The sequence below is a fragment of the Bradyrhizobium sp. YR681 genome, assembly GCF_000282615.1.
Classification (GTDB): Bacteria; Pseudomonadota; Alphaproteobacteria; order Rhizobiales; family Xanthobacteraceae; genus Bradyrhizobium.
Map to the genome: position 1 here is coordinate 1 of NZ_AKIY01000322.1, position 57314 is coordinate 57314.

At 65.5% G+C, this 57314-nt stretch carries 50 protein-coding genes (1 of these 50 running past the window's edge); 30 read left to right on the forward strand and 20 right to left on the reverse strand.

Going from position 1 to position 57314, the window contains the following annotated elements; genetic code table 11:
- The 3 genes from PMI42_RS33990 to PMI42_RS34000 all read left to right on the forward strand — a co-directional run.
- Positions 1–556: polysaccharide biosynthesis protein (locus tag PMI42_RS33990; RefSeq protein WP_008143675.1), on the forward strand; the 556-nt coding region annotated here is incomplete at its 5' end.
- A gap of 2 nt (positions 557–558) precedes the next feature.
- Complete coding sequence (locus PMI42_RS33995) at positions 559–1791, forward strand: glycosyltransferase family 4 protein (RefSeq protein WP_008143677.1); 1233 nt, start codon at positions 559–561, stop codon at positions 1789–1791.
- Complete coding sequence (locus PMI42_RS34000) at positions 1788–2735, forward strand: NAD-dependent epimerase/dehydratase family protein (RefSeq protein ID WP_008143678.1); 948 nt, start codon at positions 1788–1790, stop codon at positions 2733–2735. The genes PMI42_RS33995 and PMI42_RS34000 overlap by 4 nt, the downstream gene beginning before the upstream one ends.
- On the opposite strand, the gene PMI42_RS34005 is transcribed toward PMI42_RS34000, so the two are convergent.
- Complete coding sequence (locus tag PMI42_RS34005) at positions 2723–3742, reverse strand: MraY family glycosyltransferase (protein ID WP_008143680.1); 1020 nt, start codon at positions 3740–3742, stop codon at positions 2723–2725. The two genes, PMI42_RS34000 and PMI42_RS34005, sit on opposite strands and share 13 nt — an antisense overlap.
- A complete protein-coding gene (locus tag PMI42_RS34010) occupies positions 3739–4698 on the reverse strand; it encodes a lysylphosphatidylglycerol synthase transmembrane domain-containing protein (RefSeq protein ID WP_035967437.1) in 960 nt (319 codons plus the stop codon). The genes PMI42_RS34005 and PMI42_RS34010 overlap by 4 nt, the downstream gene beginning before the upstream one ends.
- Before the next feature lie 216 nt (positions 4699–4914).
- Between PMI42_RS34010 and PMI42_RS34015 the strand changes: the two genes are divergently transcribed.
- The 10 genes from PMI42_RS34015 (at position 4915) to PMI42_RS34060 (ending at position 17887) form a co-directional block, all read left to right on the forward strand.
- Entirely contained in the window at positions 4915–5904 is a 990-nt protein-coding gene (locus PMI42_RS34015) for an SDR family NAD(P)-dependent oxidoreductase (RefSeq protein WP_008143683.1), read from the forward strand.
- A gap of 7 nt (positions 5905–5911) precedes the next feature.
- Positions 5912–7324 (forward strand): mannose-1-phosphate guanylyltransferase/mannose-6-phosphate isomerase, encoded by a 1413-nt coding sequence (locus tag PMI42_RS34020; protein WP_035967442.1) that lies wholly within the window; start codon positions 5912–5914, stop codon positions 7322–7324.
- 184 nt (positions 7325–7508) lie between these two features.
- The gene (locus PMI42_RS34025; RefSeq protein WP_008143685.1) at positions 7509–8513 is read left to right on the forward strand and encodes a Gfo/Idh/MocA family protein; all 1005 of its coding nucleotides are present in this window, start codon (positions 7509–7511) and stop codon (positions 8511–8513) included.
- 8 nt (positions 8514–8521) lie between these two features.
- Positions 8522–9709: a DegT/DnrJ/EryC1/StrS family aminotransferase gene (locus PMI42_RS34030; protein WP_008143686.1), complete on the forward strand. Its 1188-nt coding sequence runs from the start codon at positions 8522–8524 to the stop codon at positions 9707–9709.
- Positions 9710–9933: 224 nt separating this feature from the next.
- Positions 9934–11460, forward strand: coding sequence for a murein biosynthesis integral membrane protein MurJ (gene murJ / locus PMI42_RS34035; protein WP_008143687.1), 1527 nt, complete (start codon positions 9934–9936; stop codon positions 11458–11460).
- Positions 11461–11994: 534 nt separating this feature from the next.
- A complete protein-coding gene (locus PMI42_RS34040; RefSeq protein WP_008143689.1) occupies positions 11995–12393 on the forward strand; it encodes a DUF1127 domain-containing protein in 399 nt (132 codons plus the stop codon).
- A gap of 296 nt (positions 12394–12689) precedes the next feature.
- Positions 12690–14999 carry a xanthine dehydrogenase family protein molybdopterin-binding subunit gene (locus PMI42_RS34045; protein WP_008143690.1) on the forward strand — a complete coding sequence of 770 codons (2310 nt, stop codon included), beginning with the start codon at positions 12690–12692 and terminating at the stop codon, positions 14997–14999.
- Between the two features lie 87 nt (positions 15000–15086).
- Positions 15087–15533: a c-type cytochrome gene (locus PMI42_RS34050; RefSeq protein WP_008143691.1), complete on the forward strand. Its 447-nt coding sequence runs from the start codon at positions 15087–15089 to the stop codon at positions 15531–15533.
- 323 nt (positions 15534–15856) lie between these two features.
- Positions 15857–17140: a cystathionine gamma-synthase family protein gene (locus PMI42_RS34055; RefSeq protein WP_008143692.1), complete on the forward strand. Its 1284-nt coding sequence runs from the start codon at positions 15857–15859 to the stop codon at positions 17138–17140.
- Positions 17141–17263: 123 nt separating this feature from the next.
- A complete protein-coding gene (locus tag PMI42_RS34060) occupies positions 17264–17887 on the forward strand; it encodes a class I SAM-dependent methyltransferase (protein WP_008143693.1) in 624 nt (207 codons plus the stop codon).
- 72 nt (positions 17888–17959) lie between these two features.
- Here the strand turns inward: PMI42_RS34060 and PMI42_RS34065 are convergent, their stop codons facing one another.
- Positions 17960–18376 (reverse strand): CHRD domain-containing protein, encoded by a 417-nt coding sequence (locus PMI42_RS34065; protein WP_008143694.1) that lies wholly within the window; start codon positions 18374–18376, stop codon positions 17960–17962.
- A gap of 153 nt (positions 18377–18529) precedes the next feature.
- Here PMI42_RS34065 and PMI42_RS34070 point away from each other — a divergent pair, with 153 nt between their 5' ends.
- On the forward strand, positions 18530–19459 hold the full coding sequence (locus PMI42_RS34070) for a cytochrome c (protein ID WP_008143695.1): 930 nt from the start codon (positions 18530–18532) through the stop codon (positions 19457–19459).
- A 124-nt stretch (positions 19460–19583) separates the two neighbouring features.
- Positions 19584–21233, forward strand: a complete 1650-nt coding sequence (locus tag PMI42_RS34075; RefSeq protein WP_240535313.1) for a nucleotidyltransferase family protein — start codon at positions 19584–19586, stop codon at positions 21231–21233.
- Here PMI42_RS34075 and PMI42_RS34080 read toward each other — a convergent pair.
- The 5 genes from PMI42_RS34080 to PMI42_RS34100 all read right to left on the reverse strand — a co-directional run bounded on the left by PMI42_RS34080 (position 21208) and on the right by PMI42_RS34100 (position 25726).
- A complete protein-coding gene (locus PMI42_RS34080) occupies positions 21208–21888 on the reverse strand; it encodes a glycosyltransferase family 2 protein (RefSeq protein ID WP_008143697.1) in 681 nt (226 codons plus the stop codon). The two genes, PMI42_RS34075 and PMI42_RS34080, sit on opposite strands and share 26 nt — an antisense overlap.
- A 6-nt stretch (positions 21889–21894) precedes the next feature.
- Positions 21895–22884, reverse strand: a complete 990-nt coding sequence (locus PMI42_RS34085) for a hypothetical protein (protein WP_008143698.1) — start codon at positions 22882–22884, stop codon at positions 21895–21897.
- Positions 22881–23336, reverse strand: coding sequence for a PqqD family protein (locus tag PMI42_RS34090; protein WP_240535311.1), 456 nt, complete (start codon positions 23334–23336; stop codon positions 22881–22883). The genes PMI42_RS34085 and PMI42_RS34090 overlap by 4 nt, the downstream gene beginning before the upstream one ends.
- Before the next feature lie 75 nt (positions 23337–23411).
- Positions 23412–23657, reverse strand: coding sequence for an Lrp/AsnC ligand binding domain-containing protein (locus PMI42_RS34095; protein ID WP_008143700.1), 246 nt, complete (start codon positions 23655–23657; stop codon positions 23412–23414).
- A gap of 89 nt (positions 23658–23746) precedes the next feature.
- Positions 23747–25726 carry a PAS domain S-box protein gene (locus tag PMI42_RS34100; RefSeq protein ID WP_240535312.1) on the reverse strand — a complete coding sequence of 660 codons (1980 nt, stop codon included), beginning with the start codon at positions 25724–25726 and terminating at the stop codon, positions 23747–23749.
- A gap of 272 nt (positions 25727–25998) precedes the next feature.
- Here PMI42_RS34100 and thiD point away from each other — a divergent pair, with 272 nt between their 5' ends.
- The 3 genes from thiD to PMI42_RS34115 all read left to right on the forward strand — a co-directional run bounded on the left by thiD (position 25999) and on the right by PMI42_RS34115 (position 28887).
- Positions 25999–26799 (forward strand): bifunctional hydroxymethylpyrimidine kinase/phosphomethylpyrimidine kinase, encoded by an 801-nt coding sequence (thiD, locus tag PMI42_RS34105; RefSeq protein ID WP_008143702.1) that lies wholly within the window; start codon positions 25999–26001, stop codon positions 26797–26799.
- Positions 26800–27016: 217 nt separating this feature from the next.
- Positions 27017–27829: a UDP-2,3-diacylglucosamine diphosphatase gene (locus PMI42_RS34110; RefSeq protein WP_008143703.1), complete on the forward strand. Its 813-nt coding sequence runs from the start codon at positions 27017–27019 to the stop codon at positions 27827–27829.
- A gap of 14 nt (positions 27830–27843) precedes the next feature.
- The gene (locus tag PMI42_RS34115; RefSeq protein ID WP_008143704.1) at positions 27844–28887 is read left to right on the forward strand and encodes a glycosyltransferase family 4 protein; all 1044 of its coding nucleotides are present in this window, start codon (positions 27844–27846) and stop codon (positions 28885–28887) included.
- 78 nt (positions 28888–28965) lie between these two features.
- Here the strand turns inward: PMI42_RS34115 and PMI42_RS34120 are convergent, their stop codons facing one another.
- The gene (locus tag PMI42_RS34120; protein ID WP_008143705.1) at positions 28966–30312 is read right to left on the reverse strand and encodes a hypothetical protein; all 1347 of its coding nucleotides are present in this window, start codon (positions 30310–30312) and stop codon (positions 28966–28968) included.
- A gap of 213 nt (positions 30313–30525) precedes the next feature.
- On the opposite strand from PMI42_RS34120, the gene PMI42_RS34125 reads away from it, so the two are divergent.
- Entirely contained in the window at positions 30526–31521 is a 996-nt protein-coding gene (locus PMI42_RS34125; RefSeq protein ID WP_008143707.1) for a threonine/serine dehydratase family protein, read from the forward strand.
- Positions 31522–31642: 121 nt separating this feature from the next.
- Here the strand turns inward: PMI42_RS34125 and PMI42_RS34130 are convergent, their stop codons facing one another.
- Positions 31643–33430, reverse strand: a complete 1788-nt coding sequence (locus tag PMI42_RS34130; protein WP_008143709.1) for a caspase family protein — start codon at positions 33428–33430, stop codon at positions 31643–31645.
- Between the two features lie 187 nt (positions 33431–33617).
- Here PMI42_RS34130 and PMI42_RS34135 point away from each other — a divergent pair, with 187 nt between their 5' ends.
- Positions 33618–34061 (forward strand): RbsD/FucU family protein, encoded by a 444-nt coding sequence (locus tag PMI42_RS34135; protein WP_008143711.1) that lies wholly within the window; start codon positions 33618–33620, stop codon positions 34059–34061.
- On the opposite strand, the gene PMI42_RS34140 is transcribed toward PMI42_RS34135, so the two are convergent.
- Complete coding sequence (locus PMI42_RS34140; protein ID WP_008143713.1) at positions 34054–34437, reverse strand: VOC family protein; 384 nt, start codon at positions 34435–34437, stop codon at positions 34054–34056. The genes PMI42_RS34135 and PMI42_RS34140 overlap by 8 nt on opposite strands.
- 150 nt (positions 34438–34587) lie before the next feature.
- Here PMI42_RS34140 and PMI42_RS34145 point away from each other — a divergent pair, with 150 nt between their 5' ends.
- Positions 34588–34947 (forward strand): hypothetical protein, encoded by a 360-nt coding sequence (locus PMI42_RS34145; protein WP_008143720.1) that lies wholly within the window; start codon positions 34588–34590, stop codon positions 34945–34947.
- Positions 34948–34966: 19 nt separating this feature from the next.
- Here the strand turns inward: PMI42_RS34145 and PMI42_RS34150 are convergent, their stop codons facing one another.
- Entirely contained in the window at positions 34967–35320 is a 354-nt protein-coding gene (locus tag PMI42_RS34150; protein ID WP_008143721.1) for a hypothetical protein, read from the reverse strand.
- A gap of 10 nt (positions 35321–35330) precedes the next feature.
- Positions 35331–36758 (reverse strand): hypothetical protein, encoded by a 1428-nt coding sequence (locus PMI42_RS34155; protein WP_008143722.1) that lies wholly within the window; start codon positions 36756–36758, stop codon positions 35331–35333.
- 75 nt (positions 36759–36833) lie between these two features.
- On the opposite strand from PMI42_RS34155, the gene PMI42_RS34160 reads away from it, so the two are divergent.
- Positions 36834–38030, forward strand: a complete 1197-nt coding sequence (locus PMI42_RS34160) for an MFS transporter (RefSeq protein ID WP_008143723.1) — start codon at positions 36834–36836, stop codon at positions 38028–38030.
- On the opposite strand, the gene dgcA is transcribed toward PMI42_RS34160, so the two are convergent.
- Positions 38000–38995, reverse strand: coding sequence for an N-acetyl-D-Glu racemase DgcA (gene dgcA, locus PMI42_RS34165; RefSeq protein ID WP_008143724.1), 996 nt, complete (start codon positions 38993–38995; stop codon positions 38000–38002). The two genes, PMI42_RS34160 and dgcA, sit on opposite strands and share 31 nt — an antisense overlap.
- Positions 38996–39129: 134 nt before the next feature.
- On the opposite strand from dgcA, the gene PMI42_RS34170 reads away from it, so the two are divergent.
- The 3 genes from PMI42_RS34170 to PMI42_RS34180 are packed head-to-tail and all read left to right on the forward strand — an operon-like array spanning position 39130 to position 41942.
- Entirely contained in the window at positions 39130–40263 is a 1134-nt protein-coding gene (locus PMI42_RS34170; protein WP_008143725.1) for an MlaE family ABC transporter permease, read from the forward strand.
- A 2-nt stretch (positions 40264–40265) separates the two neighbouring features.
- Positions 40266–41048 (forward strand): ABC transporter ATP-binding protein, encoded by a 783-nt coding sequence (locus PMI42_RS34175; RefSeq protein WP_008143726.1) that lies wholly within the window; start codon positions 40266–40268, stop codon positions 41046–41048.
- A gap of 15 nt (positions 41049–41063) precedes the next feature.
- The gene (locus tag PMI42_RS34180) at positions 41064–41942 is read left to right on the forward strand and encodes an MlaD family protein (RefSeq protein WP_008143727.1); all 879 of its coding nucleotides are present in this window, start codon (positions 41064–41066) and stop codon (positions 41940–41942) included.
- 377 nt (positions 41943–42319) lie between these two features.
- On the opposite strand, the gene PMI42_RS34185 is transcribed toward PMI42_RS34180, so the two are convergent.
- Entirely contained in the window at positions 42320–48028 is a 5709-nt protein-coding gene (locus PMI42_RS34185) for an apolipoprotein A-IV repeat region-like domain-containing protein (protein ID WP_008143728.1), read from the reverse strand.
- Positions 48029–48454: 426 nt separating this feature from the next.
- On the opposite strand from PMI42_RS34185, the gene PMI42_RS34190 reads away from it, so the two are divergent.
- Together PMI42_RS34190 and PMI42_RS34195 are read left to right on the forward strand one after the other, a co-directional pair.
- Entirely contained in the window at positions 48455–48799 is a 345-nt protein-coding gene (locus PMI42_RS34190; RefSeq protein WP_008143729.1) for an Hpt domain-containing protein, read from the forward strand.
- 168 nt (positions 48800–48967) lie between these two features.
- Positions 48968–49288 carry a 2Fe-2S iron-sulfur cluster-binding protein gene (locus PMI42_RS34195; protein WP_008143731.1) on the forward strand — a complete coding sequence of 107 codons (321 nt, stop codon included), beginning with the start codon at positions 48968–48970 and terminating at the stop codon, positions 49286–49288.
- Positions 49289–49299: 11 nt separating this feature from the next.
- Here the strand turns inward: PMI42_RS34195 and PMI42_RS34200 are convergent, their stop codons facing one another.
- Positions 49300–49767: an acyl-CoA thioesterase gene (locus PMI42_RS34200; protein ID WP_008143738.1), complete on the reverse strand. Its 468-nt coding sequence runs from the start codon at positions 49765–49767 to the stop codon at positions 49300–49302.
- 182 nt (positions 49768–49949) lie between these two features.
- Here PMI42_RS34200 and PMI42_RS34205 point away from each other — a divergent pair, with 182 nt between their 5' ends.
- Positions 49950–50978 carry an NAD(P)/FAD-dependent oxidoreductase gene (locus tag PMI42_RS34205; RefSeq protein ID WP_008143747.1) on the forward strand — a complete coding sequence of 343 codons (1029 nt, stop codon included), beginning with the start codon at positions 49950–49952 and terminating at the stop codon, positions 50976–50978.
- 124 nt (positions 50979–51102) lie between these two features.
- Positions 51103–51717 (forward strand): DUF2147 domain-containing protein, encoded by a 615-nt coding sequence (locus tag PMI42_RS34210; RefSeq protein ID WP_008143749.1) that lies wholly within the window; start codon positions 51103–51105, stop codon positions 51715–51717.
- Positions 51718–51764: 47 nt separating this feature from the next.
- Here PMI42_RS34210 and PMI42_RS34215 read toward each other — a convergent pair whose 3' ends face one another.
- On the reverse strand, positions 51765–52907 hold the full coding sequence (locus PMI42_RS34215) for a hypothetical protein (RefSeq protein WP_008143751.1): 1143 nt from the start codon (positions 52905–52907) through the stop codon (positions 51765–51767).
- Positions 52908–53262: 355 nt separating this feature from the next.
- Here PMI42_RS34215 and PMI42_RS34220 point away from each other — a divergent pair, with 355 nt between their 5' ends.
- On the forward strand, positions 53263–53619 hold the full coding sequence (locus tag PMI42_RS34220; RefSeq protein ID WP_008143753.1) for a hypothetical protein: 357 nt from the start codon (positions 53263–53265) through the stop codon (positions 53617–53619).
- A gap of 8 nt (positions 53620–53627) precedes the next feature.
- Here the strand turns inward: PMI42_RS34220 and PMI42_RS34225 are convergent, their stop codons facing one another.
- The 3 genes from PMI42_RS34225 to PMI42_RS34235 form a co-directional block, all read right to left on the reverse strand.
- The gene (locus PMI42_RS34225) at positions 53628–55883 is read right to left on the reverse strand and encodes a TonB-dependent siderophore receptor (RefSeq protein WP_008143754.1); all 2256 of its coding nucleotides are present in this window, start codon (positions 55881–55883) and stop codon (positions 53628–53630) included.
- A 192-nt stretch (positions 55884–56075) separates the two neighbouring features.
- Entirely contained in the window at positions 56076–56345 is a 270-nt protein-coding gene (locus PMI42_RS34230; RefSeq protein WP_008143755.1) for a hypothetical protein, read from the reverse strand.
- Between the two features lie 183 nt (positions 56346–56528).
- On the reverse strand, positions 56529–57314 hold the 3' portion of the coding sequence (locus PMI42_RS34235) for a sensor histidine kinase (protein ID WP_008143756.1). 576 nt of this gene lie beyond the right edge of the window; only the last 786 of its 1362 coding nucleotides appear in the window; the start codon falls outside the window, past its right edge; its stop codon occupies positions 56529–56531.

The window sequence follows — 57314 nt, forward strand, 5'->3', positions numbered from 1 at the left end:
CGGCAAGCCGCCGATGCGGCTGATCTCGGTCCGGTTCGGCAACGTGCTGGCCTCGAACGGCTCGGTGGTGCCGAAGTTCAAGGCACAGATCGAGGCGGGCGGCCCGGTGACGGTGACGCATCCCGACATGGTCCGGTACTTCATGACCATCCGCGAGGCCTGCGATCTCGTCATCACGGCGGCGACGCATGCGCTGGGAACGCAGCGTCCGGACGTCTCGGTCTACGTGCTCAACATGGGCCAGCCGGTGAAGATCGTCGATCTGGCCGAACGCATGATCCGTCTCTCGGGCCTCCAGCCCGGCTACGACATCGAGATCGTGTTCACCGGCATGCGGCCGGGCGAGCGCCTGCACGAGATCCTGTTCGCCTCCGAGGAGCCGACCCGCGAGATCGGCGTCGCCGGCATCATGGCGGCACAGCCGAACGAGCCGCCGATGCAGACGCAGCGCAAATGGATCGCGGCGCTCGAGCAGGCGATCGCGCGCGACGATCGCGCCACGATCAGGACCATCCTGAAGGATGCGGTCCCGGAATTCGGGTCGACCGCGGCCTGACCATGCAATCTCAAGGCAAGATCGCTGGCAAGATCGTCGTCGCGAGCCAGCATTACCCGCCGGATACGAGCACGACGGCTGCGATCATGGCCGAGATCGCCTGCCGTCTCGCCGCCGCTCACGAGGTCGTGGTGCTGTCGGGCTGGCCCGGTGCACTGCCGGCGTCGCTGACGGGTCCCGGCAAGCCGCGCATCGTTGCGGTCAAGAACCGGATCGCGGGCAAGGCGGCGCTGGTGCGGCGTGGCTTGTCCGAGCTGCTGTTCGCTGCGCGCACCTTCTTCGCGTTGATCCGCGAGCTCAGGGCAGGCGACGTCGTGCTGACCGTCACCGCGCCGTTCATGCTGCCTTATGCGGTGGCGGCGGCGGCACGGCTCAAGGGCGCGCGCTCGGCGCTGATCATGCACGACCTCTTCCCCGACGTGCTGGTGATGGCGGGCCTGCTGAAATCAGGCTCGATCGTGACGCGGACGATGCGGTTTGCCAACAGCCTGATGTTCCGTGCGCTCAATGCGGTCATCACCATCGGCCGCGACGCCGAGCGGCCGCTGCTGAGCTATTCCGGGATGCGGCGGAACAAGATCCGCTTCATCCCGAACTGGGCGACGCTCGTGCCCGCGCCGCGCCCGCTGTCGCCGGACAATCCGTTTCGCAACAAGCTTGCGGCGCGCTTCATCGTCGGCCTGTCGGGCAATCTCGGCTTCACCCATGATCCCGAGATCGTGTTCGAGGCCGCGCGCCTTCTGAAGGACGAGGTGGACATCCACTTCCTGCTGTCCGGCTGGGGCATCGGCTTCGAGCGGCTGAAGCAGTTGCAGGCCGATGCGAACCTCGCCAATGTCTCCTTCGTGGGACGGGTCGAGGATGCCGAGCTCGAGGCGTTCCTGGCGTCTGCCAATCTCTGGATCATTCCGTACCGGAAGGACGTTGCGGGGGTGTCGGTGCCGAGCCGGTTCTACAATCTGCTGGCGGTCGGCCGTCCCGTGGTGCTGGTCTCCGAACCGGAGGCCGAGGCCGCGTTGACGGTGGTGGAGAACGGGCTCGGCTGGGTGGTGACGCCGGGCCGCGCCGATCTGCTCGCCGACGCGATCCGTGCGGCGTCCCGATCCGACGGCGGCGCGTTTGCGGAGCGCGCGGTGAGGGCGGCTGCGAAGTTCGACCGGACGACCGCGATGAACGCCTATGCCGGTCTGATCGACGAATTGTTGCGCAACCCGGACCTTTCGGAGCAACGATGAGCGAGCGCAAACCGGTCGTGCTGGTGACGGGAGCGAGCGGCTTTGTCGGCCGTCACGTCGCGCCGGCGCTGGCACGCGAGGGATGGTCGATCCGCCGCGCGGTTCGCAGCCCGGAAGGTCGGGACGACGAGGTCGTGATCGAATCGATTGGCCCCGAGACCGACTGGCAGGCTGCGCTCCAGGGGGTCGACGCTGTCGTCCACCTGGCTGCGCGCGTGCACCACAAGCACGAGGAGCATGCGGTCCAGCTCTACCGCAACGTCAACATCGCCGGCACGCTTCACCTGGCGCGCTGCGCGGCGACGGCAGGCGTGCGCCAGTTCATCTTCGTCAGCACCGTGCTCGTGCACGGCCGCAGCAACGAGGGGCGTGCGCCGTTCAGCGAGAACGACATCCTGACGCCGCGCGGCCTCTATGGCATGTCCAAGGCCGCCGCCGAAGCGGGCCTGAGGACGCTGGCGCGCGACAGCGACATGAAGATCTCGGTGATCCGGCCGCCGCTGGTCTATGGCGCCGGCGCCAAGGGCAATTTCGCGCTGCTGACGCGGGCGGTGAGCCTGGGGCTGCCGCTGCCCTTTGCCGCGATCCGCAATCAACGCGCCTTCCTCGCCGTGCAGAACCTGTCGTCGTTCATCCTGCGCCGGATCGCCAATCCCGATCCCGCGAGCAATTTCGAGATCTTTCTGGTGGCGGACAAGGAGCAGGTCTCGACCCCCGAATTCATTGAGCGGCTGGCGCGGGCGTCGGGCAAGAGCCCGCGTCTGTTCAGGATGCCACCGGACCTGCTCGGCACGCTGTTCAGCGTGATGGGCCGGCAGGATACGCATGACAGTCTGATCGGCTCGCTCGAGCTCAACCTGTCCAAGGCGATCGCAACCGGCTGGCAGCCGCAGGTGTCGCTCGACGAGGGCCTGCGGCTCGCGCTGTCGGCTCAGGAGGCCTGAGGGCGGGAGAAGCGGCGCAGCACGACTGCGATCGCAACCGCGCCGGCCAGCAGCGCGAGCACTGTGGCCGGCATCGAGCCGGCGCGAGCGGTGATCACGGCCAGCATCGCCAGCACGAGATTGAGCGCGAACACTTCGCCGACCACGCGGGGGACCGTGAACCCGTTGTCGGTCGCACGCTGGTAGAAATGCGAGCGGTGCGCGGACCAGAATTGTTCGCGCCTGACGATGCGGCGAAACAGCGTGATGGTGGCATCGACGAGATAGTAGGCCGGCAGCAGCAGCGCCGCGGCCGGCTGCCCGTGCCAGGCGAGCTCCAGCAGGCACCAGCCGAGCAGAAGGCCGATCGGCAGGCTGCCGACATCGCCGAGGAACACTTTCGCGACCGGCTTGTTGAGCGGTGCAAAGCCGAGCATGGCCCCGCACAGCGCCGCGGCGATCAACGCGGCCGGCCACGAGAGATCGCCGAGCCATCCCAGCAGCAGCAGCGCCGCGGTGACCGGCACGACTTCCGCGACCGTCATGAGGTCGAGCCCGTCCATGAAGTTGACGAGGTTCACGAACCAGATTCCGGCGAACAGGATGAGGCCGCGCTCCAGGGCGAGCGGCACCGCCGGCACGATGCGCGCGGTTTCCGGCGCGGTGAACACGACCGCGCCGACGCAGGCGGCCTGCAGCACGAGCCGCAGCAGCACGGGCAGGGACAGGATATCGTCGGCGAATCCGACCAGCGCGATCACGATCGTTGCAATGACCAATGCGGGGGGGATCGCGACATGCGCGAGTGTCGCCCACACGGCTGCGACGACAAGCGTCGCCGCGATCACCGCGATGCCTGCGCCTTGCGGGGTCGGGACGCGATGCGAGGACCGCGCATTCGGCCGCGCCAGCGCGTAGCGCTGCAGCAGGGGGCGGCTGATCCAGGTGATGACGGCCGATATCAGCGCGGCGATCGCAACGCCAAGCAGCGAGGGCATGGCGGCGAGCGCGTCGGTCGCCGGGCTCACTCCGGCACTCCGAGCGGAGCGGAGCCTTGCGCGGCCTTCTCCGCGCTGAGGATCCAGACGAGACCGCCGAACGCGCCGACGATGAAGGAGACCGCGCCGAACAGCAGCGAGATGTTGACGCCCTCGTTCGCGGCAAGGCCCGCGAAGCCGAAGGCGAGGCCCATGGTCGCCTCGCGCACGCCCCAGCCGGCGATCGAGATCGGCATCAGGGTGATCAGCATGACCGGCGGAATCAGCAGGAAGATCTGGCCGAAGCTGACGGGAGCCGCGATCGCCTGCACCACGCACCAGGCGATCACGACGGCGAGCACGTGGACGAGCAGCGACAGCACCGCGATGACGGGCCCGCGCCTGGCGTTGAAGATCACGCGGTTGGCGATCACGGCGCAGGCGTGAATGTGATGGGTGGCCCACCAGGTCTTCAGCCACGGCCATGTCAGCGCGCCGAAGACCAGGAAGCCGAGGCCGCCCGCGAGCGCGGCGAAATCGACCAGCAGCAGCGCCGAGCGGCCGTGCGGATCGGTGATGAGCTCGTAGCTCCACGGCAGGCTCGCGACGATCACGATGGCGAGCGCGACGAGGCCGATGGCGCGATCGACGAAGATCGAGTAGGTGGCCGCACGCCATCCGGCGCCGGCGCGCGCGACCAGCCACAGCCGCACCGCATCGCCGCCGATCGCCGACGGCAGGGTCTGGTTGAAGAAGGCGCCGATCACGTTGTAGCGCATGGCGCGGCCGAGCTCGAGCGGCGCGCCGCATGCGGCGCTGATCTCGCGCCAGCGCAGCACGCCGACGAAGATCTGCAGGAACGTGACCGCGATCGCCATGGCGATCCAGAACAGGCTGGTCGCGGTGAAGCGCGACAATAATTCGGTCAGATCGACCTTGCGCAGCGCCAGATAGAGCAGCGCCGCGGAAATCAGGATCTTGGCCGTCGACAGCAGGATTCGGCGCATCTCGCCCGTATGATCAGGGTTTGCAAAGATTTGAGGCAACCCGACGCAGGGCGTCGAATTCGGCCGCTTTGGTATGGTTTTGGCGCCGATCTTGCAATAGCGCTTATCAGGGCTGGTCATGAACGGTCGTTATGACCGCCAGCAGGGCTATTGCGGGCCCCACGATACCGGCTAAAGAGGCTCCTCGGCCAGCTTTAGGGATCCCTTGGGAACAGGATGACGGATCAGGCGATTTTGGTCACGGGGGCCGCCGGCTTCATCGGCTTTCACGTCGCCCGGCAGCTGCTCGCCGAAGGCCGGCCGGTCGTCGGGCTCGACAATCTCAACACCTATTATGATCCGGCGTTGAAACAGGCGCGTCTGGAACTGCTGCAACAGGATTCGCGCTTTTCCTTCGTCAAGGCCGATCTCGCGGACCGCGGGGCCATCGCGGCGCTGTTTGCGCGGCATGGATTCGCCAAGGTCGTGCATCTCGCAGCCCAGGCCGGCGTGCGTTACTCGATCGAGCAGCCGCAGGCCTATGCCGATTCCAATCTCCAGGGCTTTCTCAACATCCTGGAGGGCTGCCGCAACAATGGTTGTCGTCATCTCGTCTACGCCTCGTCATCCTCCGTTTACGGCGCCAACACAAAGCTGCCATTTGCCGTGCAGGATCGCACCGACCATCCCGTGAGCTTCTACGCCGCGACCAAGAAGGCGAACGAAGTGATGGCGCAGTCCTACAGCCACCTCTACCGGCTCCCGGTCACCGGCTTGCGCTTCTTCACCATTTACGGCCCGTGGGGACGGCCTGATATGGCCCTGTTTCTGTTCGTGAACGCCATCATGGCGGGGCAGCCGATCCGGCTCTTTAACCATGGCAAAATGCGCCGCGATTTTACCTATATTGACGACGTCACCCGTGTAGTGTCCAAACTCATTGATCTTGTGCCTGCGGATGACCCGGCTGCCGCAAATGCGCCGTCTAGGGTCTACAATGTCGGCAACCACCACCCGGAAGAGCTGATGCATGTCGTCGGGCTTCTGGAGCAGGAGCTGGGTCGGACGGCGATCAAAGAATTGCTGCCGATGCAGCCGGGAGACGTTTTGGAAACGTTCGCGGATGTCGAGGACCTGATGCGGGATACCGGCTTTGCACCGTCAACGCCGATCGCGCTCGGGGTTCGTAATTTTGTCACCTGGTATCGGGACTACTTCAAGGTTTGAGATGACGATGGACAAACGCATTATCCCCCTGATCATGTGCGGCGGTGCCGGAACGCGGCTGTGGCCGGCTTCGCGCGAGGTGCGCCCCAAGCAATTCCTGCCGCTGTTCGGCACGCGCTCGACCTTCCAGGACACGCTGCTGCGCGTCTCGGATACCTCGCTGTTCGATCGTCCGATCGTGATCACCAATGCGTCCTACCGCTTCATGGTGCTGGAGCAGCTCGCCGAGATCGGCATCGAGGCCGACGTGATCCTCGAGCCGATGCGCCGCGATTCCGGCCCCGCGATCGCCGCCGGCGCCGTGTTCGCGCAGAACCGTTCGAGTGAAGCGATCGTGCTCGCGCTCGCCGCCGATCACGTCGTGCAGGACAATGCCGCTTTCGTCGCGGCGTGCCGCGAGGGCCTCACCGCCGCCGGCGCCGGGCGCATCGTCACCTTCGGCGTCAAGCCGGAGCGGCCGGCGACCGAATACGGCTATATCAGCCCGGGCGATGTGATCTCGGGCGAAGTGCGTGCGGTCACGCGTTTCGTCGAGAAGCCGGATGCGGTGAAGGCGGCAGACTACGTCAATTCGGGCTATCTCTGGAACAGCGGCAACTTCATGTTCCCGGCCAGCCTGCTGCTCGACGAATACCGCAAGGTCGACGCGGCAAGCGTGGAGGCGATCTCCAATGCCGTCACCAATGCCGGCCGCGACCTCGGCTTCGTGACGCTGGAGCCCGAGGCGTTTGCTGCTGCGAAGGCGATCTCGATCGACTATGCCGTGATGGAAAAGACCTCGCGTGCCGCCGTGGTACCGGTCTCCTGCGGCTGGTCCGACGTCGGCTCCTGGCACGCGGTGTGGGAATTGTCCGAGAAGGACGCGCAAGGCAACGCCTCGCATGGCAGTGCGGTGTTCGAAGACTCCCGCAACTGCAATGTCACCACCGATTCCGCGCTGGTCGCGCTCGAAGGCGTCGACGATCTCGTCGTGGTGGCGACGGCGGATGCCGTTCTCGTCTCGCGCCAGAAGGATGCCAATGGCCTGAAGCGTCTCGTCACCAAGCTGAAGGCGGTCGCGCCGAAGGTCACCGAGGAGCATCTGAAGGTGCACCGGCCCTGGGGCAGCTACCAGTCCGTCGACAATGGCGAGCGCCACCAGGTCAAGCGCATCGTGGTGAAGCCCGGCGGGCGTCTGTCGCTTCAGAAGCATCACCATCGTGCCGAGCACTGGATCGTGGTCCGCGGCGCTGCCCGCGTCACCGTCAACGAGACCGTGAAGACGGTGCACGAGAACGAGTCCATCTACATTCCGATGGGCGCGGTGCACCGGATGGAGAACCCCGGGAAGATCATGCTGGAACTGATCGAGGTCCAGACCGGCTCCTATCTCGGGGAAGACGACATCATCCGGATTGAAGACGACTATCAAAGGTCGTAACCAGCAGGCTCCGAATCACGCGACCCGGGCCGAAAGAGCGGTATCTTTCAGCCACTTAAGGCCCGGGGAACGTGTAACTTTTTGAATCAAATCGTGTCCGGTCAGTTTGGCCGGCATTCGCCACAAATGTGGCACCCGTGCTAGAAGCGGCCCGGGGATTTGCGTTGAATCGGGGTTTGCTCAGATGAGTTCCAAAGGGTCACAACCGGCAAAGGCCGGCCTGCGCGTCGGCGTCATTGGCGCGGGCGTGATGGGCAGCAACCATGCGCGCGTGCTTGCGGGCCTTCCCGGCGTCACCCTGGTCGGCGTGGTCGATCCGTCGCCGGCGCACCTTGCGCGTACCATCGAGCTTGCCAGCTGCCAGGGCTTCGAGACCATCGACCAGCTCTTCGCCGCAGGCGTCGACGCCGTCACCATCGCGGCGCCGACCCATCTGCATCACGAGGTCGCGCTCGCCTGCATCGCCAAGAACATCCACGTGCTGGTCGAGAAGCCGATCGCTTCCACGGTCGCGGAAGGCCGCGAGATCGTCGCCGCCGCGCAAAAGGCCGGCGTGACGCTGATGGTCGGCCATGTCGAGCGCTTCAATCCGGCGGTCGCCGCCGTCAAGCAGGCGATCGCTGGCGAGGACATCCTCTCCATCGCGATCACGCGCGTCGGCCCGTTCCCGCCGCGCATGTCCAATGTCGGCGTCGTCATCGATCTGGCCGTGCACGACATCGACCTGATCCGCTGGTTCACCGAATCCGACATCGTCGAGGTGCAGCCGCAATTGTCGAGCGCGGTCGCCGAGCGCGAGGACATCGCGCTCCTGCAGTTCCGCACCGCCAACGGCGTGCTCGCGCACATCAACACCAACTGGCTGACGCCGTTCAAGGCGCGCAGCGTCACGGTCGCGACCCGCGGCAAATACGTGATGGGCGATCTGCTCACGCGCCAGGTCACCGAATGCTTCGGCTTCAAGCCGGACGGCAGCTACTCGATGCGGCATCTGCCCGTCGGCCATGACGAGCCGCTCCGCGCCGAGCTGATCGCGTTCCTCAAGGCGGTTCGCCACGGCGAGATTCCGGCGGTCACCGGCGACGAAGGCGTCGCCAGCCTCGAGATCGCCACGCAGTGTCTCGAAACACCGTCGCGGCCCGCGGCGACGTCGCCCGCCCGCAAGGGCCCGCGCCGCATCGCCGGCTGATCCTTTCCATGCCGACCACGCAAGAAGGCGCCAAGAATCAGGCCATGAACCAGCATCTTCGTTCCGAACCCATTCCCTTCATCGACGTCGCCTCGCAGCGCCGCCGGCTCGGTGATTCCCTCGATGCCGCCGTCAAGCGCGTGCTCGATCACTGCCAGTTCGTCAACGGCCCCGAAGTCGCCGAGCTCGAGAAGCAGCTCGCGGCCTATTCCGGCGCCAAGCACGTGATCGGCTGCGCCAGCGGCACCGATGCGCTTCTGATGGTGTTGATGGCGAAGAATGTCGGTCCCGGCGATGCCGTGCTGTGTCCGTCGTTCACCTTCATCGCGACCGCTTCGCCGGCGGCACGGATGGGCGCTACCCCTGTTTACGTCGATGTCGACGAGACGACTTTCAACATGAGCCCGGAGTCGCTGAAGCGCGGCATCGCGACCGCCCGCAAGGCCGGTCTGAAGCCCGTTGCGGTCATTCCGGTCGACCTGTTCGGCCAGCCCGCCGACCATGATGCCATCGCCGAGATCGCCAGGGCCGAAGGCTTGTTCGTCATCGACGACGCTGCGCAGGGCTTTGGCGCCAGCTACAAGGGCCGCAAGCTCGGCACTTTCGGGCTCGCCACGACGACCAGCTTCTTCCCCGCAAAGCCGCTCGGCTGTTTTGGTGACGGCGGCGCGATCTTCACCGATGACGATGAGCTCGCGGCCACGCTGCGCAGCATCCGCGTGCACGGGCAGGGCGTCGACAAATACGACAACGTCCGCCTCGGCCTGACCGGCCGGCTCGACACCATGCAGGCGGCGGTGCTGATCGAGAAGCTGAAGATCTTTGACGACGAGATCGCCGCCCGCAACAGGGTTGCGGAGCGCTACGCGCGGGGCCTGTCGAATGTCGTCACCGTGCCGCGCCTCAGCCCCGGCAACACCTCGGTCTGGGCGCAGTACACCATCCGCCTGCCCAAAGGCACTGACCGCGACGGCTTTGCGGCCGCGCTGAAGGCCCAGGGCGTGCCGACCGCGATCTATTACGGCAAGTCGATGCATCAGCAGACCGCTTACAAGCAGTATCCGGTCGCCGACGGCGGCCTGCCTGGCTGCGAAAGCCTGTCGCAGGACGTCATCAGCCTGCCGATGCACGCCTATCTGACCGAAGCCGAACAGGAGCGAGTCATCGCGGCCGTGCGCGGCGCGATTGCGGGCTGATTCGCCGTTCTTCCCTCTCCCCTTGCGGGAGAGGGTGGCTCGCCGCAAAGCGGCGAGACGGGTGAGGGGTATCTCTCCGCACTGAATGCGCTGAGAGATACCCCTCACCCTGGTGAGCTCATGTCTAATGACGGTGCTGCCCTCTCCCGCAAGGGGAGAGGGCGCAGCAATGCGCACCGCAAGATGCAATCGACCTCTGTTCGATAAGTCTCTAAAACAGACGCATGCTCGGACGCATCTTCACGGTTGGTGGTTACACGCTGCTCTCGCGGCTGACGGGATTTGCCCGCGACATCATGCTCGCGGCGATCCTCGGCGCCGGCCCCGTCGCCGACGCCTTTTTCGTGGCGCTGCGGCTGCCCAATCATTTCCGCGCGATCTTCGCCGAGGGCGCCTTCAACGCCGCCTGGGTGCCGGCCTATGCGCATGTCCATGGCGAGAAGGGCGAGGGGGCGGCAAAACTGTTTGCCGACCGCATCTTCACGCTGCTGCTCGCCTCACAAGTGGTGCTGCTGATCGTCGCCTGGCTGTTCATGCCGCAGGCCATGAGCTTGCTTGCGCCCGGCTTCAGTGAGGATGCCGAGCAGCGCAAGCTCGCGATCGAGCTGACCCGGATCACCTTTCCCTATCTCCTGCTGATCACGCTGGTGACGCTCTATGGCGGCATGCTCAACGTGATGCAGCGCTTTGCCAGCGCCGCGGCCGCCTCGATCTTCCTCAACGTCGCGATGATGATGACGCTGGCTGTGGCCGTTTGGTTTCCGACCGCTGGCCATGCAGCGGCCTGGGGCGTCCTGATCTCGGGCTTCCTGCAATATTTTCTGCTGGCAGGCGATCTTGCTCGCCATGGCGGCCTGCCGCGCTTTGCGCCGCTCAAGCTCGACGAAGATGTGCGCGGCTTCTTCAAGGCGCTCGGACCAGCCACATTGGGCTCGATGGGCACGCAGGTGGCCATGTTCGCCGACACCATCATTGCGACGTTCCTGCCCGCGGGCGCGCTGTCGGCGCTGTATTACGCGGACCGGCTGTATCAGTTGCCTATCGGCGTGATCGGCATCGCCATCGGCACCGTACTGCTGCCCGAGATGTCGCGCCGGCTGACGGCCAATGACCCTGACGGTGCGATGAGGTCGCAACGCCGCGCATTCGATTTCACGCTGCTGTTCTCGGTGCCGTTCGTCGCTGCGTTCATTACCGTGCCTGACGAGATCATGCGCGCCTTGTTTGCCCACGGCGCTTTCTCCAGGGCGGACGCCGCCGCGGCCGGCGCAACGCTCGCGGCCTATGCGATTGCCTTGATCCCGGCCGTGCTGATCCGCAGCGCAGTCGCGACCTTCTATGCGCGCAAGGACACCGCGACGCCCGTTCGCGCCTCGCTGACGGGCATCGCCGTCAATGTCGCGCTGAAGTTCGCATTGATGGGGACGCTTGCCCAGATCGGCCTCGCGCTGGCGACCGCCGTCGGGATCTGGACCAATCTCTTGCTGGTGCTGTTCTTCGCCGTGCGGAGAGGCTTTGTCGTGTTGGATCGCGCCTGGCTGGCGTCACTCGCGAAATTCCTGCTGACCGGGATTATCCTGGCTGCTGCTTTCTGGATGATCGCACGCGTCAGCGGCTCTTCCCTGGCTTCGATGCGCTTCCACGATGAATTGACGCTGGTCATGCTCGCCGTCGGCGGCACGATCGTCTATGCGCTCGCGATCCTCGTCCTGTTCGGCCGCAAGTGGCTGGTCTCGTTGGTGCGCGGCTAGGCGTGCATGAATGGGTTGAAAGAAGCCGCCAACTGAGGCGAGCTCGACCCAGGAAGCGAAGGAGTATCCGATGGCTTGGGAAAAAATCGTTCAGCGACTTGGCTCAGCTTGGCTTTGCTGTCCGAACTGTCACAGCGTTGAGGTCGAGTATCCGGAAGAGTCTGGCTTGGGGGAGTTAGCGACCGTCGCGTGCCGCAAGTGCGGTTGGAAGGGCATCGGCTACGAGTTGACCGGCATCCCCGCGCCGGATGCAAAGTAAGAACACGAACGCGCCGGAACGAAGCGCTCGCCTTCAGGATGCAACCCACGTCCGCGCATCTCTTGATTCTCCGCGCTTGCCGTGCTAATGGCCTCCTCATGTCCAAATGCTCGCGCAAAATCAACTTCAACCACATGACCCGCTTCGGCCGGGCCGTGGAAGGAGTCGTGCGCTAGCAATTCGACGACGACACCTTTTCCACCAGGCCCCGCCGGCATCGGACGGGGCCTTTTGTTTGGCCACGCTCCCTGCCGGCACAACAGCAGGAGCATCCGATGCCACCTCAACTGACGAGTATTTCCCCCGGGATCGAGGGCGACGCCGCAAGGCGTAACCTCAACCTCTCCATCGTGTCGGCGAAGAGCGCGGTCGACCAGGCTTTGGCAGCACGTCTCAAGGCGTCTGCGGCGGCGCTGGACGACGCCTTGTCGGCAAAGAACGCTGCTGGTCCAGAGGCCGCATCGACGCCAAGCGTCCTCGGCCTGCTTAGGCGGTCCTGGCTTGCGTTTCGGCAGCGGCGCCGGAGCCCACGGCTCGCCTTGCAGGATCTGAGCGACAGGGAGCTGCTGGATATCGGCCTGACGCGTGGCGAGGTCGACGGCCTCACACCCCAGCGGTCGATAGACAGGCTGAGAGACAACACGCGGTATCTGTTGAGCCGCGGTGGGATGTAGATGATCAACTGCGAGACGTGGACATGCGCTCTGAGAACAAGCGGCGGTCACTACGGCCGCTTGTTTTTCAGGTGTGCGCTGCAGTGCGAGGCCGGGATGGTGCGTGCTGAAGGCATCTGGGGGGATTCGATCTTCACAGGGAAATAACCGCGCTGCGACCCTTCGGATCGAGCCCGCTCCGAAGCGCAAGGGCACCGGACAATGTTTCGCGGACCCTGCCAGCCTAAACCCGTTTGCCTTGCCACTTTTTCCACGGCAATATGCCGGCAAAACAACCATGCGGACGTGGAGATCAAATGGCAGCCCCTATCAAGTTCGGCGTCGGCCAGAGCGTGTTGCGCAAGGAGGATGACGCGCTCATCCGCGGCAAGGGCCGCTATACCGACGATTATGCGCCGCAGGCCGCGCTGCGCTGCCTGATGCTGCGTTCGCCGCATGCGCATGCCAAATTCACCGTCGATGCGAGCCGCGCCCGCGGGCTTCCCGGCATCGCGCTGATTCTGACCGCGGCCGACGTCGCCGATCTCGGCGACCTGCCGTGCCTGTTCAATCTCGAGACCGATCCGTTCAAGGGGCCTCCCTATCCGATCCTCGCCAGGGACGAGGTGCGGCATGTCGGCGATTCCATCGCTTTCGTGGTCGCCGAGACCATCGACCAGGCCCGTGACGCGATCGAGGCGATCGACGTCAAGTGGTCGCCGCTTCCGGCCGTGACCGGCGTCGTCAACGCCGTGAAAAAGGGTGCGCCGCAGGTCTGGCCGGACAAGGCCGGCAATGTGCTGTTCGACGTCGCGATCGGCGACAAGGCGGCGACTGATGCTGCCTTTGCCAAGGCGCATGCGGTGGCCGAGATCTCCATCGTCAATCCGCGCGTCGTCGCAAGCTTCATGGAGGCGCGCGCAGCCGTCTGCGAATATGACGCCAAGAACGATCATCTGACGCTGACCGTCGGCAGCCAGGGCAGCCACCGGCTGCGCGATATCCTGTGCCAGAACGTGCTCAAGATCCCGACCGAGAAGATGCGCGTGATCTGCCCCGATGTCGGCGGCGGCTTCGGCACAAAGCTGTTTCCGTACCGCGAATACGCCTTGCTGGCAGTCGCTGCAAAGCAACTGAAGAAGACGGTGAAATGGGCGGCGGACCGCACCGAGCACTTCATGGGCGACGCGCAGGGCCGCGACAATGTCACCACCGCGAAGATGGCGCTGGCTGAAGACGGTAAATTCCTCGCGATGGATTGCGACCTGATGGGCGACATGGGCGCTTATCTGTCGACCTTCGGGCCCTACATTCCGCATGGCGGCGCGGGCATGCTGCCGGGCCTCTACGACATCCAGGCGTTCCACTGCCGGGTGCGCACCATCTTCACCAACAGCGTGCCGGTGGATGCCTATCGCGGCGCGGGGCGGCCCGAGGCCGCCTATGTGATCGAGCGTCTGGTCGACGCCTGCGCGCGAAAACTCGACATGACGCCGGATGCGATCCGCCGCAAGAACTTCATTCAGCCGAAGGCGCTGCCCTACAAGACCGCAACCGGCAAGGTTTATGACTCCGGCGACTTCGCCGCGCATCTCAAGCGCGCGATGGAAATCGCCGACTGGAAGGAGTTTGGAAAGCGCGCCAAGGCGGCCAAAAAGAACGGCCTGATCCGCGGCATTGGGCTTGCGAGCTATGTCGAGGTCTGCGGCACGATGGGCGAGGAGACCGCCAATGTGCGGATGGACCCCAATGGCGACATCACCGTCCTGATCGGCACGCAGTCGAGCGGGCAGGGTCATCAGACCGCCTACGCGCAGATCGTGGCCGAGCAGTTCGGCGTTGCGCCCGAACGCGTGCACGTCCACCAGGGCGATACCGCCATGATCGCCACCGGCCTCGGCACCGGCGGCTCGGCCTCGATTCCCTCGGGCGGCGTCAGCGTCGAGCGCGCCACGCGCGAGCTCGGGCAGAAGCTCAAGGAGATCGCGGCGCAGGCGCTGGAAGCCAGCGCCGGCGACCTCGAGATCACCGACGGCATCGTGCGCATCGCCGGCACCGACCGTTCGATCTCGTTCGCAGATATTGCCAAGCGGCCCGGCGCCGACCCGTCCAAGCTGAATGCGAGCGCGACCTTCGCCAGCGCCGACGGCACCTATCCCAACGGCACCCATGTCGCGGAGGTCGAGATCGATCCGGCCACCGGCATCATCAAGATCGTGAACTACGTGATCGTCGACGATTTCGGCAAGACGCTCAATCCGCTGCTGCTGGCGGGCCAGGTGCATGGCGGCGCCATGCAGGGCATCGGCCAGGCGCTGATGGAGCAGGTGGTCTATGGCCCCGGTGATGGCCAGCTCATCACCGCGACCTTCATGGACTACGCGCTGCCGCGCGCCGCGGATGGTCCGGACTTCGTGTTCGAGACCGCTAACGTCCCTTGCAAGACGAATCCGCTGGGCGTGAAGGGGGCGGGCGAGGCCGGCGCGATCGGCTCCTGTCCGGCCGTCGTCAATGCCATCGTCGACGGGCTCTGGCGCGAGTACAAGATCGACCACATCGACATGCCGGCGACCCCGGAGCGGGTGTGGATCGCCATCAACGAGCACCATCGCCGTCACAGCCTGTGAAATTCTCGATGGAATGAAATCTGCCTAGCGGTGTTGGCTCCATGGAGGGGTCAGCACGATCCTGCATCAGGGAAAGGGATTTTGCGAATGAAGCGAGTTTTGGTTGTTGGGGGTGCGCTGCTGCTCGGCATGGGCGCGGTTTGGGCGCAACAGGACTCCGTCAAGGAGGTTCAGGTCCTCATGAAGGGCAACGGCAAGAACGCCGGCGCGGTGGCGGCGATGGTCAAGGGCGAGAAGCCCTACGACCAGGCCACGGTCGACACCGCCCTGGCGCAGTTCGAGGACACCGCCAAGAAGCTGCCGACACTGTTTCCGGATAGCGCCAAGGGCATGAAGCCCGAGGGCGACTACTCGACCTCGCCGAAGGTGTGGGAGGACAAGGCGGGCTTCCAGGCCAAGATCGCAAGCTTCGCCAAGGTCGTCAGCGAGGCCAAGGCCAAGATCAAGGACCTGGATTCGCTCAAGACGAACTTCCCCGCGGTCGGCAAGGAATGCGGCGGCTGCCACGAGACCTTCCGCGTCAAGAACGGCTGAGGGAGGTTCGTAACCCGGATGGAGCGTAGCGAAATCCGGGAGGCCTGTCCGAGTTGATAAACCCGTCCCGGATTGCGCTGCGCTCCATCCGGGCGACGGAGATCAACAAAGGGCGGTTGCGAAAGCAGCCGCCTTTTTTGTTGCGCCGGCATCCGGAATTCTGTTCGCAAGCCCTGACGGAGCGCGGTCGGAGCAGCTATCTTCACACCAACCGCGGCGGCGTTGGCGTGAGCTGTCGGAACCAGCGCATCCGCTTCAGATTGTTTCATCGCCGCGAAAGCTCAAACGCGGCGAGCGATGAAGCAAGAACAGCGAGACAGGCCATGGTCAAACCGTTCCCGTCCAAGACCCACATCGGCAACCATATGCTGCATCCGGAAACGCTGATGCTGACCTATGGCTATGATCCGCAATTGTCGGAAGGCGCCATCAAGCCGCCGGTGTTCCTGACCTCGACCTTCGTGTTCAAGACGGCCGATGACGGCCAGGACTTCTTCGATTTCGTCGCCGGCCGGCGCGAGCCGCCGGAAGGGATGGGGGCGGGCCTCGTCTATTCGCGCTTCAATCATCCCAACAGCGAGATCGTCGAGGACAGGCTTGCGATCTACGAGCGCACCGAGAGCTGCGCGCTGTTCTCGTCCGGCATGGCGGCGATCTCGACCACGATTTTGGCGTTCGTCCGTCCCGGCGATGTCATCCTGCATTCGCAGCCGCTCTATGGCGGAACGGAAACGCTGCTGACGAACACGCTGGCGCGCCTGTCGATCGGCGCGGTCGGCTTCGCCGATGGCATCGACGAGGCGACGGTCAAGCAAGCTTCGGAAGAGGCGATGCGCAAGGGCCGGGTCTCGATGATCCTGATCGAGACGCCCGCCAACCCCACCAACGGCCTGGTCGACATCGCCATGATCCGCCGCATCGCCGATGCGATCGGAAAGGCCCAGGGGCACACGCCGATCATCGCCTGCGACAACACGCTGCTCGGTCCGGTGTTTCAGCGGCCGATCGAGCACGGCGCGGACATTTCGCTGTACTCGCTGACCAAATATGTCGGCGGCCATTCCGACCTGATCGCGGGTGCCGCGCTCGGCGCGAGGGCGATCATGAAAGGCATCAAGGCGCTGCGCGGCGCCATCGGCACCCAGCTCGATCCGCATTCCTGCTGGATGATCAACCGCTCGCTGGAGACGCTGAGCCTGCGCATGGAAAAGGCCGACGCCAATGCGCGCCTTGTCGCGGCCTATCTGCGCGATCATCCCAAGGTCGCAAAAGTCCACTATCTCGGTCATCACGATGAGGCTTCACCCGCGGGGCGCGTGTTCGCACGGCAGTGCCTCGGGGCGGGATCGACCTTCTCGTTCGACATCGCCGGCGGCAAGGCGGCGGCCGTGCAATTCCTCAACGCGCTGCAAATCCTCAAGCTGGCGGTCAGCCTCGGCGGAACGGAATCGCTTGCGAGCCTGCCGGCGACCATGACCCATTCCGGCGTTCCCGCCGACATCCGCCAGAAAATCGGCGTGCTCGATTCCACCATCCGGCTGTCGATCGGCATCGAGCACCCCTCGGATCTGATCGCCGATCTCGGGCAGGCGCTGAACGCCGCTTGAGCGCGGGGCAGTTGAGGCCCGGGGCGGACTTCCGGCAGCCGCCCTGATGCGATAAATGATGGGAGCAGGCGGGGATCATTCCCGCCCGAGAGTGGTCATGCTGCGTCCAGGGTCCCGCCGCTCATGAACGATCCCTCCGCCCGGCTGACACAGCTTCGCGCGCGGGTCGTCGAGCTGGCGCGCGTGCAGGACCCCTACGCGCACATCTTCGCGGGCAAGGAGTTTCGGCGCGACTATGTGGCCGGCCGCACGATGGTCTGGAGCACGCTGTTCAGCGACATCCGCGATACGACGACCCGGGTGCTCGAGATCGGCTCCAAGGAGGGGCGATCGGCGTTGTTCTGGCTCGCGTTCTTCGCGCGTGCGCATCTGACCTGCGTCGACCTCTTCCCCGCAGACGATGGCGGGCGCTTCGACCGCAACCTTGCCGCCCATGGCCCGCGCCTCCGCAAGATCGTGGGCACCTCGATCAGGGCGCTCGGCAGCTTGCGCGAAGAGAATGCGGTGTTCGATTTCGTCTATGTCGACGGCAGCCATCAGCGCGACGACGTGATGATCGACTGCCTCGGGGCCTGGCGCCTGCTGCGCGATGGCGGCGTGATGCTGATCGACGACTACACCTGGAAGCCCGATAATCCCGACGCCGAGCGCGTCGCGCCGGCCGTCGATACCTTCCTGGCCTGGCATGGCGATGCCGAGATCATCCTCAAAAGTCATCAGGTCGCCGTGCGCAAGCGCCCCGCCTGAGATACGCGGAATCGAAAAGGCCGGACGCTCCCTCCCTGCGTCCGGCCTTCCGCGACGACGCGGCGTTTTCGCCTACTTCGTCACCTGACCGCGGATCTCGCCGCCCGGATTGGCCGCGGTGTGGATGTTGACGTAAAGCTTGCCGGCGAGCAGATCGGCGGCCTGCGCGTCGGTCAGCGTCGCCGAGCCTTCGGCCGGGCTGTTGGCGGCGCCCGGAATCGGGACCGCGACGCCGGCGTTCTTGCCGGCCTCGGCCGGGCCGTGGAAGTGGGCGGCGGTGGCGGGGCCCGATAGTCCCGAATAGGTGAGCTTCCAGGACAATTTCTTGCTGGCGGCGTCATAGTCCAGGTCGGCCGTTCCGGTGCCGCTGCTGGTCGTGGCCGGCACCTCGGACTTGCCGTCGAGCATGGCTTTCAGCTTTTCGGCGCTGGCGGGGGCTGCAAAGGCAATTGCGCCAAGCGCGATCATGGCGATGACGGTCTTTTTCATGACATTCTCCCTGTGACCTCGTTGGACAGTCTAACTTCCCAACAGTGGCCGTTTCAGTTTATTCCCGTGTCTGCGGGGGACTGCTTAAATTCTTCGTGGCTGGAGCCGCGCGGACATCGGTCTTAGGCTCGACCCAACGCGTGGATGGACGGAATGTTGCAACGAACAATTCTCGTGGGACTGCTCGCAGCAGTCGCCGCTTTGGGGATCTATTGGTGGCTCAGCGCGCCGGTGGTCGCCGCTGTCGGCGCGGGGCCGGCCCATGTGCCAAATCTCGCCAATGGCGAGGTGATCTTCAACGCCGGCGGCTGCGCGTCCTGCCACGCCGTTCCCGACCAGCCCGATCGTCTCCGGCTCGGCGGCGGCGTCGCGATCAAATCGCCGTTCGGAACGTTCTATGCGCCCAACATTTCCTCCGATCCGACGGACGGCATCGGCAAATGGAGCGAGGCGGACTTCGTCAACGCGGTGATGCACGGGGTCTCGCCCGGCGGGCAGCATTATTTTCCCGCCTTTCCCTACACGTCCTATCAGCACGCCAGGCGCGAGGACGTTCTCGATCTCTTCGCCTACCTGAAAACGCTGCCGGCCGTTGCCGGAAAGGTGCGCGACCACGACGTCGGCTTCCCGTTCAACATCAGGCGCAATGTCGGCATCTGGAAATTCCTGTTCATGGACGCCAAGCCGTTCGTCGCCGACGGGGCCAAGTCGTCGCAATTCAATCGCGGCGCCTATCTCGTCAACAGCTTCGGCCATTGCGCCGAATGCCACAGCCCGCGCAACGCGCTGGGCGGCATCATCGCCAGTGAGCGCTTTGCCGGCGGGCCCAATCCGGAAGGCGAGGGTTGGGTGCCGAACATCACGCAGAAGCGCCTCGCCGAATGGAGCGTGAAGGATTTTTCCTATTTCCTCAAGACCGGCGAATTGCCCGACGGCGACAGCGTCGGCGGCGCGATGACGCGTGTGATCAAGAACACCTCGCAACTGCCTGAAGCAGATATCGCGGCGATGGCGGATTACCTGAAGTCGCTGCCGCCGGTGGACGGTCCGCCGCGGCCGAAGCGCAAGGAGGGCGGCGCCTGAGGCCGGCCCTTTCCAATTGACTCGCAGGGAGCGGACCCGCATGTTTTGCTGCCGGTTGGGAATTGGAATTGCGTCACGATGGGTTGTCTGGTCTTTGCACGAGTAGTGCCGGTCGTTGCGACGCGTGATCGTGCCGGGCGAGGTGCAGCGGGCATCGTATCTCAACCGTTCGGTTGAGATGACGGGCACAGCAAGGCTTCCGACCGTGCTCCGTGGGCGTTTTCTGACGCTGTTCCGGGCCGCACTCGGACAGGGGCAAACCGCCGTCGACGCCTATCGGGACTGGCGCGCCTCCGAGCCGCTGGACGCTGCCGACGAGATCGTCTACCGGACCATGCCGCTGCTCGTGGCCACCATCGACAGGGCCGGCATCGTGGATGCCGACACCAGGCGGATGCGCGGCGTCGTCAAGCATGTCTGGCTCTCGAACGCGACGCGGGTCCGCGATCTCGTCGAGGCCAACAGGGCGCTCGCAAGCGCCGGCATCGCCGCGCTGCTGATCAAGGGCGGTGCGCTGTTCGCGCGCGACGAGAGCTACATGGCCAAGCGCATGACGGGAGACTACGATCTCCTGGTTCGCCGCGCCGAGGCGCCCCGCGCCATCGATGTGCTGCGGCAGGCCTCGTTCCGCAGCCACGGCATGAAGGTCGAGCTGTTCTCGGAGTCCGATTACGACCGCGACATCCATGCTGTCGCGATGTCGCGCGCCGGCTTCGGCCGGGCCATCGACCTGCACTGGCGCGCGATCTTCTGGCTCGACGACGCTGGCTTCACCGAGGAGCTGTTCAGGACCGCCGAGCGGGCGAAGCTGCTGACCCATGAGGTGCTGATCCCGGGCCTTGCCGAGCAGCTGGCGATCGCGGCGATGCGGCCGGAGCCGGCGGACCAGAAGGAGATGGTTTTTCGCGCGCTCGAGGTCGTTCATCTGCTGGAAAATTACGGCGACAAGGTCGATTGGGAGCGCTTCCGCTCGATCGTGACAGGCTACAATGGCGGCCTGTTCGCGGCGCAATTGCTCGACGTCGTCGCACGCGAGATGCCGGCGCTCGTGCCTGACGGTCTGGTCGAGCAGCTGTTGCGCGACGGGCCGCCCGGAACATCGATCGAGCTCGCGATGCGCGCGGTACCTTGCGCACAGCGCACGCCTTGGCAGCATTTTTGGGTCGCCTTCTTCGGCTCGCTGCGCGCGCAGTTCAAGGGGCCGTTTCGCGTGCTGGACTGGCTGAGGCTGCCCGGCGCCGCCATCGCCGCGCTCGACGCCAGCGCCGTGCATTTTCCTCTTCGTCACGACGCGATCCTCAAACGGGTCTGGCAGCAGGCCGCCGCTGCGACGCATCCGCTGCGAGGACAGGACGTCTGGTTCGGGCAGGGCTTTTCCATTCCGGAGGACGAGGGACGGTGGACCGATCACCAGTTCGCCGTCGTCGAAGTGCCGGTCGGCGGACAGATGCAGGCGTCAGCCGCCGTCGAGCTCGCGGTGATCCCGTTCCTGCCGCCGGGCACGGAGAGCTTTCGCTTCGCGGCCTATGCCGGCGCCGGTGATATCTTGCAGTTGATTGCGGGACGTAACGATCCGATGCCGTTCAAGATCGCGCTGAACGCGAAGATCGTCGGCTCGGGCACGCGAAAAATCGTCGTCGCGTTGCGCATGCTGGATACCGGCCGTCCGATGGACCTCGGTCATTCGATCGACCACCGTCTGCTTGGGCTGTTCGTGAAGTCGGTATCGGTCAACGGCGTGCCGGTGTTCACTCCGGCGGTTGCCGCGCCTTGATCGCCTTGCGCAGCGCCATCAGCGTCTGCAGATTTTGCGCGTCGGTATGGGTGCGGCCGCCATTGCGAAGGTGCAGCCGGCGCCGCACGACGATGTCGTCGACATGCGCGATCTTGAGGCCATTCTGCTTGGCGCCGCCGAGCCAGGCGATGAAGAAGGTCGCGGGCAGCGTCTCGTCGAACGGGCCGTTCCGGTCGAGCGCGGTACGGCGGACCAGCATGCATTGCTTCAGCTCGCCCGGCATGATCTCGATATCGGGCGTGAGGCGCGCGCGATGGTCTTCCGGCACGTCGGGGCTGACGAATTGCTGCACCTTGCCGAACGCGGCCTCGACCCTGCCGTCGCGTTCGAGCAGCGCCAATTGCATCTCCAGTTTGCGTGGAGTCCACAGATCGTCCGCATCGCAGAAGCCGATCAGCTCGCCGCGCGCCATTGCGAGGCCCTTGTTGACGGCGACGGCCTGACCGCTGTTCGCCTGGGTGAGAACAATGACGCGGTCGCCGAAGCGATCGAGGATGCCGCGCGTGCCGTCGGTAGATCCGTCGTCGATGACGATGACCTCGTCGGGCGGGACCGTCTGGCCGAGCACGCTCTCGATCGCCTCGGCGATATAGGCCTCGGCGTTGTAGGCGGCGATGACCACGGAGACGCGCATGCGGCCTCAGAGCCGTTCGAGCTGGCGGGCGAAAGCGGAAGGTATCTCCATCGGCGTGGTGCCGGTGTCGGCGAAGAACACCGGCGCGAGGCCCGCGATCCTCGCCACCTTGGCGGCGATCTCGTTCGGCCATCCCGGCAGCTCGTAAGCGGTGGTCGGCAGCAGCGCGCGAAACGCGTCGGACTGTCTGGCCGGCGTAAATTCGGGCGTTGCGGCGCCGCGCCGGCGGGGAATGAACGTCGCGCGCAGCTTGCCGCCGCCGATGCGGTTGCCGAGATCGGCGAGGCTCAGTTCGTGGCGCGGCTCGCCGTTGAAGTCGGAGACCGGCGTGGTGTCGCCGATGAAATCTTGAAAGGTGTCGACGAGGGCAGGGCGCAGCCGCGCCGAGCAGAACAGCGGCTCGATCCGGCCGGTCTCGCTGTCGACTGCGACGAAATCGTCGCCCGCATAGAGCCAGCCGGCTTTCGCGCAGGCCAGCGCCGCCGTGGTCTTGCCGCTGTGGCCTTCGCCCGCGAGCAGCGCGAAGCCCGATGTGCCGCCGACGGCCGCGGCATGGACGGCGCACCAGGGCGTCTCGTGCATCATGGCTTGGATCAGCGAGATCGCCGGGCGGCTGCGGATCCAGGGCGGCGCGTCGCCCTTAGGCAACCAGGCGATGCCGCGCTTCGCCGTGAGGTCGACCGCGTACAGCACGGGAATGACGGCCGGCTGCCATACCGAATAGATGCCGTCCTCGATCAGGAGGCGCGGCTTCTCGGCGGCCTCCGGCACCAGCGCTGAGAGATCGTGGTCGGCGGCGGTGATGAAGCGCAGGTCGAGATCGATCGCCTGGGGCGTGCTCTGGATGTAGGCCGGCAGGAACATGCCGGCCAGAGCCTGCGAGGCAAATCCGAGACGTAAGCCGAACGGGCCGCAGCGTGCGCGGGCCTCGATTGGCTCCGATGCTTTGGCGAAGACCGCCGCGATCTCCTGCCGGATGAGATCGCTGGCTCTCATTTCGATTCTTGGGTCTCGCGCAGCGGCCAGCCTTCCTCGCCGGCGTCATGCACGGGATCCATCAGCAGCAGCTCCCGCAGATTGTCGAAGCGCTGGAATTCCGGGGCGACGAAGGCACCCGTCAGCACTGGTGCCCAGTTCGCGATGGCGGCCTCATCGCGCGCATCGGCCGCGCCTTCGGCGATGAGGCCTTCGGCCAGCATGCCGTCGACGAAGGCGTGCACTTGCTGTGTGATGAACGGCACATCGCCGCCGGTCGCGGCAGCGATGGCGCTGCCGATCTCCTCAACCGTTCGGTTGACCTTGAGGCCGAGCCAGATCTGCGCGGCGCTGCCCTCGAGATTGTAGTAGACGCCGTTCTGATAGTTGGCGAGCACCACTTCGCTATCGAATTGCTGGCTGATCAGCAGCGGCACTGACGTCGTGAGGGCCATGACTTGCTCGGTACTCACATCAATTCCAGACAACACACGCTAGCATGGGCACGCGGCTGCGAGAACCGCGCCGCTTGCGCCAATTGCAGGCAGCTAGCCCGTGCCGAACGCCTTGAAGGTGATGATGGTGAGGGTGTCCTGGATGCCGGGCAGAACCTGCACCTTCTCGTTGATGAAGTGGCCGATGTCGGTGTCGTTGTCGACGTAGAACTTTACCAGGAGGTCGTAATGGCCGGCCGTGGAATAGATCTCGGAGGCGATCTCGGCTTCGGCGAGCGCATTGGCGACCGTGTAGGACTGGCCGAGCTTGCATTTGATCTGGACGAAAAAGGGAACCATTGCAGTCACTCCGAAAGCACATCTGGCGGCTAATAGGCCAAAACCCACCGGGCTTGGCAAGCGAACTTGCCAGCCCTGACCGGAGGCTTTTAGGACGGCAGGGGCGCGCCGGCAAACGCCTCCCGCAGCCGCCGGGCGAGCTCGGCATTGCGGTAGGGCTTGGTCAGAACGATCGCTTGCGCGTGGGCGCGGCCCTGCTCGACCAGGGTCTCCAGGGCATAGCCGGACGAGAACACGACCGGCAGGCCGGGACGGATGTGCCGGGCCTGGTCGGCGAGGTCCCAGCCGCTGATCCCGCCGGGCATCACGATGTCGGTGAACAACAGGTCGATGGCCGGGTTGGTGCGCAGCAGCTGCAAGGCCTCCTTGCCGTTGACGGCCGCGACCACGCGATACCCCAGCGCCTCCACACGCAGCGTGACGGAGGAGCGGACGAACGGATCGTCCTCGGCGACCAAAATCGTCTCATGGCCCCGGGGCGCCGCCTCCTCGCGCACCCCGATGTCGGCGAGCGACTGCTCGCCGCCGGCGTGCGGCAGGTAGATGCGGACCGTCGTGCCGAGGCCCGGTTCGCTGTAGATCGAGACATGGCCGCCTGATTGCTTGGCGAAGCCATAGACCATGCTCAGCCCCAGGCCGGACCCCTTGCCGACCTCCTTGGTGGTGAAGAACGGCTCGAAGGCGTGCTCGATGACGTCAGGCGTCATGCCTTCGCCGTCGTCGGTGACCGAGATCAGCGCGTAGCTGCCGGACTGCACCTCCGGATGCTGGACGCGATAATGCTCGTCGATTGCGGTGAGCTCGGTGCTCAGCGTGAGATGCCCGCCTGACGGCATGGCGTCCTGCGCGTTGAGCGCGAGATTGAGCACGGCGGATTCGAGCTGGGCGAGGTCGGCGAAGGCGAGGATGGAGCCGGGGCCGAATGCCGTCTTGATCTCGATGTTCTCGCGCAAGGTGCGCTTGAGCAGCTTGTGCATGGAGGTCAGGAGCTCGCGGCACTCGATCGCCCGCGGTTGCAGCAATTGGCGGCGGCTGAACGCCAGCAGCCGCTGGGTCAGCTCGGCGCCGCGCTCGCCGGACTGGCAGATGTCGTCGGCGAAGCGCCTGAGGTCCGGACGCGCCTTGAGCTGGTCGCTGAGGAATTCCGCGTTGCCGATGATGACGGTGAGCAGATTGTTGAAGTCGTGGGCGATGCCGCCGGAGAGCTGGCCGACCGTCTCCATCTTCTGCGCCTGCTGAAGCTGCTGCTCGGTCAGCTTGCGCGTGGTCAGGTCGTGAACGATGCCGACATAGATCAGCTCGCCGTCCTGCCACGCCTGGCCGACCGACAGGTCCATCGGAAAGTGTGAACCGTCCTTGCGCAGGCCGGCGGCTTCCCCGGTTGCGATGCGCCGCGCATGACCGGTCGATGAGGGCCTTTCCTCGTTGGACATCAGCATGCCGATGTCGCGATGCATGACCTCGTCGGCGCGATAACCGAACAGCCGTTCGCAGGCGGGGTTGAACAGGAGAATGCGGGCTTGCGCGTCGAACAGGATGACGCCGTCCACCGCGGTCTCGACCACGGCGGTGAGGCGCGTCATGCTCTCGCGTAGCGCGCGCTGGGCGTCACGGACCTGGTCGAGGAGCTGGGCCGCATCCCGGTTCTTGGTCTCCTCCTCCTGGAGCGCGGCCTGGACCTGCCGGAGCTCGAACGGCGAGGGGATGGTCAGGATCTTCGGCAGGAGCGGCCAGAGTGCTCCCGCGGTGAAGACCGACGCCACGGCGGTGAGCGCCTTGACGATGCCTTCGATGCCGTAGACCGGTACCCACAGCGTGTAGATCGACAGCACATGCGTGAGGCCGCAAGCCATGATGAAGACGGCGAACGCCCAGAACACCCAGCCGAATTTGAGGTCGCGCCGTTTGGTGACGAGGATCGCGAGCGCGAACGGGATCGAGAAATACGCAAGCGCAATAAGGGCGTCCGAGACGACGTGCAGCCAGATCAGCTCGGGTTCCCAGAGCAGGCAGATCCCGTGCGGCGAGAACATCGAGGAATCGAGGAGACGTTCGAAGTAGGCCCACATGATTCCACCCCGATAGGCTTGCGGGTCGGGGGCGACCCGCAACATTGGCGTCGCTGGACGGTTCCAGCGTCAACGTCTCACTCATCGAGCTGGACGCCAAGGGCCAAGGGGGTTTCAATGTTTTATTTTCGCGCTTTTGCACGATGCTGGGTCGACAGGGCCGCGCCGGGGCTCGACCTGCTGATTCGTCGGCCGCTCCGGCTTGCTGACGTTCCATGGTCGCGCTAGGACAAGGTCATGGTTGTGTCCGTATCAAGCGAGTGTGCCCTGCGATGACGACGCCCGTGGCGCTCACCATTGCCGGCTCCGATTCGAGCGGCGGCGCCGGTATCCAGGCTGACCTGAAGACCTTCGCCGCGCTCGGTGTCTATGGCGCTTCCGCCATCACGGCGCTGACGGCGCAGAACACGCGCGGCGTCACCGGCATTCACGCGGTGCCGGCCGACTTCGTCACGGCGCAGATCGATGCGGTGTTCTCCGATCTCGAGGTCGGTGCGGTGAAGATCGGCATGGTGGCGCAGGCCGCCAGCATCGATGTGATCGCGGCCGCGCTGTCGCGCTGGAAGCCAGGCCATATCGTGCTCGATCCCGTGATGGTCGCAACCTCCGGCGATCGCCTGCTGGCGCCTGAAGCCGTCGAGGCGCTACGGACAAGACTGATGCCGCTGGCCTCGGTGATCACGCCCAATTTGCCGGAGGCCGCAGCGCTGCTCGACGAGCCTGTTGCGGTCAGCGAGGCCGGGATCGAAAGCCAGGGGCGCCGCCTGATGGCGCTCGGCTGCCGCGCGGTCCTGATCAAGGGCGGCCACGGCGAGGGCGCCGAGAGCGTCGATTACCTCGTCACGCCCGCAACCACGATCGCGCTCGCCGCGCCCCGCGTCGCCACCAGGAATACCCATGGCACCGGCTGCTCACTGTCCTCGGCCGTCGCGGCGGGGCTGGCCAAAGGCGAGGACCTGGAGCAGGCGGCGCGGAGCGCCAAGGCCTGGATCAGCGCGGCGATCGCGGCCGCCGACGGTTTCAGCGTCGGCCACGGCCACGGGCCGGTCCATCATTTCCACAAGTTTTACTGACGCCGGTTTCGCGCGGGCGCGGCAACTTCCCCCGTTAACAAATATGGCCCCGTGGTTTCGTCGCTCCGGGCACGGCCTTGCCATGCCATGTCGCCTGATTGTCGCATGCGACTGATATTCGCGGGGAGGGCGAGGCGAGGTTCGATTCGTATCTGAGGGTGCCTCAAAGGTTCAAATGGTCATCCCCCTGTCACGGGATATTGTTACAGGCTGTCGCATGGGAAGTTACGATGTGAGTGACGAGAGCCCTGAAAGGCGCTTTCGCACCTTGTTCATCTCCGACGTGCATCTCGGAGCCCGCGGTTCTCAAGCCGACCTTCTGCTGGATTTCCTGCGTTACCACGATGCCGACACGATCTATCTCGTCGGCGACATCGTCGACGGCTGGGCGCTGAAATCGAGCTGGCACTGGCCGCAATCGCATAACGACCTGGTCCAGAAGCTGCTGCGCAAGGCGCGCAAGGGCGCCAAGGTCATCTACATTCCCGGCAATCACGACGAATTCCTGCGCAACTATTACGGCACGCATTTCGGCGGCATCGACGTGGTCGAGAACACCGTCCACACCGGCGTGGACGGCAAGCGCTACCTCGTGATCCACGGCGACATCTTCGATCTCGTGGTGCAGAACGCGCGCTGGCTCGCCCATCTCGGCGACAAGGCCTACGACTTCGCGATCCAGATGAATCGCTTCGTCAACTTCTTCCGGCGCATGTTCAAGGTGCCCTATTGGTCGCTGTCGCAATGGGCCAAGCAGAAGGTCAAGAACGCCGTCAACTATATCGGCGCGTTCGAGCATGCGCTCGCCGCCGAGGCGCGCCGCCACGACGCCGACGGCGTGATCTGCGGCCACATCCACTACGCCGTGATCCGCGACGAGGGCGGCATCCGCTACATGAACTGCGGCGACTGGGTCGAGAGCTGCACTGCGCTGGTCGAGCACGACGACGGTCATTTCGAGATCATCACCTGGGCTGATCAGGCGCAGAAGCCGGCGGCCGTTCCGCAGGTGGCAGCCAGAGCTGCGTAATCAAAGGCCGCTTGATGCGCATCCTGGTCGCGACCGACGCCTGGCACCCGCAAGTCAACGGTGTGGTTCGGACGCTGACCAGGCTGGCTGATGCCGCCAAGACATTCGGCGTCGAATTCACGTTCCTGACGCCGCAATCGTTCCGCACCTTTGCGATGCCGAGCTATCGCGACGTGCGGCTGGCGATGCCGCGTCCGGCACGGATCGCCAGGCTGATCGCGGATGCGCGTCCCGACAGCATCCATATTGCGACGGAAGGGCCGATCGGCCTGATGGTCCGGCGCTATTGCCGCCAGCGCAAGCTGCCGTTCACGACCAGTTTCCACACCCGCTTTCCCGACTATGTCCGCGCCCGGGTGCCGGTTCCGGAATCCCTGATCTGGCGGGCGCTGCGACGATTCCACGGCCCCAGCGCGGCGGTGATGGCGGCGACGCCGGCGCTGGCCCGCGAACTCGGCGAGCGGGGCTTTGCCAATGTCGTGCTGTGGCCGCGCGGCGTCGACACAAAATTGTTCCATCCTCGCGCGATCGATCTCTGCCTGCCGGCGCCGGTGTTCCTCTCGGTCGGCCGCGTTGCGGTCGAGAAGAATCTCGAAGCCTTCCTCGACCTCGATCTGCCCGGCACCAAGGTGATCGTCGGCGACGGTCCGGCGCGCGCCTCGCTGGAAGAAGCCTATCCCGATGCGATCTTCCTTGGGCAAAAGCACGGCGACGAACTGGCGGACATCTATGCCGCGGCCGATGTGTTCGTGTTCCCGAACCGCTCCGACACGTTCGGCCTGGTTCTGCTGGAGGCGCTGGCGAGCGGTTTGCCGGTGGCCGCCTTTCCTGCGAAGGGGCCGCGCGACGTGATCGGCGAGGCGCCGGTCGGCGTGCTCGATGACGATTTGCGCGGCGGATGCCTTGCCGCCCTCGACATCTCGAGGCAGGCCTGCGTCGCGTTCGCGGCCAATCACAGCTGGGAATCGTCCGCCCAGGCATTCGTCGACGGCATCATGGCCGCCGGTGCGATGTTGCCCCGCGCAGGCGGGCCGGAACAGCGGCGTTTCGTCGCCTGACGGGCGCGGCCGCCGATGGGCCGCACGCCCTGCTCGCGGACTTCGGGAGGCAGGGAAATGGCGGAAAATTCCGGCCGCTCAAGAAGCCGGAAAGATCTGCAACACCAGATTTCCAAGATAATTCACGGGCGCCATGGCCGTATCGCGGAGCCATATCGCCGTATCGTGGAGCGATTTGAAGAAACCTGGAAACCTTTGTTCGGCGATGAATACCAGGAGCGCAAAGACCAACCAGTCCAGCGCACGGGTTGTCCATTTTTCCCGAGTGCTCCGCGTGTCCTCATAGCCGTCGTTCGAGAACGATCGCATCGCGTGCCATCGGTATTCGAGATAGATTCTCGGCGCCGGGATGAAGACGGTCATGACGAGGAGCAACGCGATCAGCGAGACCAGCGCATTGTTGACGACGCCGAGCGGGGATTGCGACCAAATGAAGATGTTTATCGCATACACGGCAACCAGGATCTTCATGTAGACCAGCGCCTGGCTGAACAGAAGCACATGTGCGTCCTTCTTCAGCGAATAGTCCTTGTCGTTGGCTTGAGCCGGTCCCACGTTCTTGGCGTATCGCGCGATCTCCATGCTTATGGCGATGTAGCACCACAGGGCCGAGACGGTGAGGAACAGAAGCGCCGCATTCATGATCAGGTAGTACGCGCCCACCGAGTTCAGCACGCGGTCGCCGCTGCCGGTCGTTCGAACGAACCAATATGCCGGGCGTACCAGCGCTCCCGGCTTGAGAATATCGTTGATGTAGCCCGTTATGAAAACGACAACGACCAGAGTGACGACTATGAAATAGGACGCGATCCGCTTGTTGGTGGACGTCGGCAGCAGATCGGCGGATGCATCGGACGCCGACGCCCCGGCCGTATCAGCGAAGCGTTTGAAGTCCGGCCATGTCGTGACGAACAGCTTTATGATCGTGATGTCGAAGGCGACATAGGCGGGCACGACGAGAAGGTAGAGAACGATATTGTAGACGTCCTGGGTGAAATACAAATGCTCGCCCGGATCGGCCGAATTTGGATCGGCGGCGCAGAATGAGGACAGCGCTCTGCCGGGTGGTGTGAACGTGCCGGCACCGCATGTAAACGCCGCGTTCAGGACGAGGCAGAAAAACATGGCGGTGAAAAACCAGAACCAGAACGGCCGGCTGGTCATCGTCCTCGCGACGATCTGGTTGACGCCTCTTGGCACCGCGGGAGCGAGCGCGGTAAGCGCCAGCGGATACCCTGCGCGACCGAATTTCGAGATGTAAGCACCGAGCTTCGTCTTCATGATCGATTGCCCCAACACCGCGAGCAGGTGAAACGTCTTGGCGTTCGCCGCCCGGGGCGGAGCTTCGAGATAGTCGTAGATGCGATCGATTTTGGAGAGCGCGTTTTTGGTGCGCCCCAACAGGCTGCCGTCGTTCGGAGTCATCAAATGCCTCGGACCGAACTCATAAAAAGATTATGTTCAAAAACAATTATAAGTTGTAGTGGATGGCGGCGCTCCTTGCAATAGGCCGAAATCGGCCCGCTTGATGTTCAGCCGGCGCTCGCTGGCACTTTTGGCGCAGGGGACAGGATTGCTGGCACTGCGCCTACCCAGGCTGTAAGATGATCCAGGATCAATGGAGGAGCCGGACCAGGTATGACTGAGACGATTGCCCAGCAGGAGCTCCCGATCGGCCCCGCCGATATCGATGCCGCAGCGCGCGTGATCGCGCCTTTCGCCATCCGCACCCCGCTGTTGTCCTTTCCGGTGCTCAACGAGCGCGTCGGTGCAAAGATTTTCCTGAAGCCGGAGATGCTCCAGCGCACCGGTTCCTTCAAGTTCCGCGGTGCCTTCAACAAGGTCGCCTCGATCCCGCAGGACAAGCGCGCCGGCGGCGTCGTCGCGTTCTCCTCCGGCAACCACGCCCAGGGCGTGGCGGCGGCGGCCAAGATCCTCGACATGCAGGCGACCATCGTGATGCCTGCGGATGCGCCGCTGTCGAAGCGCGAGCGCACCAAATCCTATGGCGCCGAGGTCGTGCTCTACGACCGCTACAATGACGACCGCGAGGCGATCTCGCGCGGCATCGCGGAGAAACGCGGCGCGACGCTGGTCAGGCCCTATGACGATCCCTTCGTGATCGCGGGGCAGGGCACCGCCGGCCGCGAGATCGCGGAGGACATGGCGGCGCTCGGCCTCAGCCCCGACATCGTGGTGGCGCCGGCCTCCGGCGGCGGCCTGATCGCCGGCGTCGCGACCGCGATCAAGGCGCGCTATCCGCAGGCCCAGATCGTGGTCGCCGAGCCCGAGGCGTTCGACGATCACGGCCTGTCGCTGACCGCAGGCCATCGCGAGCCGCATGCGCCCGCCGGCCGCACCATCTGCGATGCGCTGATGGCGCTGATCCCCGGCGAGATGACCTTTGCGATCAACAGCAAGCTGCTCGCGCGCGGCGTCACCGCGTCGGACAAGGAAGTCGGCGCGGCGGTGGCGTTCGCCTATCGCGAACTGAAGCTCGTGGTGGAGCCGGGCGGGGCCGTCGGCCTTGCCGCGCTGCTGGCGGGGCGCCTCGATGTTGCCGGCAAGAACGTCGTCATCGTGCTCTCGGGCGGCAATGTCGATGCCGATCTGTTCTCAGAGCTGGTGGCCTAGCCGTCATTCGGGCCTGCGCCTTCGGCGTATCCCGGGATGACGCACGCTCCGGATGCTGACATGAAGAAGGGGCAGAGCGTTTCCGCTCTGCCCCTTTGTCGTCTGTACGTTCTCCGCGCGATCAGTGCATGAAGCCGCCGCGGCGATTGCCGCCACCATTGTTCATGCTCGGGGCCTGGTTCATCGACTGGCGGAAGTTGTTGCCGCCGTTGTTGACGATGCGGTTGGTCGTGTTGAACTGCGGGCGGTTGTTCTGGACCTGCACCTTGTTCACGGGGGTGTTGAGCTTGACGCCGTTGTTGACGCGGATCGGTGTGTTCTGCGTCTGAACGACCGGCTTCGTCTCGACAGTCGTACCGCCCTTGCCGACATTCACCGGCATGCTCACGATCTTGCCGGGCGAGCCGTTGGTCGTGCCGGTATTGGTGCTGCCGCCATTCTGCGTATTGGTCACGGGCAGGGTCACGATCTTGCCGGGGCCGGCATTGTTGGTCGTCGTGTTGGTCGGCGCGGGCAGGGTGACGATCTTGCCCGGGGTCTGCAGCGGCGTGCCGTTCGTCTGGTTGTTGCCCGCCGGCAGGTTGACGATCTGGCCGCCATTGCCGGGCTTGCCGATGCTGTTGCCGCCCTCCGGCTTCTGCACGACCGGCAGATTGCCGTTGAACTGACCGCCGCCGTGACCCTGCTGCACCAGCGGCATGTATTTGGGCTGGCCGAGATTGCCGATCTTGAAGGTCGGCGCAATGTTCTGCGGCGCCAGGAATTTGGTCGCCTGCATCAGGGGGATCTGCTTCGGCTGGGCCTCGAGCTTCAGCGCGACCTGCGCATAGGGAGTGTTGCCGTAGCTGTCGTAGAAGCTCTTGTAGCCGAGCGGCGAATTCGCCAGCACCGCCTTGTGCCAGGCCTGCGTCAGCAGCAGGTTGTTGAGCAGCCAGCGGACGTGGTCGCACAGCGGGTCGTGCGGGTACATCTGGATGAACTCCTGATAGTACTCCGGCCGCGCCTCGGACACGACGTAGTCATAGGCCTGGCGCGTCGAACGGCTCGGCAGGTTGGAGGCCATCTGCACGACCGGCGCGTTCACCGGCGCGCGGCTCGCGGCGACAGCGGTGTCGCCGAAGAAGGTGAAGTCGCTCGTCAGCGACGAGCTCTCCCACGGGATCTGCGCGCCGCTGGTGGTCTGGTTCACCTGGAGGCGCACGCGCTTGAACAGCTGCTCGATCGGCACGTTGGGCTCGTGCGCGATGTTGAGGAAGGCCTGCGTGTAGGGGCTGTGGCCGCCGGTACCGTCCTGCGCTTCGGCGCCCGGTGCGGTCGAATAGCCGACGATCGAGCCGTTCGGCGCATCAACGATGGCAAGGCCCCGGCCGGCATCGTTCACGTTCGGAAACGGGTTGTTGCGGCAGGCATCGAGGATGACGATGCGCATGCGGCTCGGAATCGCCTCCAGCGTCGACATCACGTCGACGAGGCGCACCGAATTGTTGACGAGCTCCGTCGGGCTCGACACCTTGGCATCGACGGGGACGAGATAGTTCTCGCCGGCGAGCTGCACGCCGTGGCCGGCGTAGTAGACCATCGCCACCGTGTTCGGGCCGCGCGCAGACACTTTTGCGGAAAAGTCCTGCACCACGCGTAGCATGTCGTTCTGGGTCAGGTCGGTCGCGGCGACCACCTCGAAGCCGGCGGAGTTCAGGAACTGCGCCATCGACTGCGCGTCATTGTCGGGGTTCTGGAGCTGCGGCGCGTTCTGGTAGTTGGAGTTGCCGATGACCAGCGCCACGCGCTGCTCCGGGCCTTGCAGCACGGTCGGGGCGGGCGGTTCTTGCGCGGAAACCGGGCCGCAGGCGAAGCCGAACAGGCTCCCCACGAGGCTGGCCGTCATCAGGAAAGACTTTAGGCGGAACATGGCGTGCTCCTCTGGCACTGATCTCGATGCGAGATTGGTTGCGAGGAAGCTTGGCCGCGTTCGAGCCGGTGGTCCGTGATCGCTGTCACCATGGTAAGCTGCGTGATCTGAATCACGCTGCGGAACCTGCTATGGTGAATGACCGGTTCCGCCGGCGAACAAGAAGCTCTCGGGGACATGCCTGCTCATGCTGAAATCGATCGATCCGATCCTCACGCCCGATCTGCTCTGGCTGCTCGCCTCGATGGGCCACGGCGACGACCTCGTTTTCGTCGATGCCAATCATCCGGCGGCCCGCATCGCGCAGGCCACCACGTCGCAGCGCCTGATCCAGCTGCCGGGCATGCGCATGGAGATCGCCGTCCGCGCCATCATGTCGGTCTACCCGCTCGACGATTTCGATCCCGACCCGGTGCGCGTGATGGCACCGGTCGATGATCCCGACCGCGTGCCCGAGGTGCAGCGCGCGGTGCTGGCCGAGATCGAGCGCGCTGTTGGCCGCACTGTCACGCCCGGCAAGCTCGCGCGGGCGGATTTCTATCGCGCCGCTGCGACCGGGTTCGGCGTCGTGCAGGTCGGGGACAGCAGGGGTTACGGCTGCTTCCTGATCCGCAAGGGCGTGATCAGCTAGGGCGAGCCATCAGCTCGGAGGGCCAGCCGATCCTCACCAGAAGACCATCAGGCCCATTGATGCCCACCTCATACATCCCCCATTCGCGGTGACGCAGCACGCCGCCCGGGCGGATGATCAGATCGTCGACGCGCGCGGCGATCTGATCGACGTCGGGCGTACGAATGAAGACGCCGAAGGGGTTGTGCTCGGGCACCCGCCACGGGCCGTCGCCGGCTTGCGTGAGATGCACCTCGCAATCCCAACCCCGCATGATGACGTAGCCAGCGTCACCGCCGGCGCGCGCAAAGCCGAGGCGTTCCCAGAACGGAATCGCAGCGGCGAGGTCGTTGCTCGGTACGATGGCGAAAGCGCCAACGCGTGTGGCCTCGGACATTCGTTCACTCCGGAACATGCGGATTGTCGGCGCCGGTTCTCGTGCCGCGCCTTGCAAGCTTATCGAGAGAGGCTGCGGAAGCGAAGCGGCGAAAAGCCTCGCACTCGAATTTGAGTGGCCTTCTCGCAGCCGCCTGTCTATGGTCGGTCCATGTCTCGCCTTGTGTGTCTATTCGTTGCTGTCATCCTGTCGCTGCTGCCGGCCACCGCACCAGCGGAGCCCATCAAGAAGCGCCCCGCGCCGGTCTGGCGAGGCTACGGCTTTCTGCCCGGCTATCGTCAGCCGCTGAGCAACAGCATTCCGCTCTACAAGCAAAAGGAAGCGATGCGCCGCATGTCGCGCAGCGATCGCCGCCATTGGTACATCGATCCGGTTCCCCAATATTACGGCTGGGATGGCGAATGGCGCTATTTCGGCCGTCCCGGCTTCGGCGGCGACCGCTACAATGGCGGCAGCTTCGGCCCGTGCTGGACGCGGACGCCGATCGGACCGATCTGGAATTGCGGGTGACCGGTGTACTGCGTCGCGGCTAGGGGAACCTGCGGACAACCTCGATCGGCCCGGCGATTGCGGCATTGAACGCATCGAGGTCCTCGGCCGGAATCCAGTACTCCAGATGTGAGCGCCCGCCGGCCTCCTGCACGTCGTACTTCGCAATGAAGTCGCGCTTGACCTCGAAGCGCGTCACGAAGCCCGCGCCACTCGCCGGGACATTCCAGTCGCGCGCGATCTTGATGGCGTAGTCCTCGGTCAGCACCGGATAGAAGATCGGCTGGTCAGGCAGACGCGGCGGAAACGCGCGCATGCCGGATTGCTGGATCAGCTCCAGCTCCTTCGGTCCGACGGGGCGCCAGAGGGTGAGGGTGTCTTCGGTGGGGGACATGGTTGCCCCCTTACGAGAAGAACGCGATCTTCTCGGCCTGCGTCATGCGGCGGATCGGCGCGAGCGGGTCGTTGGCGGCCGCGCGGGGCATCTGCAACATGCCGCTGGCGAGGATGCTGGCGCCGAGCGAGGGCTCGGGCATGGACGCGGGCAAGGGAGACGGCATCGGCAGCGTCGCGACGGGTGCTGCGCCGAAAGATGCCGCGGCGGCCATGGCCGGGGCGGGCTGCTCCATCACTTCGGCCGCGGCCTCTGCGATCGCGTCGGTGAGGCGCGCGAGCGAGTCCGTCGCGATCGGCGCATCGGCTGCGGGCTCTTCCACGATCGGTGTGACGGCCGGCGCCGGCGTGATCGGCTCGGGAAGCTCTGCAGCAAGCGGCGCCGCGATCTCCGCGGCCATCGGCTCCGGAACGGACGCCTCGATCTCGACCGGCGCGATGATCTCGTCGAAATCAGGATCGGGCGCGGCCATCTCCAGCGCGATGGCCTCGAGCACGGCCTCGTCCTCGGCTTGCGCGGCGGCGTCGAGCGAGAACTCGTCGGTGATTTCCCCGAAGGCGGCGGCCTCTGCGGCCGGCTCTTCAAAAGCGACCTCTTCGACCGCGGCGCTTTCGAGCTCGGGGTGATCGGACGCGATCTCGCTTTCGGCCGCGATCTCCGGCGCGACGGCTGCGTCCATGGCCTGCTCGGCCATTGCGAACGCCTCGGCGCTGCCGGTTTCCTCAACGGCTGCTTCGGGCTCAGGAGTCGGCGCGATGTCCTGCGGCGCCTCCGTAAAAGCCACGGGGGCTTCGCTCGCCATCGCGGCGGGCGCGGCCTCGACGGGGGCGGCCTCCGCGACGGGCGGCGGTGTCTCCTGCATCGGAGCAGGCGCGGGAGGGGCCGCCGCCTGCGGCGTTGCGTCACCGTCGGTCTGGTCGATCCGATCCCTGAGCAGATCGAATGCGGCCTTGAGCTCGACGCGGGGGTCGACTGTGGAAATCTGTCCGCAGGCGGCCTCGATCGAGGCGAGCTGCGAATCAATGAGGTCGCAGATTCGCCCGTCGGCGCCGATCTCGCGCCAGCGCCAGGAGATCTCCTTGATGATGCGCACCCCGCGCGGGATCGCAGCGAGGCTGGCCTCGATCGCCGCGGGATCGAACGCTGCGATCGCGATGGTCTCGGCCTCGCGGACCGCGCGGCGGATCTCGACCAGCGCTTCGGGCAGGCGGTCCTCGACGACGGGTTGTCTCTGTGCCGCAAGGGTTTCTTCGATTTTCGCGACCGCATCGAGCACCATGCTCGTATCCGCATTGCGGTTGCGCTTGGCATATTCGCCGAGGAACCAGCGACCGCGCGCGGTCTCCATGAAGGCTTCGCGGATCGCGTCGTAATCCTGCTCGTTCGGCTCGGCCGCGCGGGCAGACATGGGCGAGAGGGCGAATGCTTCGTTGGCCATGACAATCTCGTCGCGCAAATCAGTGCGCGTTAGAGTAACGATCACCACGATATCGACCGAATCGCAATTGGTTTGATGGCAGGCGAATCACAAATCCCCATCGCGGCAACCGAGAAGCGGCGATTCGCCGTGAGTCTCGCGCTGTTCTACTCGGCCGTGTTCGCGGTGTCGGGCACGCATCTGCCGTTCTTCCCGGTCTGGCTGAAGGCGATCGGCATCGACGCAAGCTGGATCGGTCTCATCAACGCGCTGCCGGCGATCACGCGCTTCACCACGCTGCCGCAGGTCACCGCCTTTGCCGAAAAGCGACAGGCCATCCGCGCCGCCATGATGCTGTCGGTGCTGGCCACCGCAATCGGCTTTGCGGCGGTCGGCCTGCAGCACCAGCCGCTGGCGCTGTTCCTGATCTATGCGGCGACCTGCATGATGTGGACGCCGACGACCCCGCTGACGGACGCCTATGCGCTGCGCGGTGTCGCGCGCTACGGGCTCGATTACGGACCCCTGCGGCTGTGGGGCTCGGCGGCGTTCGCCGCCGGCTCGCTCGCCTGCGGCTATCTAGTCGACCACATCGCGGCGCGCGACCTGATCTGGATCATCGTCGCATGGGCGGTCGTCGCGGTCGCCGCCAGCCTGCTGCTTCGGCCGCTCGACGACGTCCGGCGGAAGAGGACCGAGACGCATGCCGGCAAGGCGCTCTTGCACGACGGCGGCTTCTGGGCCGTGATCGCCTCGGCCGCGCTGATCCAGGGCAGCCATGTCGCCTATTACACGTTCTCGGCCATCAACTGGCAGCTCCAGGGCCTCGGCGGCCTGACGATCGCGGTGCTCTGGACGTTGGGGGTGATCGCGGAGATCGTCGTGTTTGCGCTGTCGCCGCGCTTCTCGCTGCATCCGTCCACGCTGATCGCGATCGGCGGGCTGAGCGCCGTGCTTCGCTGGATCGTCACCGCGCACGAGCCGCCGCTCGCACTGCTCGCAATCGTGCAGCTCGGCCACGGCCTCAGCTTCGGCATGACCATGGTCGGCACCATGAGCCTGCTGGTGCAGCGGGTGCCGTCGCATCAGATCGCGCGGGGGCAGGGCTATTATGCCGCGTGCAACGGCCTGCTGGGCGCGACGACATCGATCGCGTCGGGCGCGATCTATGCCCGCATCGGTGACAGCCTGTATTACGTGATGGCGGCGATGGCCGCGGCCGGCGCGCTTGTCATCTGGTCGGCACGGCACCGGCTCATCGCTCATCCCCAGAGCGAAGTTTCAGGCGGATAGACCAGGCTGTCGTCATAGCGCAGGCCGTGATCGCGGTCGCGCGCCAGCAGCAGCGGGCCGTCGAGATCGACGAAGCGGGCCTGCGGCGTCACCAGCATCGCAGGCGCCATCGACAGCGAGGTTGCGACCATGCAGCCGATCATGATCTCGAAGCCGAGCGCCTGCGCGGCGTCCGCCATGGCGAGCGCCTCGGTGAGGCCGCCGGTCTTGTCGAGCTTGATGTTCACGGCGTCGTAGCGCGCGCGGAGTGGTGCCAGCGACTTGCGATCATGCACGCTCTCGTCGGCGCAGACCACCAGCGGCCGCTTGATCCGCGCCAGCGCATCGTCCTTCCCGGCCGGCAGCGGCTGCTCCACCAAGGTGACGCCGACGGCGTCGCAGGCGGCGAGATTGTGCTCGAGATTGGCCTCGGTCCAGGATTCGTTGGCATCCACGATCAGCTCGGATTCGGGGGCGGCGTTGCGCACCGCTGCGATGCGGGCATCGTCGCCGTCGCCGCCTAGCTTGATCTTGAGCAGCGGCCGGTGCGCGGCCTTCGCGGTCGCCGCAGCCATGGCCTCGGGGGTGCCGAGCGAGATCGTGTAGGCCGTGGTGCGCTCGCCCGGGATCGGGCGGTCGAGCAGGTTCCAGGCCCGCAAGCCCGCCGCCTTGGCCTCCAGGTCGATCAGGGCGCAGTCCAGCGCGTTGCGGGCCGCGCCCGGGGGCATGGCAGCCTGCAGGGCCTGCCGCGTCAGCCCGCCGGCCACGGCCGCCTGCATCGCCTCGATGGCCGCAAGGGTCGCCTCGGGAGTCTCGCCATAGCGGGGATAGGGGACGCATTCGCCGCGGCCGGTGAGGCCGTTCCGGCTCACTTCGGCCATGACGGTCACGGCCTCGGTCTTGGCGCCGCGGCTGATGGTGAAACTGCCGGCAATGGGAAAGCGCTCGATTCGCGCCCGAAGTGCCGGAACTTTGCTGGAAGTCATTTTGAACTCTGGCGAAATCTGAACCTGCTAGTTACCTCTAGCAACTAACGTTAACCAGTTGGGGATACCTTCTCCGGGTAAGGGCGTGTGCGCAACCATCTGATTTTCTCCGCCCCGGCACGGGAGCGGACCTCTTGAGCGGCGATCCAAAGCTGGAACGGATTGCCCAGGGCAATGCGCTGGCCCTCTGCGCCACCGGAACCTGGACCGCGAGTTTTGCGCCGGTCCTGGAGCGGATCGTGGCGGATGCCGAAAAACTGGCCGGCGGTTCCCAAAGCATCTTCATCGACGTCTCCGAGATCGCCAAGCTCGACACCTTCGGTGCCTGGCTGATCGAGCGGCTGCGCCGCAGCCTGACCCAGGGTGCCGTCGAGGCGCAGATCGCGGGCCTCTCCGCCAATTATTCGAGCCTCGTGGACGAGGTCCGCCGGGTCAGGGCGAACGCCGTGGTCGACCGCAGCCCGATCACCATCACCGGCATGCTCGAGCAGATCGGCCGCGCCGTGGCGGGTGTGGCGGCCACGGTTGCGGGCCTCGTCGACATGCTGGGCGCGGTGCTCGCGGCGGGCGCGCGCACCCTGATCCATCCTCGCTCGTTCCGCCTGACCTCGACCGTGCACCACATGGAGCAGGTCTGCTGGCGCGCGGTGCCGATCGTGGTGCTAATCACGTTCCTGATCGGTTGCATCATCGCCCAGCAGGGCATTTTCCATTTCCGCCGCTTCGGCGCCGACCTTTTCGTCGTCGATATGCTCGGCGTGCTGGTCTTGCGCGAGATCGGCGTGCTGCTGGTCGCGATCATGGTCGCGGGCCGTTCGGGCAGCGCCTACACTGCCGAGCTTGGCTCGATGAAGATGCGCGAGGAGATCGACGCGCTGCGCACCATGGGGTTCGACCCGATCGAGGTGCTGGTGCTGCCGCGCATGCTCGCACTGGTGCTGGCGCTGCCGATCCTCGCTTTCCTCGGCGCGATGGCCGCGCTCTATGGCGGCGGTCTTGTCGCCTGGCTGTATGGCGGCGTTCAGCCAGAGGCTTTCCTGTTGCGGTTGCGCGACGCCATCTCGATCGATCATTTCATCGTCGGCATCGTCAAGGCGCCGGTGATGGCCGCCGTGATCGGCATCGTCGCCTGCGTCGAGGGCCTCGCCGTGCAGGGCAGCGCGGAGTCGCTCGGGCAGCACACGACGTCGTCCGTCGTGAAAGGCATCTTCTTCGTTATCGTCATGGACGGCGTGTTCGCCATCTTCTTCGCCGCGATCGGGATGTGACGATGGCAGGCGAAATCCAGAACGTGGTCCAGGACCCCATCATCCGCGTCCGCGACATCACCGTGCAGTTCGGCACGACGCGCGTGCTCGACGGGCTCAACCTCGACGTCGAGCGCGGCGAGATTCTGGGCTTTGTCGGCCCGTCGGGCGCGGGCAAGTCGGTGCTGACGCGCACCATCATTGGCCTTGTGCCGAAGGTCGCAGGCTCCATCGAGGTGTTCGGCGTCGACCTCGATTCCTCCAGCACGTCGCAGCGCCGCAATGTCGAGCGGCGCTGGGGCGTGCTGTTTCAGCAGGGAGCGCTGTTCTCCTCGCTCACCGTGCGGCAGAACATCCAGTTTCCGATGCGCGAATACTTGCGCGTCTCGCAGCGCCTGATGGACGAGATCACCATGGCCAAGCTCGCCATGGTCGGCCTCAAGCCTGAAGTCGCCGAGCGTTTCCCCTCGGAGCTCTCGGGTGGCATGATCAAGCGTGTCGCGCTGGCGCGCGCGCTGTCGCTCGATCCGGACCTCGTGTTCCTGGACGAGCCGACCTCTGGCCTCGACCCGATCGGCGCCGGCGATTTCGACGAGCTGGTCCGGACGCTGCAGCGTACTTTGGGGCTGACCGTTTTCATGGTAACGCACGATCTCGACAGCCTTTACACAGCATGTGACCGCATCGCCGTTTTAGGGAACGGTAAGATCATTGCGGCAGGGTCGATCGCCGACATGCAGGCCTCGCAGCATCCCTGGCTGAGGCAATATTTCCATGGCAAGCGCGCTCGCGCGGTGATGGGCTGAGTGCCGGAGTAATCGATGGAAACGCGGGCAAATTACGTACTGATCGGATCGTTCACGCTGGCGGTGATCGCGGCTGCGATCGGCTTCGTGCTCTGGTTCCAGTCGCTGCACACCACCAAGCAGCGCAGCCCGTTGCGTGTCGTGTTCGAGGGCCCGGCGGCGGGCCTGCGCAACGGCGGCAGCGTCAATTTCAACGGTATCCGGGTGGGCGAGGTGGTCTCGGTGAAGCTGGATAACCCGCGGCGGGTTGTCGCACTCGCCATGGTCGAGAACAACGCCCCGATCCGCAAGGACACCCTGGTTGGCCTCGAATTCCAGGGCCTGACCGGCGTCGCCGCGATCTCGCTCAAGGGTGGCGAGGAGGCAGCTCCGCCGCCGCCGCTCGACGAGGACGGCATCCCGACGCTGACGGCCGATCCCAACAAGCTCCAGGACGTCACCGAAGCGATCCGCGGCACGCTCCAGAACATCAACAAGATCGTCGCCGACAATCAGGAATCGGTGAAGAACTCGCTGAAGAACCTCGAAACCTTCACCAATTCGCTGGCGCGCAACTCCGAGAAGATCGACGGCGTGATGGCCAAGGTCGACGGCGTCATGCTCAAGGCCGACAGCCTCATGCTCGGTCTCAACACGCTCGCCGGCGGCAAGGACGGCGGCGAGCTGTTCCAGGCGGTGAAGTCGATCCGCGAGCTCGCCGACGACTTCGACAAGCGCTCCGGCGCGTTGATGAGCGATGGCCGCCGCACCCTCGGCGACATCAGCCGCGCCGTGAACAATTTCGACCGCAACCCCACCCGCGTCCTGTTCGGCGCCAGCAACAGCGCGCCTGCCGCCGCTCCGCCGCCTGCCGAACCGCCGAAGCCGGCAGCGACCGAGCGTCGGCGGCAGTAGGCGTCTAGTCCGCGAACCTCTCCACTCGTCATTGCGAGGAGCTCTTGCGACGAAGCAGTCCGGACTGCTTCCTCGGAGGCAGCCTGGATTGCTTCGCTTCGCTCGCAATGACGGTGGCAACGTCCGGTCTCATTCTCAATCCGTCATCCTGGGGTGCTCCCCGTGCGACGCAACGCGGCGCACGGGGAGCCTCGAAGGATGAGCGGCCCAGATGCAGCCGGGCTGTCGCCCTTCGAGGCCTTCGCTTCGCTCCGGCGCCTCAGGGTGACGGGATGGATTGGTATTGCGGCTCCTAAGTGTTCGCCGAACGACACCGCCCCAAAACAAAAACGGAGGCCGTCAGGCCTCCGTTTTCTAGTCATGTTGCTATCCGCTGCTTACCCCAGCCGGCCCGCCGCATGCGCGAGCAGCGTGTACACCAGGCCCGTCTCCGAGGTCAGGTGGTTGCGCAGCTCCTGCGGGCCGCGGCCGTCGCGGGCGACTTCGTCGAGCAGGCGCTCGAACTCGGCGACGTAGCGGTCGACCGTGCCCTTGAAGTTGCGGTCGGCGCGATATTTGCGGGCGACCTCGTCGAAGGCCTTCTGGCCGGCGGGCGTGTAGAGGCGCTTGGTGAAGGCCTTGTTCTCGCCGCGCTGGTAGCGGTCCCACATCTCGGCCGCGAGGTTGCGGTCCATCAGCCGGCCGATGTCGAGCGACAGCGATTCCAGCGGATTGCTGCTGGCCTGAGGGGCCTGCGGCTGCGGAGCAGGCGCCTGCTGGCGGCCACGGGGAGCCTCACGGCCGGTCGGGGCGCCCTGGTTGGCGTCGGTGCGGCTGAGCAGGTCCGACAGCCAGCCGTCACGGCCCTGGTCGTTGCTGGAAGGCGCGACCGGCGGCGCTTCGGTGCGGCGCGAGGGCGCGGGCATGCCGAGGTCCGGCGGCGGCAGCGTCGAGGCGCTGCCGGTGTCGCGGCCGCGGGTCTCGGCAGCTCGGGCACCGACGGTCGCCAGCATCGGCTCTTCCTGGCGCGCCACGCTGGTGCGCCCGGTGGTGGAGACGTCGAGGCCACGGCCATGCTGGGCCACGATGCGGTTGAGCTCGGCGAGCGCCTCGATCTGGTCGACGATCACCTTGCGCATCTGCGCCGTGCTCTCGGCGGCCTCCTGCGGCATCTCGAGCACGCCGCGGCGCAGCTCGTTGCGGGTGGCTTCGAGCTCGTTATGCATCTCGTACGCCATCTGCTTCATGCTGGAGACGAGGTTGCCGAACTTCTCGGCCGACTGCTTGAACATCGCATCCGCCTCGTCGGTGGTCTGGCGGTAGATGTCGTGCATGGCCTCGATGGTCTGGCGATGCTCCTCTTCGGACGCCGACCGCACCGCCTCGAACTGGCGGGTGATCGCGGCGGAACCTGCACCGGCGGTCTCGGCGACGACGCGTGCGATGTCGCGGGCACGCTCTTCGGCCGCGGCCAGCGATTCATCGAGCAGGCCGGTGAAGCGCGACAGGCGCTGGTCGAGATCGGTGGTGCGCAGGTCGATCGTGGTGACGAGCGATTCCAGCGCCGCCTTGCGTTCGGCCAGCGAGGCGGTGGTGTTCTTGTTGCTCTGCTCGACGACCTGGGCGGCGTCGACGAGCGCCTTGCCGTGCGCGTCGAACTGAGTCGACAGCTCGCCGAGATCCTGGAGTGCCCGCGTGGTCTTCGTGTTGAAGACGTTGAGCTGGTCTTCCAGGTTCTGCGTCGCAGCGCCGTTGCGCGAGGTGACGTCGTTCATCGCCGAGACGAAGTCGGCGACACGCGTCACCAGCGCCCGCTCGAGCGAGTTGAGGTTGTCGTGCGCACCGGTCAGCACCTCCTGGAGCAGGATGTTGCCTTCGCGCAGGCGCTCGAACAGGGCCACCGTGTCGGTGCGCAGGATCTTGCTGGTCTCCTGCATCTCGGTGACGGCCGCGATCGAGACCTGGCGCGACTGGTCGATCGCCGCACGCGAAGCCTGTTCGAGGTCCTTGAGCGACTTGCCGACGGCGCCGGTGGCCATCTCGCTCGCCGCGTTGATGGTGCGGGCCACTTCCGAGCCGTTGCCCATCATGGTCTGCGAGAACGCATGGCCGCGCGTTTCGATCGACTTCAGCGCGTCCGAGGTGACGCGGTCGATGTCGAGCGTGAGCTGGCTGGTCTTCGAGCCGATCGCGTCCACGAGCGAGCCGCGCTTGGAGTCGATCATGTTCGAGAGACGGTCGGCCTGCTGCTGCACATAGGTGACGATCTCGTCGGTCTTGCCGGTCATGGCCTGGCCGAAGCTGCTGCTGGCGGCGAGCACCGAGCGCTCGACGTCGGCCGAGCTCGACTTGACGCGCGAGCTTGCCTCGTTGGAGGCGTTGATCAGCGCATTCTGGGCGTTGAGCGCGCTGGTCTGGATGTCGTTGGTCGCGTTCGTCGTCGCCGTGCTCAGGGCGCGCTCGATCTCGGTCGAGATCGTGCGGATCTGGCTGGCGGCGTCCGCCGAGGTCGAGGTCAGCGAGGTCTGGGCCTCGCGCGCGCTGTTGAGGATGGTCGAGGCGGTGTCGGCGCCGACCGCAGTCAGCGTGCGCTCGATGTCCGTGGTCAGCGACTTGATCTGGCTCGCCGCATCCGTCGAGGCGGATATCAGCGTGCCCTGGGCCTCGCGCACGCCGCTGGTGAGCGCCTCGATGGTGGCGCCGCCGGCGGTTGCCAGTGCGCGCTGCATCTCGGCCGCGAGCGAACGGACCTGGCTGGTCTGCTCGGCCGAGACGGAGAGCAGGGTGCTCTGGGCGTCGCGGGCGCTGGTCGTGATCGTCTCGGCGGTCGACTGGCCGACCTGCGAGAGCGAACGATGCACCTCGGCCGCGAGCGACTTGACCTGGCTCGCCGCATCCGAGGACGCCGTCACCAGCGTGCTCTGGGCTTCGCGGGCGCCGGTCGTGATGGTCTCGGCCGTCGCGGTGCCCGCCATCGAGAGCGAGCGCTGCACGTCGGACGAGAGTGCCTTGATCTGGTTGGCGGTCTCGCTCGAGGCCGCGATCAGCGCGCTCTGCGCATCGCGGGCGCCTGCGGTGATCGATTCCGCCGTGGTGGTGCCGGCGAGCGACAGCGAACGCTGCACGTCGGCAGTGAGCGTCTTGACGTGGTTGGCCGCGTCCGAAGATGCGGTGACGAGCGTGGTCTGCACCTCGCGGGCGCCGGCCAGGATCGAGGCGGCGGTCGCCGAGCCTGCTGCGGACAGCGTGCGTTCGACGTCGGCGGCGAGCCCCTTGATCTGGTTGGACGCATCGCCGGAGGCAGCGACCAGCGTCGACTGCGCTTCGCGGGCGCTGGTCAGGATCGAGTTCGCAGCGCCGGTGCCGACCGCGGTCAGCGCGCGCTCGACCTCGGATGAGGTCATCTTGAGCTGGGCGTTGACGTCGGAGGAGACCGTCATCAGCGACTGCTGGGCGGTGCGCGCGCCGGTCTGGATCGTCTCGCTGGTGTTGACGACGAGGTTGGTGAGCGAGCGCTCTGCGTCCTCGACATGCGAACGGATCGCGGTCGAGATCATCTCGGCGCGGGACATCATGTCCTCGCTGGCCTGGCGGCCGCTGCTCTCGATGCGGCCGGCGACGGCCTCGACACGCGAGCCGAGCAGGTCCTCGAACTGCGCCACGCGCACGTCGATGTCGCTGGCGACCGAGCCGACCTTGGTCTCGATGGCCTGGTGGATGTCCTGGAAGCGCGCCGTGACCGTGTCGGTCAGGTGCATGCTGCGGCCGTCGATGATCTCGGTGACGCCGGTGATGCGGCGGTCGACCGCCTCGATCGCCTGCGCGGTGCCGTCGGTGAGCGTCGAGGTCAGCAGCGTGAGGCGGGTGTCGATCGACTGCACGGCCTGCGAGGCGCCGTTGGTCACGGCGGTGGTCAGGTAGGTGAGGCGGGTATCGATGGATTCGAGCGCCTGCGTCGCGCCGCCCGTCAGCGTCGTCGTGAGGTGCGTCAGTCGGGTGTCGATCGACTGGATGGTCTGCGAAGCGCCATCGGTCAGCGAGGTCGTGAGGTGATTGAGGCGCGAGTCGATGGCCTCAATGGTCTGCGACGCGCCGTCGGTGAGCGACGTCGTGAGGTGGGTGAGGCGGGAGTCGATCGACTGGATCGCCTGCGCGGCACCGTCGGTCAGCGACGTCGAGAGCGTGTTCAGGCGCGCGTCGATCGTTTCGGTCACGGACTTGGCGCGGGTGTCGAACGACTGCTCGAGCGCGCCGACGCGACCGCCGAGCTGGTCGTCGAAGGTCTTGATGTGGCTTTCGATCGTGCTGTCGAGGCCGGCGATCTTGTCGTTCAGCGAGGCGTCGAGGTTGGTGACGCGTTCGCCGATCGTGGTCTCGAACTGCACCAGGCGCTGGTCGAGCACGGCCGTGATCGCGCCGCCGTTCGAGGTGAAGCGGGTGTCGAAATTGTCGACATAGCTCTTCAGGCTCTCGTGGATGTCCTGCGTACGCTGGCCCATGCGCTCGACGATCTCGCCGCCGAACGTCTTCACGGTGCGGTCGAACTCGGAGATGTGACGGGTGATCAGCGCGCCCAGCGTGCCGGAATCGCGGGCGAACTTCTCGACCAGCTCGGTGCCCTGGTTCTTCACCAGTTCGTCGAACGCGCTCATCTGCAGCGACAGCGAGTCGTGCGCGGTCTCGGTCTGGCTGACGACCTTGGCGACCAGCGTGTTGACGGTGGCGTCGAGCGCGTCGCTCGCCTTGTCGCCGGACGTCATGATCTGGGTTGCGAGGCGGTTGCCGGCGTCGTCGATCTTGGCGGAGAGGTCGTTGGAGCGCAGCTCGAGCTCGAGCAGCAGCGAGTCCGACGAATTCTTCAAGCTGTCGTGCACCTGCTCGGTACGCTCGGAGATGCCGTCGACGATCGCGGCGGACCGCTGCTCGAACTCGCCGGTGATGCGGTCGATGCGCTCGTTCAGCATCTCGTGGACGCGGTCGGCGAGGTCGACGAACTCGTCGTGGACGTGGCCGGTCTTGAAATTGAGGCTGGTGGTCAGCCGCTCGCTGGCATCGAGCACGGCGCGCGTGGTCTCGTTGCTGGCTTCCTCGAGGCGGTCGAGCAGGTCGCCGCCGCGCTCGCCGAGCGCGAGGATCATGTTGTCGCCGGCATTGCTCAACGCGCCGGTGATGTGGGCGCCGCGCTCTTCCAGCGCGCCGGTGATGGACTTGGCGACCTCGTCGACGCGCGAGGCGATCGCGTCCGAGATCAGCGCGATGTCGTGGCGCAGATCGATCTGCACGCCGGAGATGGCGCTGCGGACCTGCTCGGCCTGGCCGACCAGGTTGTCGCGCTGATGCGCGATGTCCTGGAGCAGGGCGCGGATGCGCACTTCGTTGTCGGAATAGGCGCGCTCGAGCGCCGCGACCTCGTTGGCGACCAGCGTCTCCAGCTCGCCGGCGCGCGCAATCGCGCGCTCGATGCCGTCGCCCATCGCCGCGACCTCGCGGCGGATGGCTTGGCCGACGGTGACCATGGAATCGGAGGCCGAGCCCTCGGGCTCGGAGAAGCGGATCGCGACCTGCGCCATCGCCTGCGCCACCGCGCTCATCTGCTGGCCGCGCCAGACGAGGCTCGCCAGGAAGAAGAACAGCATGATCGGCGCGAAGAACATCGTGACGAGGCCGGCAATGGCCAGCACGCCGCCGCTCTCGCCCATGGCGGCCCGGATCGAGGGCAGGAAACCGACCGTCAGCGCGGCGCAGGCCGCGAGCCAGATGACGGTGAAGATGATCGCGCCGGTGTAGATGTTGCGGGTCGGACGTCCCGTCTGCAGCGTCTGGAGCAGCTGGCCGATGGTGGCGCGATCGTCATTGGCGGCGCGGCGCGAGGAGCGCGGCTCCTCGATCGGGTCGAACACCGCCCGCTCATTGGCGGCGGGACGCGGCTCGAAGCCCGGCTCGTCGAAGATCGGGGGAGCCGGCGGCGCCACCGGAGGCGAGGTTTCGTTGCGCATCGAGGCGTTGCGGCTGGTGTCCGCAGCGGTGTCACTGATGTTCAGGGCTTCCTGGATCGCAGAAAGCGCAACTTCTGTCGGGTCTTTGACCTTTTTCGGAGTGTTCGCCATGTTCAGTCCGAGCCCTCGTTACTTTTACGCGTCCCCCGCGAGCCCTGCGCGCTACGCAAGCCCACAGACCGGATCATGCCGCTTACGCGGATTTCCGAGCCGTCCCCACCCGGACGGCTTGTCCGCCAATTTCCGCAACATCCTATTGGCAGAGCGTCGCGAATGAAATGGCTGCGATTAAGACAATCTTAATCATCGTTAACAGGATCGCGCCGTAACGCCTTAGCAACAAATGCAATTCTCCACCGGACTCGTCGGATTGTGGCAACTTTTCGTCAATAAACGGGCGGATTTGCGTAAAACGGCCCAAACATTTCGTTAACCATTTCCGTGCTTGGGTGCAGGAACCTGACCGCCGGACCGGCGGACACGTTACGCGATGCCGGGGCCTGCGCCATGACGCCTGAACTGCAACGGATGGACTGGATGCCTTCGCCCCCGCTTGCACCGATCGACAGCCCGCTCGACCTCGATCACCTCTCCCGCATGACGCTCGGCGATACCGAGCTGGAACAGGAAGTGCTTGCGATGTTCGCCGAGCAGGCGGTCCGCCTGCTCGCGGCGATGACGGCGCTGCCGGCCGAGACCGGCGCGCTCGCGCACAAGCTCAAGGGCTCGGCGCGCGGGATCGGCGCCTTTGCGGTGGCCGACGCCGCCGCCAGCCTGGAGACTGCGATCCAGACCGGCCACAACCGGCCCCACGCCTTCGCCGCGCTGAAGGAGGCGGTGGCCGAGGTCCGTGCCGCCATCGAGACGATCCTGAAACATTAGGATTTTGACTCGCTCAAAATCAGGGGCTAGTCGTTTGTTTTGACGCGATTTCTTCGCGCGAACCGGGGTCCATTTCGCGCGAAAACGCTATGGCGCCGGGCGGATCGACCCGTTATAGGACAGCCCGGACCCTCCTTTATCCCCAACATCGCGGCAGCACGAGCACACATGGCCAAGATCCACTTTGTCGACCACAAGGGCGAAACCCGTACGGTGGAAATCGAGAACGGCGCGACCGTGATGGAAGCCGCCATCCGCAACAGCATTCCCGGCATCGAAGCCGAATGCGGCGGCGCCTGTGCCTGCGCGACCTGCCATGTCTATGTCGACGAAGCCTGGCGCGAGAAGGTCGGCAGCCCGACGCCGATGGAAGAGGACATGCTCGACTTCGGCTTCGACGTGCGCCCGAACTCGCGCCTGTCCTGCCAGATCAAGGTGTCCGACGAGCTCGACGGGCTCGTGGTGGCGACGCCGGAACGCCAGGCCTGAACACGTCTTGTCTATGCGGCGGGCGGCGCGACCTCGATGCCGCGCTTGTGCCAGGGCCTGAACTTCTCGATCACCTCCGCGGTCAATTGTGCGGGCCGCCGTGTCGCTTCGTCGAGCAAGACGCCGACCGACGTCGCGGATGCGATGCATTTCCCGTTCGAGAACACGACCTGCTCGAACGTCACTGACGTCCGTCCGAGCTTCACCACGCCGAGGCCGAGTTCGATCGTGCCCGGCCAGTGCAGCTCGGCGCGGAAATGCATGTCGAGCCGCACCATGATCCAGGCGAAGCCCAGTGGGGTCAGCCCGTATTCGGGAAGCTTCATCAGCGTGACACGGCCGGTCTCGAAATAGGTGGCGTAGACCGCGTTGTTGACGTGCTGGTTCGGATCGAGATCGCCGAAGCGGACATTGTCGCCGAGGCGAAAGGGGAAGTCCTCCAGGCGCGGCGTCGTGTCGAGGCGGCTTGGTGCGTTCACCGATTGATCTCCGTCATATCCATCCTCGTTACAGCCCAGTTATTTTGGTCCGGCAAGTGGGCGCGGCTGCGGGGCGCTCCCGCTTTTATGCCTTCCCTGATCCATCCCCGTTGGCTAGACAGGCAGGGTCACCTCTGCCCACCGGGCGCCGTCCAACCGATAACCATCGATAAAGAGACGACATGAGCGACGTGATCAAAACCGACGTGTTGATTATTGGCGCGGGCCCGTGCGGCCTGTTCGCCGCCTTCGAGCTCGGCCTGCTCGACATGAAGGCGCATTTCGTCGACATCCTCGACAAGGTCGGCGGCCAGTGTGCCGAGCTCTATCCGGAAAAGCCGATCTACGACATTCCCGGCATTCCGCAGGTATCGGGGCAGGGCCTCACCGACGCGCTGATGGAGCAGATCAAGCCGTTCCATCCGACCTTCCACCTCGGCGAGATGATCGAGACGGTGGAGAAGATCGGCGATCCCGGATTTCGCTGCACCACCGACGCCGGCAAGGTGTTCGAATGCAAGGTGGTGGTGATCGCGGCCGGCGGCGGCTCGTTCCAGCCCAAGCGTCCGCCGGTGCCGGGCATCGAAGCCTATGAAGGCACTTCGGTGCACTACGCCGTGCGCAAGATGGAGACGTTCCGCGACAAGAACGTTCTGATCGTCGGCGGCGGCGATTCCGCGCTCGACTGGACGCTCAACCTGCATCCGCTCGCCAAGCGCGTCACGCTGCTGCACCGGCGCGACGATTTTCGCGCCGCGCCCCACAGCGTCGAGCAGATGCGCGCGCTGGTGGCCGACGGCAAGATGGATCTGCGACTCGGCCAGGTCACCGCGCTCTCCGGCACGGAGGGCCGGCTGACCGGCGCCACCGTGAAGAGCAACGACAACAGCGTCAGCGAAATTTCCTGCGATGCCATGCTGCCGTTCTTCGGCCTGACCATGAAGCTCGGTCCGGTCGCCAACTGGGGCATTGCGCTGGAGAACAACCTCGTGCCGGTCGAGACGTCGGCGTTCGAGACCAACGTGCCAGGCATCTTCGCCATCGGTGACATCAACACCTATCCCGGCAAGATCAAGCTGATCCTGTGCGGCTTCCACGAGGGTGCGCTGATGTCGCAAAAAGCCCATCGCTACGTCTATCCGGATAAACGGCTCGTGTTCCAGTACACGACCTCGTCCTCCAGCCTGCAAAAGAAGCTCGGAGTCAACTGACGCGAGGGGGCGGGACGGCGCTGCCCCATGTTTCTGGTGCTGGAATCGTTCGCGAAATCGCCGTAGTCTGCGGTCATTCCAGTCATGGCTTGGCAAAGGCGATTGGCTTAGCAAGGTGATCATAATGCGGACTCTCTTTTCCAGCTTTCGGCTGCTCTCGCTGCTCGCGCTCGCGCTCTCGCTTGGTGCGGCGAGCCCGGCCGCGGCACAGGTCGCGGCTGCGACGTCGGCCCAGCCAACCGCCGCGGGGCTCTGGCAGAAGGTCGAAGACGGCAAGACGGTGGGATGGTTTCTCTTCATCGACCACAACGGCATCTTCGAAGGCGTGATCGCAAAGACCTTTCCGCGTCCCGGCGACGACCCGAACGAGATTTGCGCGAAGTGCGCGGACGATCGCAAGAACGCGCCGGTGCTCGGGCTCTCCTTCATCCGCGACATGAAGCGCGACGGCTTGAAGTATGACGGCGGCAACGTGGTCAATCCGCGCGACGGCAACATCTGGAAGGCCAAGATGACGGTGAGCCCGGACGGCCAGACCCTGACCATGCGCGGCTTCCTCGGCATTTCCCTGTTCGGCAAGGACGAGACCTGGACGCGCCTGCCCGACGCGAATATTGCGCAGGTCGATCCCGCCATCGTCGCGAAATATCTCCCCGCGCAGGCCGCTGCGACCAAGCCGGCCACCGCGCCCGCAGCGAAGAAGGGCGGCGCGATGATGGCGCCGGCGCCGAAGCAGTAGACTGCTTTCGCGTTTTCGTGTAGCCCCGCTCACCGGGCTACGGACCGTCAATACGTCCGCGCCTTCTTGCAGGGCGCATAGAACGTGCCGTTGCTGCTAACGACGCGCTCGAGGCAATTCCGGGGATCGGTGATCTCGCCCTCGACCTGGAAATAGTAGGCCTGCGGTCCCAGACTCAGGATGTAATAGCCCGGCGGAAGATCGAGCTCCGGATCGCTGGCATGAAGCTCGTACATTTCGGGGGTCCCTGGCATCGGGGACGCTCTGAACGCGTAGGCGATGTTGCGGACGACCCCGAAATCATCTCCGCCATTCGGTGCCTTGCCTGCGGCGTCGATCGAATACTCCCTGGCGATTTTCGCCACGATTCGAACCTCGACGCGATCGGGAATTGCCTTGGCCACGTCGCGACGAAACACGATGAACTTGACGCGGCCGTTGGATAGACGAGGTTGATCGGGCTTTTTGAACGCCGCTGAAATCGCAACGCGCATGTCGGGCGCCATCACGCCGGTCGCTTTCAGCTCCGCGAGCGATTTGTCGTCGATGAGGGCGTAAATCCCGTAGTCGGTCGGAAGCACGCGCGTTGGTGGAGGTGGAACGGACGGCACCATTTCAGGCTTGGCAACCGAGATTGTCGTCTCCGGCCTGGGTGCGACCTGCGCGATCTCCGGGGCTTGCGCTGACATCTGACGGCGCAGTGCGGCGATGTTGTCGCGCTGCGAGACGATCAGGATGACGGCGCCGACGGCAAGCAGGATGGCGGCCATCCGCTTGATCACCGGCAGAAGCGCACCCGAGTTCGCGGATGGCTTGCTGCGAGACGTCCCGATCCCCGATCGCAAAACGGTGGCATCGCCGGACATCGGAACGCCGCCCGTGTCCCAGGACGACGTGAGTTGTTGCGAGGGCAGGCGCTCCAGCGGAGCCTGGTCGCGCGAGAACTTCTCGACCTCCTCGATGGCGACCTCGAGGGCCCGCTTCGCCTGGTCGATGTTCTTGGTGTCGGCGTAGGTGAATTGTTCCTGGAGCTTATAGCGGGCGAGGTCGTAAACCATTTGCCGTCTGGCGTCCGGGTCGTCCCTCACGGTGTCGAGCATGCGCGAAATCACCAGCGCAAACTGCACCTGGTTTGCGGGCAGATCCGCTTCCTCCTGCTGACTGGGAAGCAGGTCTTTTGAATCACTCATAGCGCTGACGGTCCAATGCCAGTCACGCCGACACCTGATTTCTCTAATCGAAACAGTCGATTAAGCAATGCGATAGGGCTCGCGGCAATGTTCGTACACGTCCCCGCGCAACAAGGAAAGCCTCGAAATCACGGCGTCAAATCGTCGGCGCGTCACACATGTAGGGCGTGCACGCGGTCGTGGGCAACAGCCTGCGGCAGTAGTTCCCCGGAATGCGCGCTGGCGCCGGATTTGCATAGCTGTCGCAAAGCCGCTGGGGAGCGAGTCGCCGTCTCCACGCCTGCCGCGACCGTGCGGAAGGCGGACGGCGGCGTCTGTCCCTCGCGGCGCTGATTGCGATCCGCGGGAAGACGATATGCGACTTGCAAGACTATGTGCGGCGGCGCTGCTCGGGCTGACGGCGCTGCTGGCGACATCGGCGATGGCGCGCGACGACGGGCGCTACGCCAACTCGCCGCTCAAGCCCTGGTTCGAAAGCCTGCACAGCGAATACGGCCAATGCTGCTCCGACGCCGACGGCTACATGGTCGCCGACGTCGATTGGGAATCCGACAAGGGCCGTTACCGCGTCCATCTCGACGGCGAATGGGTCGTCGTACCCGACGGCGCTGTCATCACCGAGCCGAACAAGATCGGCCGCACCATGGTGTGGAAGCACTATATCGACGGCCATCCGCGCGTGCGCTGCTTCATGCCGGGCAGCATGACGTAGCCCTGCTCCTAGAATTTGTAGGTCACACTGCCGAGCACCGTGCGACCGGTGCCGAGGAAGCAGTCGCCGCGCGCCAGGCAGGTCGTGAGATGGCGCTTGTCGAAGAGATTGCTGGCGTTGACCTGAAGTCGCCAGGGGCCGTTGTCGTAACGGACCATGGCGTCGAACAAGGTGTAGTCGGGCGTGCGGATGGTGTCGGTGCCATCCCAGGATTGGCCGACGTAGCGTACGCCGCCGCCGAGCGTGACGCCGGGCAGGCCGAGCAAAGTGAGGCGGTACTTCGCCCAGAGCGAGGCCTGGTGATCCGGCACGGTCTCGACATGCTTGCCGGCATTGTCGCCGCTCTCGACGCGGGCGTCGAGATAGGCGTAGGCGGCGATCAGATCGAGATCCGGCGTGACGCGCGTGAGAACCTCGAGCTCGGCGCCGCGGATGCGGACCTTGCCGGTCTGGATCGAGAGCAGCGGATTGTCGGGATCGCTGGCGAGCCTGTTCCGCTCGGTGGTGTCGAAGATCGCGCCGTTGACGGCATTGCCGGGCGCCGGATTGTACTTGAAGCCGAGCTCCACCATCTCGCCGCGCTGTGGCGTGCAGGCTCCCGTGGCGCAGACACCGCTGCCGAACACCGGATTGAACGACTGTGCATAGGTGACGTAGGGCGTGACGCCGAACGGCAACTCGTACATCAGCGCGGCGCGGCCCGTGGTCGCCTGGTAATGCTCGACCGGCGAGCCCTGCGTGTCGCTGGTGACGTAGTCGTGGCGCAGGCCGAGCACGGCGAGCCACGGCCCGAGCCGCAACTGGTCCTGAGCGTAGAGGCCGAACTGGCTCTGCCGTAGATCGGGCTCCGCCGACATGACCGGCGGCGTGACGCCGGTGTAGACCGGCGCGTAGAGATCGAACGGCGTCGCGTCGTAGCCCCCGCCGGACGAAGCGCGTTCCTTGTAGCCGCGGTAGTCGACGCCGAACAACGTCTTGTGCAGGAGCGCGCCGGTTGCGAACTTCAGCTCGGCATTGCTGTCCGAGGTGAAATTATCTTTCACGCTGTCCCGGGCCCAGATGTAGCGCGCCACCGTGCGACGCTCGGCATCCAGGAACGGATTGTCCGGTGTGGAATACACGTCCGGATAAAGGCCGTGATAGATGCCCTCGACATGCGTATAGCGCAGGTTCTGCCTGACGGTCAGGCCATCGTTGAAGCGGTGCTCGAACAGGCTGGAGACGGCGCCGGTCTCGGTCTGGTAGCGATCCCAGCCTGGCTCGCTGGTGAAGCGGTTGACCGGAATGAGGCCGTTGGGACCGGGATAGAGCGTCCCCTCATGCGGCAGGAACGCCGTGGAGGAACCCGTATTGTCCTTTTGATAGGTGCCGAGCACGGTCCAGCTCGTGTTGTTGGTCGGGCGCCAGGTCAGCGACGGCGCCAGCAGGATGCGGTCGTCCTTGACGTAGTCGGTCTGCATGTTGCTGTCGCGGAACACGCCGACGAAGCGATAAAGCCACTCGCCGTCCTTGGTCAGCTTTCCCGTGGAATCGAGCTGCACCTGCTTGCGGTTGAAGCTGCCATATTGCACGCCGATCTCGTTGGCGCTTTCCGCCTGCGGGCGCTTCGAGATCAGGTTCAAGAGACCTGCCGTCGAGGTGTCGCCGTAGAGCACCGAGGAGGGACCGCGCAGGACCTCGATGCGCTCCAGCGTGTAGGGCTCCGGCCGCCATTCATTGAAATTCCAGGTGTTCACCATCCGCGTGCCGTCGAGATAGATGTTCGGGTCCTGGCCCCGGATGCGCGGATAATCGCCGCGCGAATCCGCGCCGTAGGCGTCGGCGAACACGCCCGGCACATAGCGCAGCGCTTCCTGCACGGTGGTCGCGCCCTGGTCGGTGACCCGATCGGCGGTCACCACGCTGATCGAATGCGGGGTCTCGCGCAGGGGCGTGTCGGTCTTGGTGCCGGTGCCACTGCGGGTTGCGACATAGCCCCGGACCGGACCCGTCGCCGTCTCCGCTTCCGTGCCCGCACTGGCCGCCGGTGCATCCGCGCTCGATGGGACGCGCGCGGCCTGGCGACGTCTTGCGGCTTGCGTGGCTTGACGGGAGCGAACCGGACGGGTGCGCGCCGCCGGCCTTGACGACGATTGCTCGACCACGACGGGAGCCAGTTCCTGCGCTGATGATTGCGCTTCGGCCGGTGCAGCGTCCATCAGGCCGGCTAGCAGCGGCAGGGCGCCGCCGATCAATTTCGCCGTCGTCCTCAAAAAGTTTGTCATTTGCGCCCCCCGTCATTTGCGACCGGGGACGACTAACAAGTGTGATCTGGCGCTTGAAGTGCAGGAGGGACGCAGCGTCTCTCAATCATCAGATTTGGAATTAGTATATCTATAGAATGAGCGCGCGCCGGTTGATATCGGCGCGCGGATGCATGAAAGGGAGAATGAGGTGGTGCGCCTCGGCGCCTGCGGTCAGTGCGCCTCGCTCTCCGTCGTCGCGCTGGCGAGCCGCTTGACGCGTGGCGACAGCACCGAGACTTGCGCGGGCGAGGCGGGCATGCCGGCGACGATCATCGCAGGCGCAGTCGACTGCTCCTCGACGCCGGCGCCGCCGAGCACCTGGACCTGCGTCGCCGAGATCGGAAACGAATTCACTTCGTAAGAGGGCAACTCGCCGGCAAACGCACCGGCCGAGCTCGCAATCATGGCGCCGGCAACGGCAATCATTGAAAGAACGCGCATTGGAAAATCTCCGTGAAGGATGGCAATCGGAGGTTTGGTCGCGGCAATGCCGCAACAGGTTCGCTCGTGCACGAACATTCGACGGCCGCGTTCGGACATATTTGATTGCGTGATGCGACGGGACGAAACAAACAGGACGTTTTTCGCGCCGATGTTTCCGGACGGTTTCACGGAAGGGGCACGTCAGTGCGGTTGCAGATCGCGCTGCGGAGATCTGGTCGTCGCGGCCTCGGGAAAGCGCAGGCTCATCGTCGTGCCGCGGCCGGGTGCAGAGGAGATGACGAGCTCGCCGCCATGGGCGGCCATGATCTCGCGGACGATCGACAGGCCGAGGCCGGCGCCGTCGCCCGCGCAGTTGCCGGTCTGAAACGGCTCGAGCAGCCGGTGCTCCGCGTCATCGGGCAGGCCCGCGCCGTCGTCGTCGACCGAGATGCTGCCGCGGCCGAGCGTGGCGACGATGCGCCGGGCGCCATGCGCGTGGATGAGCGCGTTGCCGACGAGATTGGCAAGCGCGCTGCGAACGGCGGCGTCCACGCCTTGCACCAGGAGCGGCCCTTCCTCGGCGCGTTCGAGCGCAAGCTCGATGCCGGCATCCAGCGCCGAGGGGCCGAAATCGGCGAGCACGTCCAGTGTTAGCTCGGCGAGATCGATCGGCCGCTTCTCGATCGCGTGGTTTTGCAGCCGCGCCAGGTCGAGCATGGCCGAGACCAGCGAGGTGAGGCGGCGGACGTCGCGCACGAGCTCGACCTTCAGGGCCGGGTCGGGCACGTCCTCGATCTTCGCACGCAAGAGCGTCAACGGTGTGCGGAGCTGATGGGCGGCATTGCCGAGGAAACGGCGCTGCATCCTGATATAGGCGTCGATCTCGCCGAAGGCGCGGTTGAGCGCCGCGACCAGCGGCTTCAGCTCGGTGGGAACTTCGGACAGCGATATCAAGCCTTGCGGCGCCGATGGGTCGATCGCGAGCGC

Excerpts from the sequence above, each read along its gene's own strand:
- PMI42_RS34190 (WP_008143729.1), top strand. The coding sequence starts at position 48,455 with ATGCCTTCGCCCCCGCTTGCACCGATCGACAGCCCGCTCGACCTCGAT.
- PMI42_RS34185 (WP_008143728.1), bottom strand. The coding sequence starts at position 48,028 with ATGGCGAACACTCCGAAAAAGGTCAAAGACCCGACAGAAGTTGCGCTT.
- PMI42_RS33995 (WP_008143677.1), top strand. The coding sequence starts at position 559 with ATGCAATCTCAAGGCAAGATCGCTGGCAAGATCGTCGTCGCGAGCCAG.
- PMI42_RS34055 (WP_008143692.1), top strand. The coding sequence starts at position 15,857 with ATGGTCAAACCGTTCCCGTCCAAGACCCACATCGGCAACCATATGCTG.
- PMI42_RS34115 (WP_008143704.1), top strand. The coding sequence starts at position 27,844 with ATGCGCATCCTGGTCGCGACCGACGCCTGGCACCCGCAAGTCAACGGT.
- PMI42_RS34050 (WP_008143691.1), top strand. The coding sequence starts at position 15,087 with ATGAAGCGAGTTTTGGTTGTTGGGGGTGCGCTGCTGCTCGGCATGGGC.
- PMI42_RS34030 (WP_008143686.1), top strand. The coding sequence starts at position 8,522 with ATGCCGACCACGCAAGAAGGCGCCAAGAATCAGGCCATGAACCAGCAT.
- PMI42_RS34195 (WP_008143731.1), top strand. The coding sequence starts at position 48,968 with ATGGCCAAGATCCACTTTGTCGACCACAAGGGCGAAACCCGTACGGTG.
- PMI42_RS34215 (WP_008143751.1), bottom strand. The coding sequence starts at position 52,907 with ATGAGTGATTCAAAAGACCTGCTTCCCAGTCAGCAGGAGGAAGCGGAT.
- PMI42_RS34060 (WP_008143693.1), top strand. The coding sequence starts at position 17,264 with ATGAACGATCCCTCCGCCCGGCTGACACAGCTTCGCGCGCGGGTCGTC.
- PMI42_RS34125 (WP_008143707.1), top strand. The coding sequence starts at position 30,526 with ATGACTGAGACGATTGCCCAGCAGGAGCTCCCGATCGGCCCCGCCGAT.
- PMI42_RS34135 (WP_008143711.1), top strand. The coding sequence starts at position 33,618 with ATGCTGAAATCGATCGATCCGATCCTCACGCCCGATCTGCTCTGGCTG.
- PMI42_RS34230 (WP_008143755.1), bottom strand. The coding sequence starts at position 56,345 with ATGCGCGTTCTTTCAATGATTGCCGTTGCCGGCGCCATGATTGCGAGC.
- PMI42_RS34070 (WP_008143695.1), top strand. The coding sequence starts at position 18,530 with ATGTTGCAACGAACAATTCTCGTGGGACTGCTCGCAGCAGTCGCCGCT.
- PMI42_RS34015 (WP_008143683.1), top strand. The coding sequence starts at position 4,915 with ATGACGGATCAGGCGATTTTGGTCACGGGGGCCGCCGGCTTCATCGGC.
- PMI42_RS34065 (WP_008143694.1), bottom strand. The coding sequence starts at position 18,376 with ATGAAAAAGACCGTCATCGCCATGATCGCGCTTGGCGCAATTGCCTTT.
- PMI42_RS34220 (WP_008143753.1), top strand. The coding sequence starts at position 53,263 with ATGCGACTTGCAAGACTATGTGCGGCGGCGCTGCTCGGGCTGACGGCG.
- PMI42_RS34140 (WP_008143713.1), bottom strand. The coding sequence starts at position 34,437 with ATGTCCGAGGCCACACGCGTTGGCGCTTTCGCCATCGTACCGAGCAAC.
- PMI42_RS34110 (WP_008143703.1), top strand. The coding sequence starts at position 27,017 with ATGGGAAGTTACGATGTGAGTGACGAGAGCCCTGAAAGGCGCTTTCGC.
- PMI42_RS34225 (WP_008143754.1), bottom strand. The coding sequence starts at position 55,883 with ATGACAAACTTTTTGAGGACGACGGCGAAATTGATCGGCGGCGCCCTG.
- PMI42_RS34130 (WP_008143709.1), bottom strand. The coding sequence starts at position 33,430 with ATGTTCCGCCTAAAGTCTTTCCTGATGACGGCCAGCCTCGTGGGGAGC.
- PMI42_RS34160 (WP_008143723.1), top strand. The coding sequence starts at position 36,834 with ATGGCAGGCGAATCACAAATCCCCATCGCGGCAACCGAGAAGCGGCGA.
- PMI42_RS34150 (WP_008143721.1), bottom strand. The coding sequence starts at position 35,320 with ATGTCCCCCACCGAAGACACCCTCACCCTCTGGCGCCCCGTCGGACCG.
- PMI42_RS34120 (WP_008143705.1), bottom strand. The coding sequence starts at position 30,312 with ATGACTCCGAACGACGGCAGCCTGTTGGGGCGCACCAAAAACGCGCTC.
- PMI42_RS34085 (WP_008143698.1), bottom strand. The coding sequence starts at position 22,884 with ATGAGAGCCAGCGATCTCATCCGGCAGGAGATCGCGGCGGTCTTCGCC.
- PMI42_RS34100 (WP_240535312.1), bottom strand. The coding sequence starts at position 25,726 with ATGTGGGCCTACTTCGAACGTCTCCTCGATTCCTCGATGTTCTCGCCG.
- PMI42_RS34205 (WP_008143747.1), top strand. The coding sequence starts at position 49,950 with ATGAGCGACGTGATCAAAACCGACGTGTTGATTATTGGCGCGGGCCCG.
- PMI42_RS34040 (WP_008143689.1), top strand. The coding sequence starts at position 11,995 with ATGCCACCTCAACTGACGAGTATTTCCCCCGGGATCGAGGGCGACGCC.
- PMI42_RS34010 (WP_035967437.1), bottom strand. The coding sequence starts at position 4,698 with ATGCGCCGAATCCTGCTGTCGACGGCCAAGATCCTGATTTCCGCGGCG.
- PMI42_RS34145 (WP_008143720.1), top strand. The coding sequence starts at position 34,588 with ATGTCTCGCCTTGTGTGTCTATTCGTTGCTGTCATCCTGTCGCTGCTG.
- PMI42_RS34025 (WP_008143685.1), top strand. The coding sequence starts at position 7,509 with ATGAGTTCCAAAGGGTCACAACCGGCAAAGGCCGGCCTGCGCGTCGGC.
- thiD (WP_008143702.1), top strand. The coding sequence starts at position 25,999 with ATGACGACGCCCGTGGCGCTCACCATTGCCGGCTCCGATTCGAGCGGC.
- PMI42_RS34155 (WP_008143722.1), bottom strand. The coding sequence starts at position 36,758 with ATGGCCAACGAAGCATTCGCCCTCTCGCCCATGTCTGCCCGCGCGGCC.
- PMI42_RS34180 (WP_008143727.1), top strand. The coding sequence starts at position 41,064 with ATGGAAACGCGGGCAAATTACGTACTGATCGGATCGTTCACGCTGGCG.
- PMI42_RS34095 (WP_008143700.1), bottom strand. The coding sequence starts at position 23,657 with ATGGTTCCCTTTTTCGTCCAGATCAAATGCAAGCTCGGCCAGTCCTAC.
- PMI42_RS34045 (WP_008143690.1), top strand. The coding sequence starts at position 12,690 with ATGGCAGCCCCTATCAAGTTCGGCGTCGGCCAGAGCGTGTTGCGCAAG.
- PMI42_RS34175 (WP_008143726.1), top strand. The coding sequence starts at position 40,266 with ATGGCAGGCGAAATCCAGAACGTGGTCCAGGACCCCATCATCCGCGTC.
- dgcA (WP_008143724.1), bottom strand. The coding sequence starts at position 38,995 with ATGACTTCCAGCAAAGTTCCGGCACTTCGGGCGCGAATCGAGCGCTTT.
- murJ (WP_008143687.1), top strand. The coding sequence starts at position 9,934 with ATGCTCGGACGCATCTTCACGGTTGGTGGTTACACGCTGCTCTCGCGG.
- PMI42_RS34020 (WP_035967442.1), top strand. The coding sequence starts at position 5,912 with ATGGACAAACGCATTATCCCCCTGATCATGTGCGGCGGTGCCGGAACG.
- PMI42_RS34080 (WP_008143697.1), bottom strand. The coding sequence starts at position 21,888 with ATGCGCGTCTCCGTGGTCATCGCCGCCTACAACGCCGAGGCCTATATC.
- PMI42_RS34000 (WP_008143678.1), top strand. The coding sequence starts at position 1,788 with ATGAGCGAGCGCAAACCGGTCGTGCTGGTGACGGGAGCGAGCGGCTTT.
- PMI42_RS34210 (WP_008143749.1), top strand. The coding sequence starts at position 51,103 with ATGCGGACTCTCTTTTCCAGCTTTCGGCTGCTCTCGCTGCTCGCGCTC.